Consider the following 56,076-nt stretch of genomic DNA (forward strand, 5'->3'; position numbering starts at 1 on the left):
ATCTCGCACACGGGCCGGTAGCCCGCGCCGCCCGAGCCGCCGGTCGGCCCCACCCCGCTGCCGGGGGCGGACGCGGCACGCGTCAGGATCCGCTGCACGAGCCCGAGGTCCCAGCAGCGGTCCACGTGCACGCCCGCGGCGATCCACGGCGCGTACGCCTCGGCCACTGAGGCCAGCACCCAGCGCACCTGCGCCGCCTCCGCGCCGAGGCGGGCAGGCAGGCCCCGGACGACGTCGGGCGCCTGGGCGCGGCGGAAGCGCACCGCGGGCTCGGGGGCGCCCTCGCCGTCCGGGACGACGACGGCGGACCACTCGTCCGGCGGCGCGGCCGCGCCGCCGGAGGCGGGGGAGGGGCCGAGGACGATGAGCATGCGCCCCATTGTCCTCGGCCGGGACGCGCAGGGGCGTCAGCCGCGCGGACTCAGTCGGCGGGCGTGAGGCCGGTGGGCTCCGTGGGGCCTGCGCCGCCCGTCGCCGCCGTGATGCGGTCGCCGGCGACACGGTCGACGATGAGCGCGATCGCGCCGTCGCCCGTCACGTTCGTGGCCGTGCCGAACGAGTCGATGGCGAGGTAGGTCGCCACCATGAGCGCGACCTGCGGCTCCGTGAAGCCGAGCATCGAGGCCAGCAGCCCCGACGCCGCCACGATCGCCCCGCCCGGCACGCCCGGCGCGGCCACCATCGTGATGCCCAGCATGAAGATGAAGCCGATCATCACGGGGACGTCCACGGCCTGGCCCGAGAGGACGAGCACGGCCAGGGAGAAGGAGACGATCTTGACCGTGGACCCGGCCAGGTGGATGGTCGCGGCGAGGGGCACCACGAAGGAGGCCACCGGACGGCGGACGCCGAGCGTGCCCACCTGGCGCAGGGTCACGGGGATGGTCGCGGCCGAGGACGAGGTGCCCAGCGCGGTGGCGTAGGCCGGGAGCATGGCCCGCAGAGCCGTGAACGGGTTCCGGCGCGCGACCGCGCCGGCCACGGCGAACTGCACGAGCAGCAGGACGAGCGTGAGGACGAAGACGAGGGCGATGACGCCCAGGAACGTGAGGACGACCTCGGCGACGCCTCCGGCGGCGGCCATCGTCAGGAACGTCGCGAAGACGTAGAACGGCAGCAGGGGCACGATCACGCCGCTGATCACCTTCTCGACGATGCTCCGCAGCTCCTCGAAGCCGTGCTGCAGGGTGCCCCGCGGGATCAGCGTCATGCCGATGCCCATCACGAACGCGAGCACGAGCGCGGTCATGACGCCGAACGGCGGCGCCATCTCCACCGTGAAGAAGGCCTCGGCCTGCCCCGCGGTGGGGTCGGTCACCGAGGAGATGGAGCCGGGCGTGAGGAGGTGCGGGAACACCGCGAGCCCGGCCGCCAGCCCGAGGAATCCGCCGAACACGGTGGAGGCGTAGGCGATCGCCGCGGTGAGCCCGAGCCACCGCCCGGCGCCGCGGCCCAGCTCGGCGATCGCCGGCGCCACGAGCGCGAGGATCAGGACCGGGACGATGAAGCCCAGGAAGCCGCTGAAGAGCCCGGCGAAGGTGGCCGCGGTGCGGGCGAGCCAGTCGGGGGCGATCAGGCCGAGGACGATGCCCAGGACGATGCCGGTCAGGACGCGCGCGAGCAGGCCGAAGCGGGGGCGCCGAGCGGGGGCGGCGTCGGCCGTGGCGGGGGTGTCGAGGCGCGCGGCGTCCTCGGAGGGCGAGGGGGACATGGGCGAGACGCTAGCGCGAACCAGGCCGGGCGATGGGCGAACTCTCGTTCATTGCGGCCGGCGGCCACGCCCGTCACGACGGGCGGCCTCGGCTCGCGGTCCTGCGTCCCCGCCGCCTCCTCCCGGCACGCGCCGACGGCGACGCCTCCCCGCCCGGGGCGCGTCGCCGTCGTCGTGGGGGAACCGGGCCGGAGCCCGGCACCCGGGTCAGCGCGCGGTGAGCGTGCGCGAGTAGACCGTGGTGCCCTGCGCGTTGATCAGGCGGACGCGGAACGCGCGGCCGTCCTCGGGGATCTCCACGTGCCCGAAGTACTGGTGCTCGCCCGTGCGCGGGGAGCCCATGACGGGGCCGTGCGCCTCGAAGTCCAGGCGCGGGCCGAACGTGCCGTCCAGGGCGTTGGGCCCGAAGGAGCCGGCGTTGATGGGCCCGGCCACGAACTCCCAGAAGGGCTCGAAGTCGGTGAACGCCGCGCGCTCGGGGGAGTAGTGATGGGCCGCGCAGTAGTGCACGTCTCCGGTCAGGAACACGACGTTCTTCACGCCGTGGTCCTTGATCGCCTTGAGGAGGCGGGCCAGCTCGAGCTCGCGGCCCAGCGGGGCGCCGTGCTCCGCGTTGGAGATCGACTCTTGGCCCTTGCCGTCCGGGACGACGAGGCCCAGCGGGAGGTCGTTGGCGATCACCTTCCACGTGGCGGTGGAGGCGCGCAGCTCGCGGATGAGCCACTGCAGCTGCTCCTCGCCGAGGATCGGCGTCTCGGTCTGCTCGAGACCGGGGGTGTTCTCGCCCTTGAACGTGCGCATGTCGAGGGCGAAGACGTCGAGTGAGGGGCCGCGGGAGATCTTGCGGTGGATGCGGGCCGGCTCGAAGCCGTCACCGCCGCGCAGGGCGCGCCCGTCGGCGATCGGCATGTACTCCTGCCACGCGCGGCGGGCGCGGGCGGCGAGCGTGTCCACGTCCCGCACCTGCGTGTAGCGGGGGTCCTCGAGGACCTCGCCGGGCCACCAGTTGTTGGTGGTCTCGTGGTCGTCCCACTGGGCGATCACGGGGACGTCCGCGTACATCTCGCGGAGGTTGACGTCCATCATGTTGTAGCGGTGACGGCCGCGGAACTCGTTCAGCGTCTCGGCCACCTTGGACGTCTCCTCGGTGGTGATGTTGCGCCACGTGGGCTCGCCCTTGACCTCCACGGTCTCGGGGATCGGGTTGTCGGCGTAGATCGTGTCCCCCGAATGGAGGAAGAAGTCCGGCTTGGTGGCGTGCATGGCCGCGTAGCCGCGCATGCCTCCGATCTCGGGGTTGATGCCGTACCCCTGGCCCGCGGTGTCCGCGGTCCACACGAAGGACTGCGCGGCGGTGGTCTTCTTCCCGAAGCGCGTGCCGGGGGCCGTGGTGAAGTGGGCGACGGCGGACTCGCCGAGGCGGCCCAGCTCGTCCTCGAACGCGTAGGTGACCTCGAAGCGGGTGCCGGAGGGCAGCCTGCCCGCGACGATCTTGGCGGTGTGGTCGGTCTGACCGGAGACCCAGCCCGAGCGCAGGGTCACGCCGTGCTGGAAGCGCCCGCGCAGCACCTGCCCGGACTCGTCCACGGCGCGGAGCACGGCGCGCAGGCGGGAGGTGCCCGAGCTGCGGGCCCACAGGACGGCGGAGTTCGAGGACACGTCGCCCGTGGCCACGCCGGAGGGCAGCGTGAGGCGGGAGGAGACGAGCCCGGAGTGCCGCGAGGCGGCCCTGCCGGAGCGGCCGGGGGCGGCCCCGGCGGATGCGGGGAGCAGGAGGGCGGCCGAGGCGGCGGCGCCGGTGGCCAGGACGGTGCGGCGGGCGGTGGACTGGGGACGCGGTGTCTCGCTCATGGATCCCATGGTCCGCCCCGCAGATGCGGGGACGGTGACCTGCTGGTGAACGGCCGGCGACGGGCCGCCGTCGGGAACTCGGCAGGATGCGGTTGCGCGGGGGCGCATCCGGACGGGACACTGTGCGTCCCCGGGGGCGGCGTCCGGCCCCACCTCAGACAGGAAGCGGCCCACCATGGCAGAGCAGCACGCCCCCGCGGGGCAGGTCACCTCGCGACTCAACGCCAGGGTGGTGGGCATCAGCCTCGCCGCCGCCCTCGGCGGGTTCATGTTCGGATTCGACACGTCGGTGATCAACGGTGCGGTGGACGCCCTCGCGGCGGACTTCGCGCTCGGCCCCGCCCTCACCGGCTTCGCGGTCTCCTCCGCGCTGATCGGCTGCGCGGTGGGCGCCTGGTTCGCCGGACCGCTGGCCAACCGCCGCGGCCGCATCCCCGTCATGGTGATCGCGGCCGTGCTCTTCCTCGTCTCGGCGATCGGCTCAGGCTTCGCCTTCGGGGTCGTGGACCTGATCCTGTGGCGTCTGGTCGGCGGACTCGGCGTCGGCGCCGCCTCGGTGATCGCACCGGCGTACATCGCGGAGGTCAGCCCGGCCCGGGTCCGCGGCCGGCTGGGATCGCTGCAGCAGCTGGCGATCGTTCTCGGCATCTTCGTGGCGCTCCTCTCGGACGCGCTGTTCGCCAACGTCGCCGGCGGCGCCGCCGAGACGCTGTGGTTCGGCATGCCGGCGTGGCGCTGGATGTTCCTCGCGGCGGCCGTGCCCGCGGTTCTCTACGGCGTCTGCTCCCTGCGCCTGCCCGAGTCACCGCGCTACCTCGTGGCCCGGGGCCGGCTCGACGACGCCGCCCACGTGCTGCGCGACTTCACCGGCGTCGCCGACCCGGCCCCCATGATCGAGGACATCCGCCGCTCGCTGAACTCCGAGCAGCGGGAGAGCCTGCGCGACCTGCGCGGGGACGCCCTTGGCCTCAAGCCCATCGTGTGGGTCGGCATCCTGCTCTCCGTGTTCCAGCAGGCCGTGGGGATCAACGTGATCTTCTACTACTCCACCACGCTGTGGCGCTCGGTCGGCTTCGGCGAGTCCGACGCCCTGACGATCACGGTGATCACCTCCGTCACGAACATCGTGGTGACGCTGGTGGCCCTCGCCCTCGTGGACCGGGTGGGGCGCCGTCCGATGCTGCTGGTCGGTTCCGCGGGCATGGCCGTGAGCCTCGGCGCGATGGCCTACGCCTTCTCCACGGCCACGGCCGTCACCGCGGCCGACGGCTCCTCCTCGGTGGTGCTCGCCGCTCCCATGTCCACCGTCGCGCTGATCGCCGCGAACGCGTTCGTGGTGTTCTTCGGCGTCTCGTGGGGCCCCATCACGTGGGTCCTGCTCGGCGAGATGTTCCCCAACCGCATCCGCGCCGGGGCGCTCGCGGTGGCCGCGTCCGCCCAGTGGGTGGCCAACTTCGCGATCTCCACGACGTTCCCGGCGCTGGCGGACCTCGGCCTGATGTTCGCCTACGGCCTGTACGCGGTGATGGCAGCCCTCTCGTTCCTCTTCGTCGCCACGATGATCCCGGAGACCAAGGGGCGCGAGCTCGAGGACATGTCCGACGCGGCGCACACCCGGGCGCCCCGCGTGACCGGCTGAGGCCGGCGGGGGCCGGTGCCGGGTGCCGCCGCGGACGCGCCCCGAGTCCTCGAGTGCGCCGGAGGCGAGGAGGCCGCGCCCCTCGGCCCGCGCGGCACTACCCTGGAGCCCGTGCCGACCACCGACTCCTCCTCCTCCTCCCCGTCCACCGACGTCGAGCCCCTCGCCTCGACGACGGTGGGATCGGGCCCGCACCGCGTCGCCTTCCTCCACGGCCTCATGGGCCGCGGCCGAAACTTCACGGGCGTGGCGAACGCGCTCGCCGACGACTTCACGCTCGAGCTCGTGGACCTCCCGGACCACGGCCAGTCGCCGTGGACCGACGCGGTGGACTACCCCGGGATGGCCGACCGCGTGGCGGAGCACCTGCGCGCCGGGCTCGCCGCGGACGGGCCCGTGCACCTGCTCGGCCACTCGATGGGCGGCAAGGTGGCCATGGTCCTCGCGCTGCGCCACCCCGATCTCGTGGAGCGGCTCGTGGTGGTGGACATCTCCCCGCGCATGTCCCCCTCGGCCACGGACGAGTTCGTGCACCTGCTCGGCACCATGCTGGAGATGGACCTCGGTGCCTACTCCACGCGCGCCGAGGCGGACGCGGCGATGGCCGAGCACGTCCACGACGAACGTGTGCGCGGCTTCCTCCTCCAGAACCTGCGCCGCGAGGGCGGGCACTTCTCATGGCAGCCCAACGTGCGGATGCTCTTCGAGCACCTCGAGGAGGTCGGGCGGTTCCCGGACCCGGTCGTCCCCGAGGACCCGGACCGCGTGTTCGACCACCCCGTGCTGTGGCTCGGCGGCGAGAAGTCGGACTACATCCTCGACGAGGACGTCCCGGAGATGAAGGCGCTCTTCCCGCGCGTCGTGCGCGTCATGGTCCGCGACGCCTCGCACTGGGTGCACGCCGACCAGCCGGAGGCGTTCGTCTCCGCCGTGCGCACCTTCCTCACGGCGGACTGACCCGCCACCCCAGACGCCGAGGGCGCCGTCGGAGAGGATCCGACGGCGCCCTTCCTTCGTCCGACGCGGGGTCAGTGCTGCAGGGTCTCCTTCTTGCCCCGCAGGCGGCCCACCACGGCCATGACGGCCACGGCGACCGAGCCCCAGATCAGGCCCCACAGGGCGGAGCTCAGGGTCTCCACGAGCCAGCCGAGCACGGAGCCGGCGGCCCGGGTGACGGGCTCCACGAGGTGGTGCTGGGCGTCGTACAGCCACGGCAGGCCGAGCGCCGAGAGCTCCATCAGCACGATGTGGCCGCCCACCCACAGCATCGCGACGGTGCCGATCACGGTGATCACGGTCATCACGATGGGCATGGCCTTCACCAGGCCGTGGCCGAACGAGCGGGCACCGGAGGTGCGGGCGTTCTGGTTCATGTGCAGGCCGACGTCGTCCATCTTCACGATGGCCGCCACCGCACCGTAGACGGCGAGCGTGATGAAGACCGCCACCACGGCGAGGATCCCGGCCTTGAGCCAGAAGCCCTGGTCCGCCACCTCGTTCATGGAGATCACCATGATCTCGAGGGAGAGGATGAAGTCGGTGGTCACTGCGCCGCGCACCACCTTGTCCTCGGCCTCCGGGCCCTGCTCGACGGCGGGGGTGTCCGTCTCCTCATGGTGGCCGCTCAGCTTGCCCCAGACCTTGTGGGCGCCCTCGTAGGAGAGGTAGGTGCCGCCGGCGAGGAGCAGCCAGGGCAGGGCCCACGGGGCGATCCAGTCCAAGATCAGCAGGCCGGGGAGGATGAAGACCAGCTTGTTGCGCAGCGAGCCCTTCACGATCCTCCAGATCATGGGCAGCTCGCGGTTCGCCGCCGCACCGGCCATGTACTGCGGCGTCACGGCCGCGTCGTCGATGACCACGCCGGCGGCCTTGACCGAGGCGCGTCCGGCGCCGGCGGCGACGTCGTCCACGCTGGCGGCGGCGAGGCGTGCCAGGGCTGCGACGTCATCGAGCAGAGCGACGAGACCGCTCATAGTTCCTCCTGGGGTGCGGGGGGACGCACGGGGCGCCGACGCGCGGAAGCGCGCGAGTCGAGCATAACGACCCGCGCGCCTCCGGTCGGCGCCGGCCCGTTCGGACCGGGGGAGGGGTCAGGCGCTCTCGGTGGTCTCCACCGGCCGCTGGCCGAGGCGGGCGTCGATGCGCAGCAGGCCCGAGCCGTCGTCGCCCACGAGCCTCAGCTGGCCCACGATCTCGGAGACGGTGGACTCCTCCTCGACCTGCTCGTCCAGGAACCAGTTGAGCAGCGGGCGGGAGTTGAGGTCACCGGCGGCCTCGGTGGCGCGGTAGAGGTCGCGGATGGACTCGGACACCTTCTGCTCGTGGGCGAGGGCCGCCTCGAAGATCTGCAGGGCGGTCATGCCCTTCGCCTCGGGCGGGGCGGCGATCGCGCCGATGCGGGCGAAGCCGTCGCGGTCCGTGACGTGGTCGATGAACTTGTTGGCGTGGACGATCTCCTCGTCCGCCTGATGGCGCAGCCACGCGGCCATGCCGGAGAGCTCGAGGTCGTCGGCGGCGGAAGTCGCTAGGGTGAGCCGCGATGCCCACCGATCCCGACCTCTCCCCGTCCGCTCCCCGCGGCCCCGGCGGCCGCCGCGCCCTCGTGGCCCGCCGGGTCTTCCGCACGCCGCTGCAGCGCCGCGTCGTGTACGCCGTGGTCTTCGAGGCGCTGGCCATCCTCTTCACCACGGGGATCCTGGCGGCGCTGGGCAAGCCCGGAGGGTCCTCGCTCGCGGTCGCCGTGGTGTCCTCGACCGTGGCGCTGATCTGGAACGTGGTCTACAACTCCCTCTTCGAGCGGTGGGAGCGCACCGCGGGCATCGCCGGCCGCCCCTGGTGGGTGCGCGCCCTGCACGCGGTGGGGTTCGAGGGGGGTCTCATCCTCTTCCTCGTCCCCGCTGTGGCGCTCATCCTCGGTGTGAGCCTGTGGGAGGCGTTCCTCATCGAGGCGGGCCTGCTGGTGTTCTTCCTCGTCTACGCGGCCGTGTACGCCTTCGTGTTCGACTCGGTGTTCGGGCTGCCGGACTCGGCCGGCGGCGCCGGGTGAGCCCTCAGAGCCCCAGGAACTCCCGGATCGCGGGCATCTCGCGGCGCGCCTGCTCCAGCCCGAGCGCGTGGGCCGCCGCCAGCTTCGCCACGGAGCGCTCGCCGTTGGAGACCGGCATGGTCTCCGGGACGAACAGGTAGGCGTCGCCGGAGCGCTCCATCTCGAAGAGGCGCTCGCGCGTGGCGTTGTAGCGCCGCCACCGCGTGAGGAGGGCCTCGGCCACGGCCGGGTAGCGGCGGAAGGTCCGCTGGTAGAAGGCGGGGAAGCGCTCGGGTCGCTTCACGTACCCGCGCTCGCGGGTCATCACGACGAGCAGCTTCGTGAACCCCGCCCGATCCGCGGCCGTGACGGGCACGCCGCCGTCCACGCCGAGGGCGCCGTCCACGAAGACCGTGCCCTCCGCGTGCACGGGGGGCATGAGCACCGGCATCGTGGAGGAGGCGCGCACGCGCACCATCAGGTCGCCGAGCGAGATCATGTCGGAGCGGTCCCACCAGCGGGTCTCGCCGGTGCGGGCGTCGAAGCCGGCCAGCACGAGGCGGGCCGGGTTGGCCTCGAACGTGGCGAAGTCGAAGGGCAGGTCCGCCTCCGGCAGCCCGGCGTGCTCATAGATGTACTCGGCGTTGAACAGGCCCTTGCCGCGCACCCACGTGCGCCAGTTCCCGAACCTCGGGTCGTCCGCGAAGTCCACGAACGCGGCGCGGGCCCGCTCGGCGTCCCGCGCCAGGTAGTTCACCGAGTTGGAGGAGCCGGCCGAGATCCCGGCCACGAAGTCCACGTGGATCCGCTCGCGCAGCAGCTCGGCCACCACGGCGGAGGTGTAGGAGGCGCGCATGCCGCCCCCCTCGAACAGCAGCGCGACGTCGGTGACGTTCGAGGTCAGGGGTTCATGCACGGCGGCTCTCTCCTGTTCGCCCACCGCCGACTCCGGGCGCGGACGCGCCGCGGCGGCTCGCGCTCATCCTAGGCTGTCCACCATGGCGACCACCCACTTCCGCGGCACCCCCGTCCACACCGTCGGCGAGCTCCCCTCGCCCGGTGAGCAGGCTCCGGCGTTCACGCTCGTCGGCCAGGACCTCGCTCCCGTGTCCCTCGCGGACCTGACGGGACGCACGGTGGTGCTCAACGTCTTCCCCTCCCTGGACACGGGGGTGTGCGCCGCCTCGGTGCGGACCTTCAACGAGCGCGCGGCGGACCTGGAGGACACCACGGTCCTCGCCGTCTCCGCTGACCTGCCGTTCGCCGCCGCCCGCTTCTGCTCCGCCGAGGGCATCGAGAACGTGCGCCCGGCCTCCGTGTTCCGCTCCGACTTCGGGGCCGTCTACGGCGTCGAGCTGGCGGACGGCCCCATGGCCGGGCTGCTGGCGCGCGCCGTCGTCGTGGTGGACCCGGAGGGCCGCGTGGTGCACACCGAGCTGGTCCCCGAGATCACCGCGGAGCCGGACTACGAGACGGCGCTGGCCGCCGTGCGCGCCTGAGCACGGCCATGCCTCCGTCGGGCGGGCCGCCCGCCGGATGGCCTCCCCGCGGCGCCCGACGACGCCGCTCCCCGCTGGCGACGCTCGTCTCCGTCCTGGGCGTGCTCGGCGCGATCGTCCTCGCGGTGGGCGTCACCCTCCTCGTGACCGGTGAGATCCGGGACCTGGCCGCGGCCGACCGCCCATCCGCGTCCTCCGCGGGGCGGTCCGACGCCGGCGCGGGCGGCGCCGCCCCGCCCACCGCGGACGCGAGCGAGCTGACCGCAGCGCTCGAGGGCGTCCACGACGGGATCGCCATCGACTGGTCCGCCCCCGGGGGGAGCGGCGAGGGCCTCGACGCGGGCGTGGAGGTCACCGACGCGCCCGGGGTGCTGCTGGTGGACACGGTGCTGGGCTCGATGATGGGCACGGGCACCGGGATCGTGCTCTCCGCGGACGGGCTCGCGGTGACCAACTACCACGTGGTGGAGGACTCCTCCCGTGTCTTCGTGACCGTGGCGGACACCGGGGAGCGCCACGCGGCCACCGTGCTCGGCCGGGACGCCCAGCACGACATCGCGGTGCTGGACGTCGACGGCGTGGACGACCTGGAGGTCGCGAGCGTGTCCACGGGCCCGCTCCGCCGCGGCGCCGAGGTGGCGGCCGTGGGCAACGGCAGCGGGCAGGGGTTCCTCACCGCGGTGCGGGGCGAGGTGCTCGGCACCGGCCGCTCGATCATGGCCGCCACCGAGGGCACGGACGACTACGCGCGCCTCACCGGTCTGGTGCAGACGGACGCGGACGTGGTGCCGGGCTACTCCGGCGGCCCCCTCGTGGACGCGGACGGCCAGGTGGTGGCCGTGACCGTGGCTGCGAGCGACGGCACCACCGCGCAGGACGTGGACGGGTACGCGATCCCGTTGCCCGTGGCGCTCTCCGTCGTGGAGCAGGTGCTCTCCGGCGAGGAGACGGACACGGTGAGCATCGGCGCGGACGGCGCGCTGGGCATCGTCGTGGCCTCGGCGCCCGAGGGCGTCAGCGTCCTGGAGGTCGCCCCGGACTCCGCGGGGGACGGGATCGGCCTGGTGCCGGGCGACCTCATCCTGGCGATCGACGGCCAGGACGTGGGCGGGGACGCCAGCGCGATGTCCCGCCTGGTGAACGACCACAACGTGGGGGCCCGCATCACCGTGACGTGGCAGACCGCGGGCGGCGAGGAACGCGAGGCCGAGGCCGTGCTGCAGGAGGCGCTCGTCCACTGAGCCGTGCGACGCAGGGTCGGGTCAGCCGAGCAGTGCGAGGGACAGGGCCATCACCGCGGCGCCGCTCAGCGCGCCTGCCCCGGCGGTGGGAAGGCCTCCGGCCGCGCGCGCCGCGGGCAGCAGGGCGGCCAGGCTGAGGGCCGTCATCACCCCGGCGACGGCGGCGAACACCACCGCCATCAGGGCCGGGGTGATGAACGGGGCGAGCAGCAGGTAGAGCACCACGGCGCCGACGGGCTCCGCGAGCCCGGTGAGGGCCGCCCATCCGAATGCGCGCGCCCGCGATCCGGTGGCCTGGCGCACCGGGACGGCCACGGCCACGCCCTCCGGCACGTTGTGCACGGCCATCGCGACGGCGAGCGCCACGCCCACGGCCGGGTCCTGCAGCGTGCCGGCGAACGTGACGAACCCCTCGGGGGCGTTGTGCAGGCCGATCGCCCCGGCTGTCATCAGGCCCAGACGGTGCAGCCGCCGGGCGTCGAGGGCCGGGGAGGACGCGTCCGCCCGCGGGGACGCCGCCGGGAGGTCGGCGGGGCCGGGGAGGAGGCGGCTGAGGAGAAGGACCACGCCGGCGCCGGCCAGGACCGCGGCGGCGGCCGCGGGGAAGGCCAGCGGGCCGAGGCTCGGGGCCAGGTCCGCGACGGACACGGGCACCATCTCGAGGGCGGACACGCCGACCATGACGCCCGCGGCCAGCCCCAGCGCGAAGCCGAGCCCACGCCCCGTGGGCGGGCGCCCGACGACGGCGAGCAGGCCTCCCAGCACCGTCGCGGCGCCGGCGAAGCACGTCAGGGCCACAGCGGTCCAGAAGGGATCCACCCGACGATCACCTCCTGCGGACGGGGCCAGCGGCGTGCGACCATCCTACGGAGACCGGGACCGGCGGCCCCGCCGGGAGCCCGGCGCCGCAGTCCGACGACCCGCACCGGAGGTCCCCGTGTCCCACATCGCCCCCACCCTCGGCACCGGCTTCGACCTGCCGGACGTCGACCCCGGCCGCGCAGTGGTGGTCGGCTCCGGCCCCAACGGCCTCACCGCGGCGGCCCTGCTGGCCCGCGCCGGCTGGGAGGTGGACGTCTACGAGCGCAATGCGGCGCCCGGCGGCGCCTCGGCCTCCGCGCCCGTGCTGGGGGAGGGGACCGTGGTGGACCTCGGCGCCGCCGGACATCCGTTCGGCGTGGTGAGCCCGGCCTTCCACGAGCTCGACCTCACGGCGCACGGGCTGCGGTGGGTGCACCCCGCGGTGCCCATGGGCCACCCGCTGCAGGACGGGCCGGCAGCCATCCTCCACCGCGACCTCGACGCCACCGCCGACGGGCTGGGCGAGGACGCGCGGGCCTGGCGGCTCCTCCACCGCGCGGTGGTGGGGCACCCCGCTGAGATCGTGGAGAACGTGCTGGGCCCCATGGTGCGCCCCTGGCCGCACCCCGTGACGATGGCCCGGTTCGGGGTGCGCGCCCCATGGCCCGCGGCCCTGCTGGCCCGGACGGTGTTCCGCACGGAGCAGGCCCGCGCGCTCTACACCGGCTCCTCCGTCCACGCCATGATGCCGCCCGGACGGCCGCTCACGAGCGCGTTCGGCGCCCTGTTCGGGGCCCTCGGCATGAGCACCGGATGGCCGGTGGCGGAGGGGGGCTCCGGCTCCATCGTGGCGGCGCTCGTGAAGGTGCTCGAGGCACACGGCGGCCGCCTGCACCTGGGCCACGAGGTGACGGACCTGCGCTCCCTGCCCGAGGCCGACGCCGTCCTGCTCGACCTGACGCCCCGTCAGGTGCTGGGAATGCGGGGCGCGGACCTCCCTGCCTCCTACGCGCGCCGCCTTCGCCGGTGGCGCTACGGCGCCGCCGTGTCCAAGGTGGACTTCCTCCTCGACGGGCCCATCCCCTGGCGCGACGCGCGGCTCGGCGGCGCGGGCACCGTCCACCTCGGGGGGACGGCGGAGCAGATCCAGCACGCCGAGGCCGAGGCGGCGGCCGGCCGCATGCCCGAGCGGCCGTTCGTGATGCTGTGCCAGCAGCAGTCCGCCGATCCCTCCCGCGCCACGGGGGCCGCCGAGGGGCGCACGGTGGTGTGGTCCTACGCCCACGTGCCGCACGGCCATCCGGGCGACGTGCGCCCCGTGATCGAGGCGCAGATCGAGCGCCATGCTCCCGGCTTCCGGGACCGGATCGTCCGGGCGCACGCCACGCGTCCGGCGGACCTGGAGGCGTGGAATCCCAACCTCGTGGGCGGGGACATCGCGGGCGGATCCATGGGCGGGGCCCAGTTCCTCGCCCGCCCCACCGCGAGCCTGCGTCCGCACCGCGCGGGACGCCCGGGGCTCTACCTGGCCTCCTCCTCGACCCCGCCCGGGGCCGGCGTGCACGGCATGTCCGGCGCATGGGCGGTGCGGACGCTCCTCAAAGAGCGTGGGGCTGCGGCGGCGTGAGCAGAGCCATTCCGGCGGGTGCCGAATGACACCCGTGTGACGGTGCTTTCGCATTCCGGCCCGATCCAGCTACAGTGTGGTGCATCTCACGGAGAGGCCCTGACTAGGGCCGGTCCGGAGGCCGTCTCGAACCCTGGAAGCCCCTTGCGGCGCACGAAGGGGGAGGCGCCCATTGCACCTTCTGATGATTGGAAGCCCCTTCCATGAAGTACACCAAGCTCTCCGCCGCCGCGGCCCTCGCCGCCGGCTCCGCCCTGATGCTCTCCGCGTGCGCCCCGGCCGGGCCGGCCGCCTCGGGCGACGGCTCCAAGGCCGCCGGCTCCGGCGACGCCTCCGCGTCCGGCTCCGGCGAGGTCCTGACGGGCGACAAGGGTCAGAAGCTCACCGCCAAGGCCGACGGCCCCTCCATGGCCGACCTCGGCGACGTCAAGACCGAGGACGGCTCGATCGCCTACTCCGTGGGCGCGGACGACTTCCTCTCCTACAACGGCGTGCAGTCCAACACGTACACCACGTACAACTCCGCCGTGGTCGACCGCATGTTCTCCAGCTTCTACTACTTCGGCACGGACGGCTCCATCATCCGCAACGAGGACTTCGGCAAGTACGAGAAGGTCTCGGACGACCCGCTCAAGGTCAAGTACACGATCAACGAGGACGCGAAGTGGTCCGACGGCACTCCTGTCACCGCCGCCGACTTCATCGTGCAGTGGGCCGCGGACAATCCCACCATCACCGATCCGAACGGCGAGAAGGACGAGGAGGGCAACCTGCCCCCGCTGTTCGACTCCATCACGGGTGACCCCGGCACCTACATCCCGGAGGCCCCGGAGGGCGAGGCGGACAGCAAGGAGTTCACCGTCACCTACGCCGAGCCCTACGCGGACTGGGAGATCCTCATCAGCACCGCCCTGCCGGCCCACGTGATCGCCGAGCAGTCGGGCATGGAGCTCACCGAGCTCGTCGACGCCGCCAAGGCCAAGGACGCCGAGGCCCTCGCGCCGGCCGCCAAGTTCTGGAACGAGAAGTGGGACTTCAACCCCGGCGAGCTCCCGGACCCGGCGCTGACCCCCTCCATGGGCCCCTACAAGTTCAAGGAGAACGGCTGGCAGGCCGGCCAGAGCATCACGCTCGAGGCCAACCCGGAGTACTGGGGCACCCCCGCCGCCACGAAGGAGCTCGTGCTCCGCTTCGCCGACCCGAAGACCCACGTGCAGTCTCTGCAGAACGGCGACCTCGACGTCATCGAGCCGCAGGCCACCGTGGACACCCTGGAACAGCTCAAGGGCCTCGGCGACCAGGTCAACATCCAGACCGGCGACCAGCTGACCTGGGAGCACATCGACTACAACCGCGGCAAGGGCTCCGTGTTCGCGGACAGCCCGGAGCTGCGCGAGGCGTTCGCCCTCTGCGTGCCGCGCCAGGACATCGTGGACAAGCTGATCAAGCCCATCTACCCCGAGGCCAAGGTCATGAACGCCCGCGAGGTGTTCCCCTTCCAGGACACGTACGACGAGGTCATCGCCGAGTCCTACAACACCGAGCTGGACCAGCCGAACATCGAGAAGGCGAAGGAGCTCGTCGAGAAGTCGGGCGTGGACAAGCCGACCGTCCGCCTCGGATACCAGGCCGGCAACCCGCGCCGCACCGAGACCGTCGCGCTCATCAAGTCCTCGTGCGACCAGGCCGGCTTCGACATCCAGGACACGAACAGCACCGTGTTCTTCAAGGAGGTCCTCCCCGCGGGCGACTTCGACGCCGCGCTCTTCGCGTGGTCCGGCTCCGGCCAGAAGGCCTCCGGTGCCAACATCTACAAGACCACCGGCGCCCAGAACCAGATGAACTACTCGAACCCCGAGGTCGACGCCGCGTGGGACAAGCTCGCCTCCTCCCTGGACGAGGCCGAGCAGTTCGAGCAGGTCAAGAAGATCGAGAAGCTGCTGTGGGAGGACTTCCAGGCCATCCCGCTGTACGCGCACCCCGGTATCGTGGGCCACAACGCGAACGTCGCCAACGTCCGCGACACCGCCGCCCAGTCGGGCGCGCTGTGGAACGTGGAGCAGTGGAAGCGCGTCCAGTGACGCGTGGCTGACGCCCTGCACGCGTGATGCCCTCCAGTGAGGGGCACGCGCCGCAGACCCCGGTGAGAGCCCGGCCGTGACCCGGCCGGGCTCTCTCCGTGAACCGCGGCTCCGCCGCACCTCCTCATCCTCCGCACGCGCACGGAAGGCCACCCCCTGTTGTGCTGAAATTCATCCTCAAGCGCCTCGGCAGCTCGATCCTCGTGCTGTTCGGCGCCTCGATCCTCCTCTTCTTCCTCACGGTCCACTCCGGTGACCCCCTCTCGGACCTGCGGGAGTCGCAGAGCAACAACCGCGAGAACCTGATCGCCACCCGCACCGCCTTCATGAACCTCGACCAGCCGTGGTACGTCCGCTACTGGGACTGGCTGAAGGGCGTGGGCGGCTGCGTCACGGGCAGCTGCGACCTCGGCACGAACCGCTCCGGCCAGCCGGTCGGCGAGCTGCTCAGCCTGGCCGCCGCCTCCACCCTGCGACTCGTCGTGCTGGCCACCGTGCTCGCCATCATCATCGGCGTCGCGGTGGGCATCATCACCGCCATCCGCCAGTACTCGGGCCTCGACTACGCGGTGACGTTCCTGATCTTCCTCTTCTTCTCCCTGCCCGTCTTCTGGGCCGCGGTGATCCTGAAGGAATACCTGGGCATCCGGTTCAACGACTGGATCGCGGACCCGACGCTCAGCTGGCCGGCCCTGCTCCTGGCCGCGCTGATCGCCGGCCTGATGCTGCAGGCGGTCATGGCCGGCGACGCCAAGCGCCGGCTCTTCACCTTCGCCACCACCGCGGCCTTCGTGGTCCTGGTCGGCTGGCTGCTGTTCGCGATGGACTTCTGGCGCAACCCGCGGATGGGCCCGATCGTCCAGCTGCTCATCGGCCTGGCCGTCGCCGTCGGCGCCACCATCGTGGTCGCCGGCCTGCGCAACCGCTCGGTGCTCAAGGCGGCGCTCGTCACCGTGGCCCTGGGCATGGTCGGCTACTACGCCACCTACGGCCTGCTGATGACCAACCCCTCCGGGCTGCTGCTCGCGGGCCTCGGGGTGCTCACGATCCTGGTGGCCGTCCTCGTGGGACGCCTCCTCGGCGGCTTCTCCAAGGGCTCCGCCGTCGCCGTCTCCATCGTGACGGCGCTCCTGATGGGCGTGGCCATCGTGGCCGAGCACCTGATGAACTACTGGCCGACGCTCCTGCGCATGAAGCCCCGCCCGATCTCCGTGATCGGCTCGGGCACCCCCAACATGGAGGGCCACTTCTGGGTGCTCTTCCTGGACCGCGGCGCGCAGCTCGTCCTGCCGACCATCCTGCTGACCATCATCTCAGTGGCCACGTACTCGCGGTACACGCGCTCCTCCATGCTCGAGGTCTCGCGCCAGGACTACATCCGCACGGCCCGGGCCAAGGGCCTGGGCGAGCGCCAGGTGATCCTGAAGCACGCGTTCCGCAACTCCCTCATCCCCATCACCACCATCATGGCCTTCGACTTCGCGGGCCTGATCGGCGGCGCGGTGATCACGGAGCAGGTGTTCGGCTGGAAGGGCATGGGTGAGCTCTTCGCCACCGGCCTGCGCGAGGTGGACCCCATGCCCGTCATGGCCTTCTTCCTCGTCACCGGCACCGCCGCCGTGCTGATGAACCTCGTGGCGGACGTGCTCTACGCCGTCCTCGACCCCCGAATCCGAGTGTGAGAGCCCCATGACGACTGACAACACCTCCACGCCGGTCTCGAAGACCGAGGCGCAGCAGATCTTCGACCTGGCCGAGGCCGAGGACGCCAAGCTGCGGCAGACCTCCGGCAAGTCCTTCTCGCAGGGCGCGCTGGTCCGGAAGCGCTTCTTCCGTCACAAGGCCGCGATGATCTCCCTCGTGGTGCTCGCGTTCGTGGCGATCATGGCCTTCACCTCCATCGGCTACGGCGGCCTGCCCGGCTGGTGGGACAAGTCCTACACCGACGCCGCCCCGATCGTGAACGAGGGGCGCCCCACCATGTCGCTCGTCCCTCAGTTCCTGGGCGGCGAGGGCATCCGATGGGGCGAACACCCCTTCGGTCAGGAGTCGACGGGCAAGGACTACTTCGCCCTCGTGATGCGCGGCACCCAGCAGTCGATGATCATCGCGATCATCGTGGGCCTGCTGTCCACGGTGATCGGCGCGCTCATCGGCGCCGTCTCCGCCTACTTCGGCGGCTGGGTCGACTCGGTGCTGATGCGCCTGACCGACCTGATCATCGTCATCCCGCTGCTCGTCCTCGCGGCCGTGCTCGGCCAGATGGCGGCCGGGCTGAAGATGGGCATCTTCCCCCTCGCGGTGGTGCTCGGGCTCGTGTCCTGGACATCGCTGGCCCGCCTTGTGCGCGGTGAGGTGCTCTCCCTCCGGGAGAAGGAGTACGTGGCTGCGGCCACCGCGATGGGCGCCTCCTCGGGCCGCATCATCCTCAAGCACCTGCTTCCCAACACAATCGGCGTGATCGTCGTGAACGCCACCTTCGCGATCGCCGGCGCTGTGCTGCTGGAGACCTCGCTGTCCTTCCTCGGCTTCGGCGTACAGCCCCCCGACACCTCCCTGGGCCTGCTCATCAGCCAGTACCAGAACTCCTTCACCACGCGTCCGTGGCTGTTCTGGTGGCCGGGCATGATCATCCTCGCCGTCGCCCTCTCCGTGAACTTCCTCGGCGACGGCCTCCGCGACGCCTTCGACCCGCGCCAGGCCGGCGCCGGGCGCCCCAAGCGCGGCCTCTTCGGCCGACGCGCCGCCGTGACCGAGGCCGGCGCCGTCACCGCCGGCGGCCTGCAGACCGCCCCGACGGCCCGCGCCGCCGAGGACGTCGATGCCGCCGAGGACGTCGCGCCGACCGAGGCCGACGCCCGTCGCGGCCGTGACGGAGGCGGCGCACTGTGAGCTCGAGCGCGAACGACAAGAAAGGCCGTTTCATGTTCGGCAAGAAGAAGAAGGACGTGGCCCCGGCCACCGAGACCGCCCTGACGCAGCCGGCCCCGACCGACGGCCCCGTCACCGCGGCGGACTTCCCCGAGGTGGGACCGCACGGCGTCGACGCCGCCGGGACGCACGGCTCCTCCGCCGTCGACCTCGACGCCGTGGGTGCCGCGGTGCCCGGCTCCTCGGGCACCGCGTCCGCGGATGCGGCAGACGTCCGCCCGGCCGCCCCCGTGGTCGGCGAGCGCACCGTCGTCGAGCCCGCGAGCGAGGGCGTCGTCGCGGGGCCGACCACGAGCGCGATCGGTGTGGTCACCCGCCACGACGACCGCGCCGGCGAGCCCGTGCTCGCGTTCAAGGACGTGGACGTGCAGTTCAGCACCGAGTTCGGCCCGGTCCACGCCGTGAAGGGCGTGACGTTCGACGTCAAGCCCGGCGAGGTCGTGGCGCTCGTGGGCGAGTCCGGCTCGGGCAAGTCCGTGACCAGCTCCACCGCGATGGGCCTGCTGCCCTCGAACGCGGACATCACCGGCTCGGTGCGCCTGGCCGGCCAGGAGATCCTCACGATGTCCCCGGGACGGCTGCGCTCGGTGCGCGGCAAGGACGTGGCCATGGTCTTCCAGGAGCCCATGACCGCCCTGAACCCCGTGCTCACGGTGGGCGACCAGCTCACGGAGGCCCTCGAGCTGCACGGCATCGCCTTCGGCACGGAGGCGGACAAGCGCGCGATCGAGCTGCTCACCATGGTGGGCATCCCGGACCCGGAGAACCGTCTCAAGCAGTACCCGCATCAGTTCTCCGGCGGCCAGCGCCAGCGCATCGTGATCGCGATGGCCATCAGCTGCTCGCCGAAGATGATCATCGCCGACGAGCCCACCACGGCCCTCGACGTGACCGTCCAGGCGGAGATCCTGGAGCTGCTGCGCTCGCTGAAGAGCAAGATGAACACCGGCATCCTGCTGATCACGCACAACATGGGCGTGGTCGCGGACATGGCGGACCGCGTGTGCGTGATGCTCCACGGCGAGCTCGTGGAGCAGGGCTCCGTGCACCAGGTGCTCCAGCACCCGCAGCACCCCTACACGCAGAAGCTGCTCTCGGCCGTGCCCCGGCTGGGCGCCGCCTACCAGGTGGCCGAGCCGGAGCCCGTCACCTCCACGCAGACGCGGGCCCGGTACGCGATCGAGGCGGAGAACCTCAACCTCGAGTACGACCACCGGGGCAAGAGGAACCGCGTGGTGCACGACGTCAGCTTCACGGTGGCGCCCGGGGAGATCCTGGGCCTCGTGGGAGAGTCCGGCTCGGGCAAGTCCACGATCGCGAAGTCCGTGCTCGGGCTCCTCCCGATCGCCTCGGGTGCCCTGCGCATCCAGGGCGAGGACCTCGCGACGATCCCGAAGGCGCAGCAGAAGGCCCTGCGTCGCCGGATCGGCGTCGTATTCCAGGACCCGGCGGCCTCGCTGGACCCGCGCTTCCCGATCGGCGACATCATCACCGAGCCCATGGTGGTCCACGGCGTGGGGGACCGGCGCTCGCGCCTGGCCCGCGCCGAGGAGCTCCTGGACGCGGTGAAGCTGCCGCGCAGCGTGGTGAACCGCTTCCCGCACGAGCTCTCCGGCGGCCAGCGCCAGCGCATCTCCATCGCGCGTGCGCTGACCCTGGATCCCGAGGTGCTGATCGCGGACGAGCCCACGTCGGCGCTGGACGTCTCCGTCCAGGCCGCCGTGCTCGACATGTTCGCCGAGCTGCAGCACCGCTACGAGTTCGCGTGCCTCTTCGTGTCCCACGACCTGGCGGTGGTGGACATGCTGGCGCACAAGGTGCTCGTGCTCAAGGACGGCAAGCAGGTGGAGCAGGGTCCCGTGGAGGAGGTGCTGCACCACCCGCGCGAGGAGTACACCCGCCGGCTCCTGGCCGCGGCCCCCGTGCCGGACCCGGACCAGCAGGCCGAGCGGCGTCAGCAGCGCCGCGAGTTCCTCGCCTCCCTCGGCGAGGGCGTGTACTGACGGACCGGACGGTCGCCCCGTCCGTCCCCCGGCCCGACGACGGCGGCCCCGGCGCGTATGATCGCACCGGGGCCGCCGTCGTCATGCGCCCCGCCTCTTTGACTGCCGAACCGGACAGGACCCCCATGACCTCGACCGAAACCCGCCGCTCCGATCTGCGCAACGTGGCCATCGTGGCCCACGTGGACCACGGCAAGACCACCCTCGTGGACGCCATGCTCCGCCAGACCGGATCCTTCGCCGCGCACGGCGACGTGGCCGAGCGCGTCATGGACTCCGGCGACCTCGAGCGTGAGAAGGGCATCACCATCCTCGCCAAGAACACCACGGTGTTCTACTCCGGCCCCTCGGCCCCCGAGGGCGAGACCGTCACCATCAACGTGATCGACACCCCCGGCCACGCCGACTTCGGCGGCGAGGTGGAGCGCGGCCTGTCCATGGTGGACGGCGTCGTCCTGCTCGTGGACGCGTCCGAGGGCCCGCTGCCCCAGACCCGCTTCGTGCTGCGCAAGGCCCTCGCGGCCAAGCTGCCCGTGGTGCTCGTGGTCAACAAGACCGACCGCCCGGACGCCCGCATCGACGGCGTCGTCTCCGACTCCATGGACCTGCTGCTCGGCCTGGCCTCGGACCTCGCCGAGGAGGACCCGGACCTGGACCTGGACGCCGTGCTGGACGTGCCCGTCGTGTTCGCCTCCGGCAAGGCCGGCCGCGCCTCCGTGAACCAGCCCGAGGACGGCGCCCTGCCGGACGCCGAGGACCTCGAGCCGCTGTTCAAGGTGATCATGTCCAACATCCCCGCCCCCATCTTCACGGAGGGCGAGGTCCTGCAGGCCCACGTGACCAACCTGGACGCCTCCCCGTTCCTGGGCCGCCTCGCGCTGCTGCGCATCTTCAACGGCACCCTCAAGAAGGGGCAGACCGTGGCCTGGGCCCGCCAGGACGGCCAGCTGAAGAACGTCAAGATCACCGAGCTCCTCGCCACCCGCGGCCTCGAGCGGGTCCCCGCGGAGTCCGCCGGCCCGGGCGAGATCGTCGCCGTGGCCGGCATCGAGGACATCATGATCGGCGAGACGCTCACCGACGCCGAGAACCCCAAGCCCCTGCCGCTCATCACGGTGGACGATCCGGCCATCTCCATGACCGTGGGCATCAACACGTCCCCGTTGGCCGGCCGCGTCAAGGGCGCCAAGGTCACCGCGCGCCAGGTGAAGGACCGCCTGGACAAGGAGCTCATCGGCAACGTGTCCCTCAAGGTGCTCCCCACCGAGCGCCCCGACGCGTGGGAGGTCCAGGGCCGCGGCGAGCTCGCCCTGGCCATCCTCGTGGAGCAGATGCGCCGCGAGGGCTTCGAGCTCACCGTCGGCAAGCCCCAGGTGGTCACCAAGACCGTGGACGGCAAGGTCCACGAGCCCATGGAGCGCATGACCATCGACATCCCGGACGAGTTCATGGGCGGCGTCACGCAGCTCATGGCCGCCCGCAAGGGCCGCATGCAGGAGATGTCCAACCACGGCACCGGCTGGATCCGCATGGAGTTCCTCGTGCCCGCCCGCGGCCTGATCGGCTTCCGCACGCGCTTCCTCACGGAGACCCGCGGCGCCGGCATCGCCTCCTCCGAGGCCGCCGGCTACGAGCCGTGGGCCGGGGAGATCGAGTACCGCACCAACGGCTCGCTCATGGCCGACCGCGCGGGCACCGCCACGCCGTTCGCCATGATCAACCTGCAGGAGCGCGGCACGTTCTTCATCAACCCGGGCTCCGAGGTGTACGAGGGCATGATCGTCGGCGAGAACTCGCGCGCGGACGACATGGACGTCAACATCACCAAGGAGAAGAAGCTCACGAACATGCGATCGGCCTCGGCCGACAACTTCGAGGGCCTCACCCCGCCGCACATCCTCACCCTTGAGGAGTCCCTCGAGTTCGCCCGCGAGGACGAGTGCGTGGAGATCACCCCGGAGTCGATCCGCATCCGCAAGGTGATCCTGGACGCCAACGAGCGCAACAAGGCCGCCCGCCAGCGCGCCCGTGCCTGACGCGTCCGCCGAGCGTCCCACCCCGCCGGCGGCGTCCGTCGTCGGCGGGGTGCTGCTCGGCCTGGGAGTCGGCGCCCTCGGCACCGCCACCCACCTGAACGTGGCCCCGCTCGCGGGCGCCTGGACCCTGCCGTGGGGCGCCGCCCTGGCGCTGGTGCTGGCGGGGTCCGCCCAGTGGTGGTGGATGCGCCGCACCGCCGACGCCGGCGGGCGGGCCCTCCCGGCCGGCGCCGCCGTCGCAGTGGGCGCGTTCACCGCCGCGCTCGCGCTCTGCCGCCTGCCGGCGACGGACCGCCTGGGCCTGCCGTGGACGCCGGACGTGTTCGCGGCGATGCCGGGCGCCGCACTGGCCTCGGTGGCCTGGATCGCGGGCCTGCCCGTGCTCGGCGTGGTGCTGCCGGCCCTCGCCGCCCGAGGCGGGCGCAGGGGCCCGCGTCGGACCGAGAGAGTACCCTGGGCGGAAGCCCCGAACCCCCATCACCGACGAGAGGTGGACGGTCAGTCATGACCTATGTGATCGCATTGCCGTGCGTGGACGTCAAGGACAAGGCGTGCATCGACGAGTGCCCCGTGGACTGCATCTACGAGGGCGAGCGCTCCCTCTACATCCACCCGGACGAGTGCGTCGACTGCGGCGCGTGCGAGCCGGTGTGCCCCGTGGAGGCCATCTACTACGAGGACGACACCCCCGAGGAGTGGGCCGAGTACTACAAGGCCAACGTCGAGTTCTTCGATGACCTCGGCTCCCCGGGCGGCGCGGCCAAGCTGGGCAAGATCGCCAAGGACCACCCGATCATCGCCGCCCTGCCGCCGCAGAACGCGGACGCCTGAGCGCCCATGCTCACCCTCCCGGACTACCCGTGGGACACGCTCGCCCCCTACCGTGAGCGCGCGGCCGCGCATCCTGACGGCACGGTGGACCTGTCCATCGGCACGCCCGTGGACCCCACGCCGGAGCTGATCCGGCGCGCCCTCACCGAGGCCGCCGACGCCCACGGGTACCCCACCACGCACGGGACCGCCGCGCTGCGCGGGGCCGTGGTGGACTGGTTCGCCCGTCGCCGCGGCGTCCCCGGGCTGGACCCGGCCGCCGTCATCCCCTCCGTGGGCTCCAAGGAGTTCATCGCGTGGCTGCCGACGCTGCTGGGCCTCGGTGCGGACGACGTCGTGGTGCACCCGCGCACCGCCTACCCCACGTACGCGATCGGTGCGCAGATCGCCGGAGCGCAGGCCGTGGCGGCGGACGACCTGGAGGAGCTGGACCCGGACGTGCGCGCCCGTGTGCGCCTCGTGTGGACCAACTCGCCGGCCAACCCGACGGGCGCCGTCCTCGCCGCGGACGCGCTGAAGCGGATCGTGGACCAGGGCCGCGCCCTCGGCGCCGTGGTGTGCGGCGACGAGTGCTACGCCGAGCTCGGGTGGGATGCATGGGAGGACACGCGGGTGCCGTGCATCCTGGCCCCCGAGGTCTCCGGCGGGGACCTCACGGGCCTGCTCAGCGTGTACTCGCTCTCCAAGCAGTCCAACTTGGCCGGGTACCGCGCGGCGTTCGCCGCGGGCGATCCCGCGCTCGTGGTCGCCCTGGTGAACACGCGCAAGCACGCGGGCATGATCGTGCCCGCGCCCGTGCAGCACGCGATGGCCGCGGCCCTGGCCGACGACGCGCACGTGGCCGAGCAGAAGGACCGCTACCGGCGCCGCCGCGCGCTCCTCAAGCCCGCGCTGGAGGCGGCCGGCTGCGCCGTGGACCACTCCGAGGCGGGCCTCTACCTGTGGACGCGCCGCGCAGACACCGACCCGTCCGCCGCCACGGAACAGGACTCGTGGGACCTGCTGGGGGAGCTGGCCGACCTCGGCATCGTCGCCGGGCCCGGCGTCTTCTACGGCCCGGCCGGCCACGGCTACGTGCGCGTCGCGCTCACGGCCTCGGACGACGCCGTCGCCCGCGCCGCCCGCCGGCTCACCGAGCGCGCAGCCGCGCGGGACTGACACCGTCGCCGCCGCGCCGCCCCCGTGCCCCGCCGGGCACGGGAGTTGGTAGCGTGGGCCGCAGACGTCCCCACGTGCGGTGTGCCCCATCCTCGCGTGCTGCGCGGGGCCATCCATGAACCACGACGAGGGAGTTTCCCGTGACTGAGAACGAGTCCGTCCGGCTGAATGTCGGCGAGAAGAGCCTGGAGCTCGGCATCGAGCGCGCCACGGCCGGCAACGACGGCATCAAGATCGCCCCGCTCCTCAAGGAGACCGGCGACGTGACCTACGACCCCGGCTTCATGAACACCGCGAACGCCAAGTCCGCCGTGACCTACATCGACGGCGACCAGGGCATCCTGCGCTACCGCGGCTACGCGATCGAGGACCTCGCGGCGAACTCCTCCTTCATGGAGGTCGCCTACCTCCTGATCTACGGCGAGCTGCCGGAGACCAAGGAGGCGCTCGCCGACTGGGAGACCAACATCCTCCGCCACAACATGGTGCACGAGGACCTGAAGATGTTCTTCAACGGCTTCCCGCGCGACGCGCACCCGATGCCGGTGCTGTCCTCCTCCGTGTCCGCCCTCTCCACGTTCTACGGCGACTCCCTGGACCCGCATGACCCGGACCAGGTGCACATCTCCACCATCCGCCTGCTGGGCAAGCTGCCGGTGCTGGCCTCCTACGCGTTCAAGAAGTCGCTTGGCCAGCCCTTCATGTACCCGCACAACAACCTGAACTACGTGGAGAACTTCCTCCGCCTGTGCTTCGGCGTGCCCGCCGAGGAGTACGAGATCGACCCGGACATGGTCAAGGCGCTCGACCTGCTCCTCATGCTGCACGCGGACCACGAGCAGAACGCCTCCACCTCCACGGTGCGCCTCGTCGGCTCCACCGAGGCGAACCTCTTCGCCTCCGTCTCGGCGGGCGTCAACGCGCTGTACGGCCCGCTGCACGGCGGCGCCAACGAGGCCGTGCTGAACATGCTCCGCAAGATCCAGGCCGAGGGCACGAAGCCCGAGGACTTCATGGAGAAGGTGAAGAACAAGGAGGACGGCGTCCGCCTGATGGGCTTCGGCCACCGCGTGTACAAGAACTACGACCCGCGCGCGAAGATCATCAAGAAGACCGCCGAGGACATCCTCGCCAAGCTCGGCGGCAACGACGAGCTCCTCGAGATCGCGCAGCGCCTCGAGGAGAAGGCCCTGGCCGACGACTACTTCGTGGAGCGCAAGCTCTACCCGAACGTCGACTTCTACACGGGCGTGATCTACAAGGCCATGGGCTTCCCGGAGAAGATGTTCACCGTCCTCTTCGCCCTGGGCCGCCTGCCCGGGTGGATCGCCCAGTGGCGCGAGCTCATGGAGGATCCGGCCACCAAGATCGGCCGTCCCCGCCAGATCTACGTGGGCGAGCCGCTGCGCCAGTACCCGCAGCGCTGAACCGCACGCCCCGCTCGGGGGTCCGCCGGCCCGTCGTCCTCCTCGCGGAGGCGGCGGGCCGGCGTCGTCGTCGGCGCGAACCCGCGCCGCTCAGAAGGTGACGCGCACGCCCTCCACCGGAGTCTGATCGATCCCGGCCTCGGCGCGGCTGACGAACCCGCCGCCGCCCGACCGCTCCCACACGAGGTCCCCGGTCTCCACGGTGCGCACCCCGTGGGCGTCCGCGTTGACCACGGACCAGGCGGCGAGGGAGCGGGCCTCGGCATCGTCCAGGCCGCCCGTGCCGCCCGCGACCGCCACGGTCCTGCCGCTCGGCGAGTCCTCGGGTGGGCGGCTCCATGCGACGGAGGGGTGCTGGCGCGCCGCGGCGGCGAGGAAGCCCTCCGGGTCCGCCTCGCCCGGCGTGTCGAGGCGGCAGCGCAGCTTCTCGGTCCACTCGCCCGTGAGCGCGGCGGCCCAGGCGCGGGCCTCGACCTCGTGGTCCGCGTAGGCGTCCGGGTAGGCCGAGCGCTGCACCGCCTGGGCGGCCTCGGTGACGGCCATGTCCTGATAGTCCGGGGCGATGTCCTCCAGCGCGGCGAAGAACGCGTTCGCCGCGTACACCGGGTCCATGACCTCCTCCTGCGTGCCCCAGCCCTGCGAGGGGCGCTGCTGGAACACGCCGCGCGAGTCGGGGCCGGCCCGGTCCCCGTGGTCGAGGGCCCGCAGGCCCGACTCCTGGATGCCGGTGGCGATCCCGATCGTGGCCGCGCGCGGCGGCATCCCGCGCTCCTGCGCGGTCGCGGCGATCACGCCCGCGACGGCGGCGCGGTCCGGGGAGAGGCGGTGGTGCGCGCCGTCGTCGGTGATGACGAGGCACACCTCCGGGCCGAGCAGCGGGCCGTGGCCGGCCTCCGAGGCCCACCACGCGCCCGCCCCGAGGCCGCCGAGCACGAGCACGCCCGTGGCCGTGACAAGGGCGCGCCGCGCCAGGGACGGCCGGCGGCGCGGAGCGGCGGGGGCGCTCATGGTCAGCCGTTCGCGTGCAGCGCGGCGTTCAGCTCCACCGTGCGCCCGGCGCGCGGCAGGGCCTCGACGGCGCCCGTGCCCGAGTGGCGGCGGAAGAGCAGGTTCGGGACGCCGGAGAGGTCCACGGCCTTCACGACGGCGGGCTCCTCGCCCTCGCGGAGCACCGTGACGCGCGTGCCGGCCGTGACGTAGAGACCGGCCTCCACCACGCAGTCGTCGCCGATCGAGATGCCGACGCCCGAGTTCGCGCCGAGCAGCACGTGCTCGCCGATCACGATCCTCTGGGTGCCGCCGCCGGAGAGGGTGCCCATGATGGAGACGCCACCGCCGAGGTCGGATCCGTCGCCCACCACGACGCCGGCCGAGATGCGGCCCTCGACCATGGAGTGGCCCAGCGTGCCGGCGTTGAAGTTCACGAAGCCCTCGTGCATGACGGTGGTGCCCTCGGCGAGGTGCGCGCCGAGGCGGACGCGGTCGGCGTCGCCGATGCGCACGCCGCTGGGCACGACGTAGTCCGTCATGCGGGGGAACTTGTCCACGCCGTGCACGGTGACGGAGCCGCGGGCGCGCAGCTTCGCGCGGGTCAGCTCGAAGCCGTCCACGGCGCACGGGCCGTGGTTGGTCCACACGACGTTGGCCAGCAGGCCGAACACGCCGTCGAGGTTGAGCTCGTTCGGGCGGACGAGGCGGTGGGAGAGCGCATGCAGGCGCAGCCACGCGTCCTCGGGGGAGGCGGGGGCGGCGTCCAGGTCGACCTCGAGGGCGACGACGGACTGCGTGGTGCCGCGGTCGGCGTCGTCCGTGGCGAGGCCGTCCAGCATGCCGCCGACGGAGGCGTCCGCCGACGCGAGCGGCCCGGCGACGGGCGCGGGGAACCACACGTCCAGCACCGTGCCGTCAGCGGCACGGGTGGCCAGGCCATGGCCGGCCACGAGGCGGGCGGAGCCGGAGGGGGCGGTCGAGGCGGGGGACGGGTGTGCGGCGGTCTCGGTCATGGGCCCAGCCTACCGATCGGGCCCCGCCGGACCCGGGGCGGGGGCCGACCGCGTCCGTAGACTGGACGCCATGACAGCCCTCGACGCCGCCCCCGCACTCCCGGACCTCACCGCCGCCGACCTGGACGTCGCGGAGCTGACCGCCACCCTGCTGGACATCCGCTCGGTCTCGGGGGAGGAGCGGCCGCTCGCCGACGCGGTGGAGACCGCCCTGCGCGGGCTCGGAGGCCTCGACGTGCGCCGCCTCGGCGACACCGTCGTCGCCCGCACCGAGCTGGGCCGGGACACCCGCGTGATCCTCGCCGGACACCTGGACACGGTGCCGTTGCCGACCGTCCCGGGTTCGCGCGGCACCGTGCCGAGCGCGTGGGACGGGGACACGCTCTACGGCCGCGGTGCGGTGGACATGAAGTCCGGGGTGGCGGTGCAGCTCGCCCTCGCCGGCCGCTTCGGCGGCGCCACGGACGCGCCGGGCGCACAGGCCCCCGTGCACGACGTGACCTGGGTGTTCTACGACAACGAGGAGCTCGCCTCGCATCTCTCCGGCCTCGGCCGCGTGGTCCGCGAGGCCCCCGAGCTGCTCGAGGGAGACTTCGCGGTCCTGCTGGAGCCCACCGACGGCGTCGTGGAGGGAGGCTGCAACGGCACGTGCCGCTACCGCGTCTCCTACGCCGGGGTGGCCGCCCACTCCGGCCGAGCCTGGCGCGGGGAGAACGCGATCCACAAGGCCGGCCCCCTGCTGGGCGCCCTCGCCGCGTACGACCCCGCCACGGTGACCGTGGAGGGCCTGGACTACCGGGAGGGCCTCAACGCCATCCGGATCGCCGGCGGCGTGGCCGGCAACGTCATCCCGGACGCGGCGCACGTGGACGTCAACTACCGCTTCGCCCCGGACAAGACCCTCGAGGAGGCGCACGCCCACGTGCGTCAGGTGTTCGAGCGTGCCGGGGTGGACTGGACGGCGCAGGTGGAGGTCATGGACGCCTCCGCCGCCGCCCGGCCCGGCCTGGACCGGCCCGCGGCGGCCGCGTTCGTGGCCGCCGTGGGCGGGGAGCCCAAGCCCAAGTACGGCTGGACCGATGTGGCCCGCTTCTCCGCCCTCGGCGTGCCCGCCGTGAACTTCGGCCCCGGCGACGCCCTGCTGGCCCACACCGACGACGAGCACGTGGACCGCGCCGCCGTGCACGCCTGCCTGGACGCGCTCTCGGGGTGGCTGGCGGGCTGACCGCGGCGGCCCCCTCCCCGACGACGACGGCCGGCCTCCCTGCCCGCGCGGGGCGGAGATGAGGCCGGCCGTCGCAGGTCGGATCAGTGCTTCGCGTGCACCGGGATGGCGACGGCCGAGGACCCCGCGGCGGGGTTGGTCCGGCCCGCGGTGCGCGAGGACAGCAGGCCGGAGAGACGGGACGCCACCCAGGTGAGCAGGACGTTGATCGCGATGAAGATGAGCGCGGCCACCACCAGTGACTGCAGGATGTTCCCCTGGCCCGAGCCGAGCTGCCGGGCGTACTGGAGCAGCTCGAAGAAGCCGATCAGGTAGCCGAGCGCGGAGTCCTTGAGGATCACCACGAACTGGCTGAGGAGCGAGGGCAGCATGGCGACGAGGGCCTGGGGGACCTCCACGAGGCGCAGGGACTGGTTGGGCGTCATGCCGATCGCCGCCGCCGCCTCGCGCTGGCCCTTGGGCAGGGACTTGACGCCGGAGCGCACCAGCTCGGCGATCACGGAGCCGTTGTACAGGGTGAGCCCGAGGATGACGGCGTAGTAGGGGCCGTCCTGGGCGGAGAGCACGCCGCTGCGCGCTGCGAGGGCGAAGGCCTGGTAGAAGAACACCATCATCAGGAGCACCGGCACGGCGCGGAAGAACTCGACCACCACGGCGGCCGCCGCCCGGACCGGCGCGAAGGGCGCCAGTCGGAGGAAGCCGAACACGAGGCCGAAGGCCACCGAGGTGACCACCGCGATCGCGGCCACCTGCAGGGTGAACTGCAGTCCGGGCACGTAGTAGTTGGACCACGCGTTCGCGTCGAGTGCCGCGCTCCAGCGGCGGGGTTCCAGCTGCCCGCGCTCGGCCATGCGGACGAGGACCAGCGCGGCCACCGCCACCACGGCCGCCAGCGCCACGAGGTTGAGGACCAGGATGCGCCGCCGGGCCACGGGGCCCGGGGCGTCGAAGAGGATGGAGGCCTGGGCGCTCATCGGCTCACCGCCCACTTGTCAGAGGCCCACGTGGTGAGCAGGCCGATCGGGATGACGATCAGGCAGAAGCCGATCGCGAAGGTCAGGAAGATGGCCACCATCATGTCCGGGCGGAACTCGATCATCGTCTTCATGAGCCCGGAGGCCTCGGCGACCGAGGCGGCCGCGGCGACGGTGGTGTTCTTCGTCAGGGCGATCACGGTGTTGCCGATCGGGGTGATGGCCCCGCGCAGGGCCTGGGGGAGGATGACGTGACGCGCCGCTGGAAGGAAGCCCAGGCCGATCGCCCGGGCCGCCTCCGCCTGCCCGAGTGGGACCGTGTTCACGCCGGAGCGGATGGCCTCGCACATGAAGGCCGCGTGGTACAGGGAGAGCGCGATCACCGCATAGATGAAGAAGTTCAGGGTGAAGTCGCTCGCGAAGGTGACCTTCAGCTGGCCCCACACCGCCAGGACTCCCAGCAGCATGATGATGGTCAACGGGGTGTTGCGCACGATGTGGACATAGCCGGCGCCGAGCGCTCGCAGGGAGGGGACGGGGGAGATGCGGCACAGGGCGAGGACGACGCCCAAGACGAACGAGGCCAGCGTGGCCAGGACGGCCAGCCGGATGTTCATCCAGAACGCGAGCGGCACGGCCGAGCCGTACTGCTCCATGAGAGTGGACAGTGGTTCCATGGGTCTTCCGATGCCGTCTCTTCCGGGGGTGGAGGGGGCCGTGGCCTGACCGCCCCGGCCGCACACGCCCGGGTGGGCGGTGCCGCCGAGGCGGTCGGGTCAGGGGGTGATCAGGCGCAGGGCTCGAGCTCGGCGTCCTTGCCCGAGTTCAGCTCCTTGTCGTACTCGTAGCCGGTGCCCTCGGTGTTCTTCGTGAGCGACTTCTCCCACTCGCCGGAGTCCTTCATCTCCTTGACGGCGGTGTTGATCTCCTCGCAGCGGTCGGAGTCCTTCGCGATGCCGACGCCGTAGCGCTCGGTGGTGAACGGATTGCCCACCACCTTGAACTTGCCCTTGTTCGCGTCCGTGGCGGCGAGGCCGGCGAGGATGATGTCGTCCGTCGTGACGGCGTCCACCTGGCCGGACTCGAGGTAGGTCACGCACTCGGCGTAGCCGCCCTGCTCCACGAGGTTCACCCCGGAGGCGAACGTGTCCTTGATCTTCTGGGCGGAGGTGGAGCCGGTGACGGAGCAGAGGTTCTTGCCGTCGAGGTCGTCCGGGCCGGTGATGCCGGTCTCGTCGGCGCGGACCAGCAGGTCCTGGCCGGCCACGAAGTACGGCCCCGCGAAGTCGACGCGCTCCTTGCGGGCGTCGGTGATCGAGTAGGTGGCGAGGATCATGTCCACCTCGCCGTTCTCCAGAGCGTTCTCGCGGTTGGCGGAGGGGGTCTGCACCCACTCGATCTTGTCCTCGTCCACGCCCAGCTTCTGGGCCACGTAGCGGGCCACATCCGTGTCGAAGCCCGTGGGGGCGTTCGAACCCTCACGGAAGCCGAGGCCCGGCTGGTCGAACTTGATGCCGATGCGCAGCGAGTCGGAGGACCCCGCGGAGGCGCTGCCCGAGGCGGAGCCGGACGCGGAGGCGCCGGAGTCGCTCGACGCAGACGGGGAGCAGGCGGTCAGGGAGAGGGCGGCGGCCGCGGCGACGGCGGTGATGGAGGCGAGCTTCTTGGTGATCATGGTGTCTCCTGGGATCAGGTGCGGGTGGGAGAGGACGGGGAGGGCCAGGCGGCGTGCCGGGACCGCGGGGCGTCAGTGGGTGAGGATCTTGCCGAGGAAGTCCTTCGCCCGCTCGTGCTGCGGAGCCGTGAAGAAGGACTCGGGGTCGGTGTCCTCGAGGACGGCGCCGTCGGCCATGAAGATGACGCGGTCGCCGGCCTTTCGGGCGAAGCCCATCTCATGGGTCACGACCACCATGGTCATGCCCTCCTGGGCGAGCTGGACCATGACGTCCAGGACCTCCTGCACCATCTCCGGGTCCAGGGCCGAGGTGGGCTCGTCGAACAGCAGGGCCTGCGGCTCCATCGCCAGGGCGCGGGCGATGGCCACGCGCTGCTGCTGGCCGCCAGAGAGCTGGGCGGGCATCTTCTTGGCCTGAGGGGCCACGCCCACGCGCTCCAGGAGCTCCATCGCATGCCGTTCCGCCTCGGCCTTCTTCTTGCCCTTGACCCGGATCGGCCCGAGGGTCACGTTCTCGATGATCGACTTGTGGGCGAAGAGGTTGAAGGACTGGAACACCATGCCGACCTCGGCCCGCAGACGGGCCAGCCCCTTGCCCTCGGTGGGCAGCGGCTGGCCGCCGATGAGGATGCGGCCGCCGTCGTCGTCGATGGTCTCGAGGCGGTTGATGGTGCGGCAGAGGGTGGACTTTCCGGAGCCCGAGGGGCCCAGGACGATCGCCACCTGACCGCGCGGAATGGCGAGGTCGATGTCCTTGAGGGCCTGGAACTCACCGAAGTGCTTGTTGACGTGTTCGAGGCGGATGAGCGCCTCGGACGGTGCGCCGAAGGCCACCGTGCCGACGGCATGGGCGCCGTGGGCGGTGTCCGGAGTGTGGTGGGTCATGCAGGGAATATAGCCCATGTCACAGGACGCCGTGCGGTGCATCACGCTCCTGGCGGGCTGACGGCCTCGGTCCCCGCCCGTCAGCTCACTGGGCGCCCTGCGCGGGGGAGCGGTCGCAGCGGTCGGGATCCGGGAGGGCGGCGAGCCGCAGCTGTGGAGACAGCGGCACCCCGCTGGCGCGCTCGAGAGCCTCGGCGGACCGGGCCCAGCCGCCGTCGGCGCGGTGCGAGGCGAGGGCCGCTGTGACGTCGTCGCACAGCGTGGAGTCCTCCGGCAGGCCGACGCCGTACTGGGCGGTCCCGAGGTCGGCGTCCAGCAGGCGCGCCTCCGGCGCCTCGTCCGCCCGGCTCAGCGCGCCCAGCAGAGGCTCGTCGCCGGCGATCGCATCCACCCGCCCCGTGCGCAGCGCCGGGAGGCACTCGGCGGCGCCGCCCTGCACGAGCAGCTCCACCTCGCCGGGGACCTCGGCGCGGAGGGCGGCCGCGGTGGGGGAGCCGGACTCCACGCAGACCGTGCCGCCCTCCAGGTCTGCAGGCTCCGCGACGGACGAGTCCGCCGGCACGAGCATGCCCAGGCGGGCGGACAGGTACGGACCGGCCACGTCCATGGGCTCGTCCGCGGCCGGCGTCAGGGGCACCCCGCCGACCGCCAGGTCGACGATGCCGGCGGAGAGGGCGTCGGCGGGGGAGCGGGTCCCGAGCCAGACCCACTGGACCTGACGCTCCTCGTAGCCGAGGAACATGGCCGTGGCGCGGGCGGCGTCGGCGTCGAACCCGTCCGGGGTGTCGTCCCTCTCGCCCGTGCTCAGGCCGGGCCGGTCGCCGGGCAGCGCGATCCGCAGCACGCCGTCCGCGCGCGGCCGGGGCGTGGGCGCGGCGGAGGCGCCGTCGGTGGCGTCCGTGGTGCTCGTCGTCCGGGCCGGCGTGGCGGAGCGCGGTGAGGAGGAGCTCTCGACGGGCGTCCCCGGCCCGGCAGGAGGCGTGGGGGCCACCGGCGCGGTGGTCTCGGGCCCCGCCGCCTCGGGCGGCTGCGGGGCCTCGGGCGCGGCCGGCGCGGAGCATCCGGACACCAGCGCCACCGTGGCGGCCAGGGCGGCCGTCGCCGCTGCCCGCCGGGCACGGGCGAGGCGGTGGCGGTCGGGGGACGCAGCGGGCGGCACGGGGTCTCCTGGGGGTCGACGGCGCGCCGCGCTGGGCGGCGGATGTCACCGCAGGATATCTCCCGGGTGCGCGGGGAGCGCAGGCCTGCGCCACGGGGGCGACCAGAGGACCCGACTGGCTAGGGTGGGGGCCATGGCCGACCAGACACACCCGTCCCAGCCCGCGGACCCCGATCGAGGGCCCGTGCGCCGCGGCGGGCAGATCCTGAGCGGCGCCGCGGCTGCCGCCCCCACCTTCGACCAGCTCCTGCTGGACACCCGCCAGTCGGGCATGACGGCGCCGCCGGTCTCGGACGTGGCTTCCACGACGTCGGACGCGTGGCGCGTGCTGCGCATTCAGGCGGAGTTCGTGGAGGGCTTCGGGACGCTGGCGCAGCTCGGCCCCGCCGTCTCCGTGTTCGGCTCCGCCCGCACGGGGGAGGGCACCGACGAGTACGCGCTTGCCCGCGAGGTGGGGCGTCGCCTCGCCGAGGCCGGCTTCGCCGTCATCACGGGCGGCGGTCCGGGGGCCATGGAGGCCGCCAACCGCGGCGCGCACGACGTGGGCGGCGTGTCCGTGGGCCTCGGCATCGAGCTCCCCTTCGAGACCGGGCTGAACCCCTACGTGGGGATCGGCGTGGACTTCCGCTACTTCTTCGCCCGGAAGGTCATGTTCCTGAAGTACGCGCAGGGCTTCATCGTGCTGCCCGGCGGCTTCGGCACCCTGGACGAGCTGTTCGAGGCGCTCACCCTCGTGCAGACCGGCACCGTGACCCGCTTCCCCGTGGTGCTGGTGGACCGTGCGTTCTGGGGTCCCCTGGTGGACTGGATCCGCGGGGCCCTCGAGGCGCGCGGGATGATCTCGCCCGGCGACGTCGACCTGCTCTCCGTGGTGGACACCGCGGAGGAGGCCGTGGCGCTCATGGCCGCGGTCCAGCAGGGGGGCCGGGCATGAGCCAGCCGATCTGGATCGCCCTCGTCCTCGCCCTCGTGGTGGCCGTGGCCGCCCTCGTGGCGGCGGCGACGGGCCGCGCGACTTTGCGCGCGGAGGCGCCCGCCGGCGTCGAGCCCCGCCACCCCGTGCTCCTGCCCGCGGACCCCCGGGCCCAGGACGTGGACCACGTGCGCCTCGCCGTGGCAGTGCCGGGCTACCAGCGGGACCAAGTGGACGCGGTGGTGGCCGCACTGCAGGAGAGCCTCGCCCGGCGCGAGCGGCGGATCGCCGAGCTCGAGGAGGAGCGTGCCGCCGCCGCTCCCGCCGGCTCGTGTGGCGACAGCCAGCGCGATCCGCGATAATGGGCGTGTGACCGGTCACGCCACGCCTCGCGTGCGGGGGCCGAAGGCACCGGGCCCGTCTGCGACATCCGCTGGCGGCGCCGACACGGGAACACCATCAGAAGGGAAGTCGCAATGGCCGCCATGAAGCCTCGCACCGGGGACGGTCCCATGGAAGTGACCAAGGAGGGACGCAGCCTGATCATGCGCGTGCCGATCGACGGCGGCGGGCGCCTCGTCCTGGAGATCAACGCCGAGGAGGCGCAGGAGCTCAAGGAGTGCCTGCAGGGCGTCACCCAGGGCTGACCGCCCCGAACGCCGCACGCCCCGCGCACCGCTGACCGGTGCGCGGGGCGTCGTGCTTCTCCGGGCTCCTCGGCAGGCGTCAGCGGCGCACGGCCAGCAGCATGCCCGTGCCCGTGGGGACCACGGCGGAGATCCACCGCTCGTCCTCGGCGATGCCGCGGTCCACGGCGCGGGCGGACACCGTGGAGGGCTCGCGCACCGCCGGACGCGGCACGCGGTCCTGGTCCAGGGCGTCGAGGACCACCAGCAGCCCGCCGGGGGCCAGCATGCGGGCGGCCTGGTCCACGTCGAACGCGCGGGAGGCCGGATCGCCGTCCACCACGACCATCTCGTAGGCGCCCGTGGTCAGGCGCGGCAGCACGAGGCGGGAGCGCCCCGTGATCATGCGGGTGCGGCCGTTCGGCAGGTGCGCCTCGGAGAAGGCCTCCCGCGCCGCATGCTGCACGTCCGCCTCCGGGTCCACGGTGGTCAGGACGGTGCGCTCGGGCAGCCCGCGCATCAGAGCGAGACCGGAGACCCCCGCGCCGGTGCCGATCTCCACGACGGCGCCCGGCGCGCGCGTGGCCGCCAGCACGGTGAGCAGCGCCGCCGCGCCCTCGCTGACCGGCGCCACCCCGAGCTCGGCCGAGCGCTCCCGTGCCCGCAGCAGCACCGCGTCCTCCTCCAGCCGGGTCTCCGCGTACGTCCACGAGGCGTGCTTGGCGGTCGGCTGGGGGTGCAGGGCGGTCATGGGCGCTCTCTCCGGGGGTGGGCGGGGTGGTCCGGCGACGGCGGCGCCGCGGGCTTCCGCGGACGGCCGGCACCGGGCCGGATGCCGCCCCAGTGTACGGAAGAACCGGGGGGACGATTCAGACTTCTCTCAGACGTGCCGTCCATGATGGGCGGACAGGACCGGCGTCGGCGTGGTCCCCGGCCCTCCGGTCCGGGAGTCGGCGCACCAGGAGGAGGTGGGGCGGGATGAGCCCTCATCACTCGCTGCGCCACCTGGACGCCTACCTCGAGGGCGTGCTCTCGCGCCCGGCGGGCCGCCGGCTGGCGGCCCATCTCTCCCGCTGCCCGGACTGCGCCCGGACCGCCCGTGAGCGGGCCCGCGTCCTGGACGCCGCGCGCTCCGTGGACGCCCGCCCCGCGGCCGTGACCCATCCCGTGCTCCCCGTGCGCGGCGTGTCCGGCCGCCTCGTCGTGCTGGCGCTGGTCATGGTCGTCCTGCTGGGCGGGCTCCTCGCGGCCGTGTGGGTGGCCGGCGCGCCGCGTGGCGTGGCCCGGGCGCAGGCCGGTCCGACGGACGCGCTGGGGGTCGTCCAGCGCCAGTCCGCCGCCGCGTCCTCCCCGGGGGCCACCGTGGAGGAGCTCCGCGGCCTGGGCTGGACCGTGCCGTCCCTGACCGGCGCAGGCCTGCAGCCCCTCGAGGTGCGCGGCGAGCAGGCGGCGGACCTGCTGGAGGTCGCGGTGGTCTGGGGGCGCGCCGAGCCGGCGGTCACGGTGCACGAGTGCCGCTCGCGCTCCGCGACCGCTGTGCCCCGCGGCTGTGCGTCGGGGCGCGAGGACGCCGCGATGCCGGGGAGGCGGCTCCCCGGCGGTGTCGCCTACCGGCTGACGGACGACCCGTCCGGAGAGGGGTGGATCGCGGACCTCGCGACGGCGCAGGCGGCCTACCGCGTGGAGTCCACGCTGCCACGCGAGCAGGCGGAGCCCCTCCTCACCCTCCTCGTGGTCTCGGACCGGTCCGGCCTCACCGAGCTGCGGCGCGACGACGCCGTGACGGACCGCCTCGAGCGCGGCCTCGAGCGGATCGTCGAAGCCGTTCCGAGCATGGGCCGGGTGGCCGGCATCCTCGCGGTCGGGCGTCGGTGAGCCTCTAGTAGAGTCTCCACCGTGGCAGGAATCAACGGATCCGAGTTCATCGTCCTCCTGGTGCTCGCCGTGATCATCCTCGGTCCGGAGAAGCTCCCGGAGTACACCCGCGCCTTCACCCAGTGGCTCCGCCGGATGCGGGACATGGCCGAGGGCGCCAAGACGCAGTTCAAGGAGGAGACGGGGACGGACTTCGACGAGGTCAACTGGCGCAAGTACGACCCCCGTCAGTACGATCCCCGCCGCATCATCCGCGAGGCCCTCACCGAGCCGGTGGGCGGCAGCGGCTCCTCCACCGCCGCGCACCGGGCCCAGGCGCTCACGGGCGTGGCCCCCGAGGACCTCCACGGCGGGCTGACCCGCCAGGACATCGCGGACATGGACCCCCGCTCCCTCTTCCGCCGCCCGGGCGGCACGGGCAGCAGCGCCGCCGAGGCCGCCGACGTCGAGTCCACCGCCGTCGCGTCCGCCACGGGCACCGCCGCCCCCGACGCCGAGCTCGCCCCCGTGGCCGCCGCCGTCGTCCCGGGTGCCGGGACCGCCGTCGTGGGAGGCGCGGCCGTCGCCCTCATGGCCTCCGGCCGCGCCGAGGCCATGGTGGCCGAGGAGCGCCCGGCTCCGGTCCCGGCCGCCGCGGGCCCGGACCCGCTCGAGCTGCTCGGCCTGGCGCCCGCACCCTTCGACGTCGACGCCACCTGATCGCCGCGCTGATCCCGGCGCTCAGCGCGGGCTGAACGGCAGCCGGCGCCCGGCCAGGCTGCGGGGGCGCACCGCGAGCCGCTCGGCGATCTCCAGCAGGGCGTGCGCCGCGGGGCTCAGCGGTGCAGAGACCACCACGGGGGCGCCGGTGTCCCCGCCCACGCGCAGGGCCGAATCCAGCGGCACCGAGCCCAGCAGGGGCACGTCCGCACCGAGCGCGCCGGTGAGCCGCTCCGCCACCTCGGCGCCGCCGCCCGTGCCGAACACGTCCAGCACCGTGCCGTCCGGCAGGGCCATGGGGCCCATGTTCTCCACCACGCCTGCCACGCGCTGGCCGGTCTGCTGCGCGAGCTGACCCGCGCGCGCGGCCACCTGGGCGGCGGCGTGCTGGGGGGTCGTCACCACCACGAGCTCGGAGTCCGGCAGCAGCTGGGCCGCGGAGATCGCGATGTCGCCCGTGCCCGGCGGCAGGTCCACGAGCAGCACGTCGAGGTCGCCCCAGTGCACGTCCGTCACGAACTGCTCCAGGGCCCGGTGCAGCATGGGGCCGCGCCACGCGACCGGTCGGTCGGCGTCCAGGAACATCCCGATCGAGATGACCTTCACGCCGCGGGCCACGGGCGGCAGGATCAGCTGCTCGAGACGGGTCGGGGAGGCGTCCACGCCCAGGAGCCCGGGGATGGAGAAGCCGTGCACGTCGGCGTCGATCAGCCCGACCGCCAGGCCCCGCTCGGCGAGGGCGACGGCGAGGTTGGCGGTGACCGTGGACTTGCCCACGCCGCCCTTGCCCGAGGCGACGGCCAGGACGCGGGTGAGCGAGCCCGCGGCGAACGGGTTGGCGGGGCGCGCGCCGCGCAGCGAGTCCTGCAGGGCGCGGCGCTGCTCGGGGGTCATGACGCCCACGCGCACCGCCACGGACCGGCAGCCGGGCACCGCGGCGGCGGCCGCCGTGACGTCGGCCTCGATGGTCCCGCGCAGGGGGCAGCCCGTGATGGTCAGCAGCACCGCCACCTCGACCTCGCCCGGGGCGGTCTCGCGGACGGACTCCACCATGCCGAGCTCCGTGACGGGGCGGCGGATCTCCGGGTCGACGACGTCGGCCAGGGCCGCGAGCACGGCCCGCTCGAGCTCGGTGCGGACGGCGGGCAGCGGGAGGCCGGCGTCGGCCTGCGGGGACTCGGTCATCGCCGTCCGTCCGCCGCGCTCGATCCGGTGGCGCTCGGTCCGGTCGCGTCCGGGCCGGGGGCGGCGTCGCCCTCCCGGACGCGAGCGGCGGCCTCCTCGGCGGCCTCCTGGGCCGCGATGATCGCGAGCGTGGTGGTCTGGGCGTCGTCGGCGTCCCCGCCGGGCCGCGCGCCGCCGTCGCGGTCCCGGGACTTCTTCTTCTTCGCCTTCTTCACGGAGCCGGCGGCGTCCCCGCCGTCCGAGGCGGGGGAGAGCAGGTCCGCGCGCATCTCGGCGCGGAGCTCTTCGCGGAGTGACTCGCGCAGCTCGCCGATCAGGTCCTCGTGCACGCCGCGCAGCTCGCCCCGGACGAAGTCGCGGGTGGCCACGTCCTGCAGCGCGATGCGCAGGCCCGAGATCTCCCGCGTGAGGTACTCCGTGTCCGCGAGGTTCCGCTCGGCCCGGTCGCGGTCCTCGCGCATGGACACCTTGTCCCGGTCGTCCTGGCGGTTCTGGGCCAGGAGGAGGAGAGGGGCCGCGTACGAGGCCTGGAGCGAGAGCATGAGGGTCAGCGCGGTGAAGCCCAGGGCCGCGGAGTCGAAGCGCAGGCCCTCGGGCCCGTAGCTGTTCCAGCCGACCCACAGGAGGCAGAACAGGGTCATCCACACGAGGAACTGCGGCGTGCCCATGAACCGGGCGATGCCCTCGGTGGCCTCCCCGAAGGCGTCCGGGTTGGGGCTGAAGCGGGGCACTCGGCGTCGGCGCGCGCTCAGCGGCGTGTCCAGGCCCGTGCCCCGGGTCTCGCGAGGCTCCCTCGTGGTCTGCGACATGCTCACTCCTTCGGTGCGGTCCGTGCGGTCGATGCGGTTCGGGGGGTGGTGCGGGAGGGGTCAGCCGGCGGCGGCCGGATGGTCGTCCGGGTCCATCGCGCGCCAGTCGTCCGGGAGGATGTGGTCGAGGACGTCGTCCACGCTCACGGCGCCCACCACGCGGTGCTGGGCGTTGACCACGGGGATGGACGTCAGGTTGTACGTGGCCAGCTCGCGGGTGACGTGGGCCAGCGGGGCCAGGTCGGAGACCGGTTCGAGGTCCTTGTCCATGATGTTGCCGATCGCCTCGGGCGGCGGGTACCGCAGGAGGCGCTGGAAGTGCACGACGCCCAGGAACCGTCCCGTGGGCGTCTCCAGCGGCGGGCGGGCCACGATCACGAGGGAGGCGAGCGCGGGGGAGATCTCGTGCTGCCGGATGGTGGCCATGGCCTCGGCCACGGTCGCCTCGGGCGGGAGGATCACGGGCACGGGCGTCATGACGGAGCCGGCCGTGTCCTCCTCGTACTCGAGCAGGCGGCGCACGTCCTCGGCGTCCTCGGGCTCCATGAGCTCCAGGAGCAGCTCCTGCTGGGAGTCGGGCAGCTCGTGGAGGAGGTCCGCGGCGTCGTCGGGGTCCATCTCCTCGAGGACGTCCGCGGCGCGCTCGATGTCCAGGTGGGAGAGGATCTGGACCTGGTCGTCGTCGGGCAGCTCCTGGAGGACGTCCGCGAGGCGCTCGTCCTGGAGCTCGTTGGCGACCTCCACGCGGCGCTTCTCCGGCATCTCGTGCATCATGTCCGCGAGGTCCGCGGCCTTGAGGTCCTCGTGGGCGGCCACGAAGCTCGTGGCCCCCTGCGGCTCGGCCTGCCCGGCCCAGCGGGCCTCGTCCCACGTGAGGAGCAGGTGCTCTCCCCGCGGGCGGCCGAAGGCGCCGCGGCCCGTGGGGCGCAGGACGTACATGTCCGAGACGAGCCAGTCGCCGTTGCGCTGCTGCTCCAGCCCGATGTCCTCGAGGACGGCCTCGCCCGAGCCGTCCGTGAGGCGCACGCGCCGGTCGAAGAGGTCGCCCGCGACGGTCTGCTCCCCGCCGCGGCGGGAGAAGCGGCGCAGGTTGATGAGGCCCGTGGTGATGATCTGGCCCGAGTCCATGGAGGTCACACGGGTCATGGGCACGAAGACGCGCTTCTTGCCGGGGACCTCGATCACCAGGCCGGTGGCCACGGGGGTGGCGACCCCGCCCCGGTCCAGGACCACGACGTCGCGCAGCCGGCCCAGACGGTCGCCCAGCGGGTCGAACACGTCCAGGCCCAGCAGGCGGGCCACGAAGATCTTGGGGGAGTTCACCGGGCCAGCCTAGTGGGTCCTCTCCGCGCCCGCCCGGTGGGGCGGGTGTCCGCAGTGGGCGGACTCCCGGGCCTCCGCGCCCGCGGCCAGGCACAATGGGGACATGTCCTTCATGATGTCCAGCCCCGCCCCCGGATCCGGCGACACGGGCCTGCCCCGCGGAGAGCTCGTGGCCACCTACTCCACGTACACCGAGGCGCGCGAGCAGGTGGACCGGCTGGCCGCCACGGACTTCCCGGTCAGCGCCGTCTCCATCGTCGGCAAGGACCTGCGCGTGGTGGAGCGGGTGCGCGGCCGCCTCAACTACGCACAGGTGGCGCTCGGGGCGGGCGTGCGGGGCCTGATGTTCGGCGCCCTGATCGGCGCGTTCCTCCTCCTGCTGGACCCGTCGGGAGGGCCGCTCCAGATCCTCACCTCGGCGCTGCTGGGCCTGGCCGTGTGGCTGCTGTTCGGGGTGATCGGGTTCGCGCTGCGCAAGGGCCGGCACGGCTTCGCCTCCTCGCAGGCCGTGGTGCCCGCCGGCTACGACCTCGTGATCGCCTTCGAGCACGCCGCGCGCGCCCGCCAGGAGCTCGGCCTCACCGCCCGCCCGGCCCCGGCGGCCCCCGCGCAGGCGGCTCCGGCCCCCATCACGGCGGCCCCGGACCAGGCCGCTCCCGCGGACCACGACGCCGGCACGCCCGCTCCGTCGGCCCCGGCCGGCACGCCCGCGGCCCCGGCCGGCCTCGACCGCTCCTACGGCGTGAGCCTGCCCCCCGAGGAGGTCGCGCGCCTCATCGAGGCACGCGGCGGCCGCCCCGGGCCGCAGCCTCCGGCCGAGGGCGGCTCCCACCGCGCCTGACGCGCCGCCCCGCACACCGCGGCCCGGTCCCCAGAGGGGCCGGGCCGTCGTCGTCGGGGGACCGCCGTCCCGTTCAGAGGCTCCAGGACTCCAGCCGCCGCAGCATGTCCCCCTTCTTGCGGGTGTGACCGCCCATGCGGGCGAGGATGTCGCCCAGCGAGGTGATCGCGTCCTCGATGTAGGGGCCCTTGTTCAGCATCGCGACCTCCGCGCGCTGGGCCATCGCGGCGTCGGTGATCTCGGCGCGCGAGGGCAGGCCCTTCTTGGCCAGCGACTCGAGGATCTGCGTGGCCCAGATCGCGGGCACGTGGGCGGCCTCGCAGAGCCACAGGATCTCCTCCTGGAGCTCGGCCATGCGCTCGAATCCGGCCTCCACCGCGAGGTCGCCGCGGGCGATCATCACGCCCACGTCGTTCCACCGCATGGCCTCCAGGAGCATGAGCGGCAGCTGCTCGAACGCGGCCACCGTCTCGATCTTGAGGGTGACGTCCACGTCCTTCGCGTCCTGCTCCTCGAGCGCCTCGATGAGGCGGGCGACGTCGGCGGCCGAGCGCACGAACGACATGTTGACCATGTCGGCGTGGGAGGCCACGAACGGGATGTGGGAGAGGTCCTCCGCCGTGAGCGCGGGGATCTCGAGGGCGGTGTCGGGGAAGTTGATCCCCTTCTCGGCCTTCAGCTTGGCGCCCGCCGGCCCGGCGTTCGTGACCGTCAGGGTGATCTCCTCGCCGTCGTTGGCGGTCACCTCGCCGCCGATCCGGCCGTCGTCGATCCACACCCGCTCGCCCACGGAGACGTCCCGGAAGGCCTGCTCGAGGGAGCAGCCGATGCGGTAGGGCGGGGCGGCGACGGCGGGGCGCGCCTGCATCGAGCGGGTGAGCACCACGTCCTCGCCCACCTGCACGCGCATGCTCTGCTCGAGCGGGGGCAGCTCGCCGACCGTGAGGGGTCCGTGCGGGGTGTCCACCCGCATGCCGGTCTCCCAGTACACGGTGCGGACCGTGCTCACGAGCAGTCCGGCGCCGCTCACGCGCTCCACCATCAGCGTGCGGCGGGATCCGCGCGCGTCCTTCAGGTCCACCTCGTCGCCCGGCTCGAGGGCGGCCAGCACCTGCACGTCCGGGTCCTGCAGGGGCACGACGACGCCGTCCCCCGCCGGGTGCTGCCCGACCCCGTCCGGAGCGGCGCCGAGCCACACCCGGGACGGCTCCAGGACCTGGCCGCCGTCGTCGCGCGAGGGCTTCACCTTGAGCACCCGCGGCCCCGGCTCGAGCGGGCCCGTGCGCAGCTTGGGCCCGGCCAGGTCCATCGCGACGCGCGGTGCGGGGCGCTCCTCCGAGCCGAGGCCGCGCAGCGTGTCGATCATGGCGGCCCACGCGTCCTCCCCGTCGTGGGCGCAGTTCACGCGGGCCAGGTCCATGCCCGCCGCCGCCATGCCGCGCACCAGCTCCGGGTCCGTGGCGGCCTCGCTCGGCATGGTGACCATCACGCGGGTCTGCCGGTCCTGGCGCATCGGGCCCAGCAGGGCGTTCGCGTTGCGCTCGAGGATCTCCCGCCCCACGGCGGGGGTGAGCGCGGACGGCGCGCCGTCGTCGGGCTCGGCCGTGGGCTCGGCCGCCGGCGCGTCGTCCAGCGCGCGGACCGCGCGGAGCACCGCGTCCAGGTGGCCGAGCACCCCCGCCTCCATGCGCCCGAGGGAGGAGAGCCCCACCTCGCTGAGCGCGTCCTGGAGGGGGCGCAGGTCCGTGCCGCGCAGGGCCACGTAGTGCACGAGGTTGCGGGCGGAGGGCCGGTGGCGCTCGCGCACGCGCTCGATGAGGGCGGCGTGCTCGGCCTCGGCGTCGAGGAGGCGTTCCCGCAGGTCGGTGAGCTCGGAGACGAGGTGGGCGGTCATGCCCGCGAGCCTAGCCAGAGCCCCCCGCGCCGATCACCCCTGGAGGCGCGCCATCCAGGCCTCCACGTCCTCGGGGGCGCGGGGCAGGGCGGCGGAGAGGTTCTCCGCGCCGTCCTGCGTGACGAGGACGTCGTCCTCGATCCGCACGCCGATCCCGCGGTACTCCTCCGGGATCGCGAGGTCCTCGGCCTTGAAGTACAGCCCCGGCTCGATCGTGAACACGATGCCCGGCTCGAGCACGCCGTCGAGGTAGAGCTCCCGCTTGGCCTGCGCGCAGTCGTGCACGTCCAGGCCGAGGTGGTGGGAGGTGCCGTGCGGCATCCAGCGGCGGTGGTGCTGGCCCTCCTCGGACAGCGCCTCCTCGGCGGAGACCGGCAGCAGGCCCCACGCGGAGAGGCGATCCACGAGGACGCGCATGGCCTCCGCGTGGATCTCGCGGAAGCGGATGCCCGGCTTCACGATGGCGAACGCGGCGTCGGCGGCGTCCAGCACGGCCTGGTACACGCGGCGCTGCACCTCCGTGTAGGCCCCGTTCACCGGGAGGGTGCGGGTGATGTCCGCGGTGTAGAGGGAGTCGTCCTCCACGCCCGCGTCCAGGAGCAGGAGGTCGCCGTCGCGGACCTCCCCGGTGTTGCGGATCCAGTGGAGCACGGTGGCGTTGTTCCCGGCGGCGGCGATCGTGTCGTAGCCGAGGTCGTTGCCCTCCTCGCGGGCGCGGGCGAAGAAGGCGCCCTCCACGACGCGCTCTCCGCGGCGGTGGCCCACCGCGCGCGGCAGGGCGCGGACGACGTCCTCGAAGCCGGCGATCGTGGCGGCCACCGAGGCGCGCATGCGGTCGACCTCCCACTCGTCCTTCACGAGGCGCAGCTCGGAGCAGAACTCGACGAGCTCGACGTCGGCGGCCTGGGCGGCCGCGAGGTCCTGGCCGGCCGCGGTGCGGGCGGCGGCCACCTGGGCGTCCACGTCGAGGTCGGACTCGGCCAGCAGGCGGACCTGCCCCTGCCCGGCGTCCTTGGTCAGGGCCGACTCGAGCTCCTCGAGGCCGGCGGTGCGCAGCCCGGTGCGGGCGGCCATCTCCGCCAGGGTGGGCCGGGGTCCGATCCAGAACTCGCCCGCGCGGGGGTCGGCGTAGAACTGCTCCGAGTCGCGCCCCGCGAGGGGGCGGAAGTACAGGGTGGCCTCGTGGTCGGCCCCGTCGTCGCCCACCCCGGGGTCCGTGGGCTCGAGGATGAGCACGGCATCCGGCTCGTGGTCCACGCCCAGGCCCGTGAGGTGCGCGAACGCGGAGTGTGCCCGGAAGCGGTAGTCGGTGTCGTTGGAGCGGACCTTGAGCCGGCCCGCGGGCACCACGAGGCGCTCGCCGGGGAAGCGGGCGGAGAGTGCGGCGCGGCGGCGCGCGGCGTGGGGGGCCACGGCGTCGGCGGCGGGCAGGTCCTGTGAGGCGGGCGCCCAGCCCGAGGCCATGAAGGCGCGGAAGGCGTCCGAGCTGGGGCGCTGGGAGCGGTTCTCCACTCGCTCGGCCAGGGGCTGGGGGGCCGGGCTGGTCTCGGCGGCGGGACCGCCCTCGGGAGCAGGGTCGGCGGGGTGCTGTGCGGAGTCGGTCATGCCCACCATCATGGCACCGCCTACGCTGGGGACTCATGGCGCGCTATGACCTGCACACCCACTCCACGGAGTCCGACGGCACCCAGCCGCCCGCCGACGTGGTGCGGGCCGCGGCCCGCGCAGGCCTGGACGGACTGGCCCTCACCGATCATGACACGGCCTCCGGCTGGGCCGAGGCCGCGCAGGCGGCGCTCGAGGAGGGACTCACGTTCGTCCCCGGCATGGAGATGTCCTGCATGGCCGCCGACGGCACGAGCGTGCACCTGCTCGCCTACCTCCACGACCCCGAGGACCCGACCCTGCTGCGCGAGCTCACGGCCGCGCGCTCGGCGCGCCTCACGCGGGCGCAGGAGATGGCTGCACGGCTGGGGGAGGACTACCCCCTCACATGGGAGCTCGTGCAGGAGCACGCGGCGGAGGGCGCCACGATCGGCCGCCCCCACCTGGCCGACGCGCTCGTCACCCTCGGCGTGGTTCCGGACCGCTCCGCGGCGTTCGCCACGATCCTGACCGGCCGCTCCAAGTACTACGTGCCGCACCACGCCCCGGACCCGGCGGTCGCCGTCGAGCTCATCCGAGGTGCGGGCGGCGTGCCCGTGTTCGCCCACCCGCGGGCGACGATGCGCGGCCGGGTGGTGGGCGTGGAGGTCATCGAGTCCATGATCGAGGCGGGCCTGGCCGGCCTCGAGGCCGACCACCGGGACAACCCCGAGCCGGAGCGCGCGTGGCTGCGGGAGCTCGCGGACCGCCACGGCCTCATCGTCACGGGCTCCTCGGACTACCACGGGGCCGGCAAGCCCAACCTGATCGGCGAGTTCACGACCGGCGAGGACGTCCTCGCCGAGATCGAGCGGCAGGGGACCGGCGCCGCCGTCGTGCGGGGGTGAGCCCGACCGTCCCTTCTCACTCCCGGGGCCCCGGCCGCACCCGTGATCGACCCTGGAGCCGCAGCGACCCCTCCGCGCGCCGGATCGGCCGTCGGAGGGGTCGCGGGGGCGCCACGAGCGCTGCGGCGCCGGGCGGGGAGGCTCAGCGCGTGGTGCCGCGCTTGCGGGCCTCCATGCGGGCGCGGCTGCGCTCGCGGCGGCGGGCGTGACGGTCGCTCGTGCCCTCCGCGCGCCGCTCGGCGCGCTCCGCGCGCGGGGCACGCTCCGTTCCCGCGGAACGGGGAGCCGCGGCCTCCGCCGCGGGGCGCTCCGCACGGCCCTCGGACCGCGACTCGGCGCGGTGGCCGGTGCCCTCCGTGCGCGGGGCGCGCTCGGACCGCTCAGCACGAGCGGGGCTCTCGGCGCGCTCGGCGCGGGGCGCGCGATCCGCGGAGCGCGAGGCCTTCTGCTCCGCCTGCTCGGGGCGGGGGCGCTCGTCCGCGCGGCCCTCGGCGGGGCGCCCGTTCACCGCGGCTCCCGCGGAGGGACGCCCGCCCCGACCGCGTCCTCGACCACGGCCGCCGTCGCGGGAGCCCTCCCGCTCGGCGTCACGGCCACCACGCTCGCCGTCCCGGCCGCCGCGGTTGCGGTCCTCGTCCCGGGCGCCACGGCCTCGACCGCCCTCGCGGGCGCCGTCGCGTCCGCCGCGCTCGCGGTCCCCGCCGCGGCCCGCGCGGGGCTTGGACTCAGGACCGCCGAGGTCCTCGAGGCGCTCGCCGCTCAGGCCCTCGAGGGTGCGCTTGTCCTTGGGCAGGCGGCCCTTGGTGCCCTTGGGGATGTCGAGGTCCTCGAACAGCCACGGGGAGGAGGAGTAGGTCTCCGGCGGCTCGGGCTGGCCCAGGCCCAGGGCCTTGTCGATCAGCTTCCAGCGCGGCAGGTCGTCCCAGTCCACGAGGGTCACGGCGATGCCCTTGTGCCCTGCACGGCCGGTGCGGCCCACGCGGTGCACGTAGGTCTTCTCGTCCTCGGGGGCCTGGAAGTTGAACACGTGGGTCACGTCGTCCACGTCGATGCCGCGCGCGGCGACGTCGGTGGCCACGAGGATGTCCACCTTGCCGTTGCGGAATGCGCGCAGCGCCTGCTCGCGGGCGCCCTGGCCCAGGTCGCCGTGCAGCGGGCCGGCGGCGAAGCCGCGGGAGACCAGCTCGTCCGCCACGCGGGCGGCGGTGCGCTTGGTGCGCGTGAAGATGATGGTGCGGCCGCGGCCGTTCGCCTGCAGCGCGCGGGCCACGAGCTCGTCCTTGTCCATGTGGTGCGCGCGGTAGACGAGCTGGCGGATGTCCTTCTTCGTCAGGCCCTCGTCCTCGCCGTCGGAGGCGCGGATGTGGGTCGGCTGCGTCATGTAGCGGCGCGCCATGGCGACGACGGGGCCGGGCATGGTGGCCGAGAACAGCATGGTCTGGCGCTTGCCCGGGACCGCGGAGAGCAGGGTCTCGACGTCCGGGAGGAAGCCGAGGTCCAGCATCTCGTCCGCCTCGTCCAGCACCACCGTGTTCACGTGGTCCAGGCGCAGGTGCTTCTGGCGCAGCAGGTCGATCAGGCGGCCGGGGGTGCCGACGACGACCTCGACGCCGCGCTGCAGCTCCTCGATCTGCGGCTCGTAGGCGCGGCCGCCGTAGATGGTGGCGATGCGCACGGGCCGCTTCGACGCGGCGAACACGAGGTCTCCGGCCACCTGGACGGCGAGCTCGCGGGTGGGGGCCACGATCAGAGCCTGCGGGGCGCCGGCGGTGCCCGCGGCCTCCAGCCTGTCCCAACCGGGCTCGCCCGGGCCGATGGCGCGCTGCAGCGCCGGCAGGCCGAAGCCCAGGGTCTTGCCCGTGCCGGTCTTGGCCTGGCCGATGATGTCGTGGCCGCCGAGGGCCACGGGCAGGGTCATCGACTGGATGGGGAAGGGGTGCACGATCCCCTTGCCCTCGAGGGCCTCCACCATGGCGGGGTGCACGCCGAAGTCGGCGAAGGTCTGCTCGGGGGCCGCCGGGACGGTGTCCTCGGTGAGCGTCTCGCGGGCGATCTCGGCGACCGCGGGGTCGACGTCGTCCGCGGCGGTCTGGGCGGTGTCAGGGGTGGTGTTCTCGGTCATGGTGACTCGCGATCGTCTCGTGCGTCGCAGCGACGGGCGGGTGGGCCCGGCCACGCCGTGCGCGCGGTGGTGGAGCCGATCGCGGAAGGGCGGGGGCGATGCCCCCTGGACTCGGTCTCGACCGCGCCGTGCGAAGGCGGGCCATGCCGGATCCGGCAGGTCGGTCACCCGCCGAGGAGCCTCGGACACGAGGGACCGTGGAGCGCTGCGGCGAGTGGGGTTCGTGGGTGATCAGATGCGACCGGTCATCCCAGGGGTCAGCGTGAGCTGTGGGGCCAGTCTACCCCGGTGGCCGTGACCTTCCCGGAGGCCACGTCCACCGCGTCGATCCGGATCCGCACGCGGGTGCCGGGCTCCGCCGCGGCCGGCACGCGCACGGCCACGGGGGGCTGGGCGAGCTGCACGTCCGCGGACTCCCCGCCGGAGCGCACGACGACGCCCTCCAGCTCGGCGCCGACGTGCTCCGAGAGCTCGGCCGCCTCCACGAGGTCGCCGGCCGCGCGGTCCGCGGCCGAGGCGCGCCGGCCGGCGTCCTGCATCAGGGCGGGGAGCTCGGGCAGCGCCCGGCGGGCCCACGCAGGCACCGGCGCGCCGCTCACGAGGGCGTGGCACACGGCCAGCACGAAGCGGTCCACGAGGCGCCGCAGGGGTGCGGTGGCGTGCGCGTAGGGCGCGGCCAGGGCGGCCTGCTCGGGATCCGCGGGGAGGGCGCGCAGGGCGGGATCCTCGGCCTCGGCGTCGAAGGCGGTGTACCCGGCTCCGCGGAACAGGGACGTGGCGGCGTGGAGGACGGCGAGGTGGCGCGGCTCGCGGGGGTCGACGGTGCGCAGGTAGGCCCCGTAGTCGGCGCCCTCCTCCCACGGATGCCCCAGCGCGCGGGTGCGGGCGCGGAACGCGGCGACCGCCTCGGTGTCCGGGGCGGGCATGGTGCGCAGGACGCCGACGCCGCCGTCGAGCATGATGCGTGCCGCCTCCATGCCCGTCATCAGGGAGAGCTGGGCATTGTGGTCCTCGGCCGGCAGCGGGATGCGCTGGCTGATCTCGTACCGGCCGTCCACCACATGGATCTCCTGGTCCGGCATGTTCAGGGACGCGCCGCCGCGGGCGACCTCCTGCGCGGTGCGCCGTCGTCCGACCTCCGGCAGCAGGGCGATCGAGGCGCGGAGCTCCTCCGGCCAGGCCGCCGCCTCGGGCGCGTCCGCGGAGTCCAGGAAGGCCTGCACCTGCTCGTACGTGAGCTGGGCCCGCGATCGCACGCGGGAGCGCACCAGCGCGGTGCGCTCCACGGCCCCGTCCACGGCGAGCGTGAACGTCCACACGAACGCGGGACGGTCGACGTCGGGCAGCAGCGACGCGGCGTCCTCGCTCAGCACCTCTGGGTGCAGGGGGACGCGGCCGTCCGGCAGGTACACGGTCTGGCCGCGACGCCGGGCCTCGCGGTCCACCTCGCCCTCGGGCGCGACGAAGGCGGGCACGTCGGCGATCGCGTAGCGCACCGTGAGCCGACCGCCCTCGGCGGCCGCGATGTGCAGCGCCTGGTCGAGGTCCGTGGACCCGGATGGGTCCACGGTGACGAAGGGGACGGCCGTGAGGTCGACCCGCTCCGCGTCCGAGCCGAGGGAGGCGAGCACCGCGGCGGCGGACTCCTCGGCCTCGGCGAGCACGGGCGCGGCAAAGCCGCCCGGCAGGTCGAGCTCGACCCGGAGGGCGGCCAGACGCTCGGTCAGCGCGGCGTCCTCAGACCCGCGCACCTGGACGGCGTGGTGGGGCATGGCGGCGCGGCCCGCAGATCAGGAGGCCGCGAAGCCCAGGGGGCCGGACTTCTTGGCGCCGATCTCCACGAACCCGATGTTCGAGCCCGGGACCACGACCTGGCGGCCCTTGACGTCCGTCAGGCTCAGGAGGGAGCCGGCGGCGAGGGCGGCGTCCACGAGGGCGCGCACCTCCTCGGCGGTCTGCTCGCTCTCCAGGACGACCTCACGGCCGACGTGCTGCACTCCGATGCGGATCTCCATGGGTGGACCTCACTCTTCCCTCGTGCGTGGACTCCTCGCTGCGCGGACACGCGTCCGCGCGGCGGATGTGCGGTCAGCCTACGGGACGGCCCTGTCGCCTCATGCGGCGGGGGCGGGGTTCACGCGCGTGGCGTAACCGGGCGGCATCCGCGGAGGCGGCGGCGCCCTCCCCGTCAGGCGGAGCGTCCGGTGGGCAGGTGGGAGAGCCCGGTACACAGCAGGGCGTCCACGATCGCGGCCGTCCGCGCGGCGTCCGGGCGGCGACCCGCCTCGAGCCGGTCCGCCCAGTGGCGAGCGGCGCCGAGCACGTACGCCACGAGGCCGCGGGAGAGGATCTCCGCCTCGGCGTCGCCCACGCGCGTGTCCTCGGCGAGGATGCGGCTCACCTGGGAGGCCACGGCGTCCTCGACCGCCTCGACGCGTGCGCGCACCTCGGGGTCGTGCTCGGCGCCGGAGTCGAAGAGCAGCCGGTGGGAGCGCCCGGGGGATCCCATGTAGGCGAAGACCGCCTCCACCGTGGCGTGCACGCGGTGACGGTTGTCGCCGGGGGAGGACATGGCCGCCGTGAGGCGGCCCGTGAGGTCGGCCACCTCGGTGTCCAGCAGCTCGAGGAAGAGCTCGTGCTTGCCGAGGAAGTGCTGGTAGAGCACGGGCTTGGAGACGGCGGCCGCCTCCGCGATCTGGTCCATGGCCGTGCCGGCGTAGCCGTGCTCCACGAACACGCCGCGTGCGCACCCGAGGAGCTGGCGGCGCCGCTGGGCGCGCGGCATCCGCACGGTCCGCTCGCGCGGGCCCGCCCCCTCACCGGGGTGCACGCTCATGCGGTGCGGGCCGCGCCCGGCCCGTCCTCCGCGGCGCGGTGGGCCGGGCAGGCCTCCTCGGCGGGGGCCGGGGCGGGCGCGGCCGAGGGCGGGGCGATGTCGAACAGCACCTCGAGGGCGCGCTCGTACTCCTCGAGCCTTCCCTGGGCGGCGAGCTCCTTGGCCCGCACGCTCGGGCCGTGGAGGAACTGGTTCACCATGCGGCGCAGGGCGAACTCCACCTCCTCGGACGCGGCGGTGCACCCGTGGCGCGCCCGGACCCGCTCCATCTCGTGGTCGAGGGCTGTGAGGGTGTGGCGCCGCAGGGCCTTGATCGCGGCGTCCGCGCTGCGGCTGCGCTGGGCGGCCGAGTACTCGGCGACGGCGCCGTCCACGAGGGAGCGCGCCTCGTCCACCGCGGCGCGCGCCTGCTCGGGCGCGGCCAGGCGGACGGACTCGAGGGTGATCAGGTCCACGCCCTCCACCTCGGCGACCGCCGGGTCGAAGTCTCGGGACAGGGCCAGGTCCACCACCGTGAGGGGGTGCGCGGAGCCCTCGCGCAGCTGGGCGAGGCGCTCGGGGCTGATCTGCCGGTCCCCGCCGGAGGAGCCGATGATCACGTCGGCCTCGGCGACGGCCCCGGCCACGTTCTCCCCGCCGAGCGGGAGCGCCCAGCCGCCGCGGTCCGCCACGAACTGCTCGGCGCGCCCGGACGCGGAGTGCACGCCGACGGCGACGGCGCCGCGGTCGGCCAGCTGGGCCAGGGTCGTCCCGGCGTAGGCGCCGGTGCCGATCAGCAGGACGGAGGCATCCGCCCAGAAGGCGTCGCGCGCGTCGGCGTCGTGCAGGCCGCGCAGCTCCTCGGTGAGGTCCAGGGCCACGGAGACCACGGAGCGGCCGGTGGCGCCGAGCGCCGTCTGGGAGCCCACGTCCTTGGCGGTGCGCGTGGCGGCCTCGAAGAGGCGGACGAGCGAGCCGGAGGCCGTGCCCTTCTCTCGGGCGTCCAGGAGCGCGCGGCGCACCTGGCCGGCGATCTCCCGCTCGCCCACCACGGCGGAGTCCAGTCCCGCGCCGACCTCGAAGAGGTGGCGGGCCGTGGCATCGGCGCCGAGCACGCGGAACGCGCCGCGCACGGAGTCGTCCGGCAGGCTGCTGCTCTCGGCGATGGCGGCCACGAGGTGCTCCCGCGCCTCCTCCACCCGCCCCTCGGCGGCCTCCGCATAGACCTCCACGCGGTTGCAGGTGGCCAGCACCACCGCCCCCGCCGTGGCGGGGGAGGGCAGGGCGGAGCAGACGCCGGTGGTCCCCGCGCTCAAGCGGGCCACCGTGTCCAGGTCGAGGTCGTGGTGCGAGGCCACCAGGGAGAAGACAGTCACAGCGCCAGCCATCCTACGCGCCGGCGGCCGGATCGGCAGGGAACGCGGCCCGCGTCACAGCCGTCGCGATATGCCTGCGGGCGGAGCCGGTGCGAGGATGGGGTCATGTCCACTGATCCTCTGACTCCCGAGGGCGGCACGCCGGACGCCGGCGTCCCCGCCCCCGCGCTCCCCGCGGGGCACCCGCTCCGCACGGGCGACACCGCTCGCTCCACCGCGGCCAGCCCGCTCATCCGGGCGCTGCGCGGCCAGCAGCCCTCCCGCCGCCCCGTGTGGTTCATGCGCCAGGCCGGCCGCTCGCTGCCGGAGTACAAGAAGGTCCGTGAGGGCGTCGGCATGCTCGAGTCCTGCCTCATGCCCGAGCTCGTCCGGGAGATCACCCTCCAGCCCGTGCGGCGCCACGACGTGGACGCGGCCATCTTCTTCTCCGACATCGTGGTGCCGCTGAAGCTCGCCGGCGTGGACGTCGAGATCCAGCCCGGTGTGGGCCCCGTGCTGGGCGCCCCCGTGCGCACCGCCCGGGACGCCGCGGCGCTGCCGGACCTCGAGGACTCCGCCCTGGACGTGATCCGCGAGGCCGTCGCCGCCACCGTCGCCGAGCTCGGGGACCGGCCGCTCATCGGCTTCGCGGGCGCCCCCTTCACGCTGGCCGCCTACATGGTGGAGGGCCGTCCCTCTCGAGACCACTTCGGGCCGCGCCGCATGATGCACGGCGATCCGCAGGCGTGGGCGGCGCTGGCCGGCTGGGCCGCGCGGGTCTCCGGCCAGTTCCTCCGTGCGCAGCTCGAGGCCGGCGCCTCGGCGGCCCAGCTGTTCGACTCGTGGGCCGGCTCGCTCTCCGCGGACGACTACCTCGAGCACGTCCAGGCGCACTCGGCCGCGGCCCTCGCCCACGTGGGCGACATGGCCGGCCCGGGCGTGCCCGGGGGCGCGCCGCTGCTGCACTTCGGCACCGGCACGGGCGACTTCCTCCACCACATGCGCGACGCCGGCGCCTCCGCCGTCGGCGTCGACCACCGCCTCACGCTCGCCGAGGCCGATCGCCGCCTCCGCGCGAATCCGGGCGCCGACGGGCGCGGTGCGGTCCCGTTGCAGGGCAACGTCGACCCGGCCCTCCTCGCCGCCCCGTGGCCCGTGCTCGAGGCGCACGTGCGCGGCGTCGTCGCCTCCGGCGCGGCGGCCCCCGGCCACGTGGTGAACCTGGCCCACGGGGTGCCGCCCGAGACCGACCCGGACGTGCTCACCCGCGTGGTCGAGCTCGTGCACTCGATCCCCGCGACCCCGGGGGGGCGCGCGTGAGCGGGACGGCCCTCGTGGTGGGCGGCGGCATCGCCGGCCTGCTCTCCGCCCGCCGGCTGCACCAGGCGGGCTGGGACGTCACCCTCGCCGAGGCCACCTCGGTGCTCGGCGGCGCGCTGTCCTCCCGCTTCCTCGACGTCCCCTCGGTCTCGCAGTCCGGGACGGGGTGCACCCAGGCCCTGGAGCTCGACGGCGGCGCGGAGTCGTTCGCGGTGCGCGGAACCGCCGTGCGGGCCCTCCTGGAGGAGCTCGGGCTCGGCGGCCGCATCGTCGCGCCCGCCCCGCTGGGCTCGTGGCTCCACGGCCCGGAGGCCACGGTGCCGGCCCCCCGCCTGGGCCTCCTGGGCATCCCCGGCGACCTCGACGCCGACGACCTCGCCCGGGCCCTGAGCTCCGCGGGGCTCGAGCGCGCCCGGGCCGACGCGCACGCGCCGATGGACCGGTGGACCGAGGCCCTCGCCGCGGGCCGCCCCGTCACCGTCGCCGAACTGGTCGCCGACCGGATGGGGGAGGAGGTGCTCACGCGCCTCGTGGGCCCCGTGGTCGGCGGCGTGCACTCCGCCGACCCCGCCGTGGTGGACGTGGAGCGCGTGGCGCCAGGCCTGCTCGCGGCCGCGGTCGCCCAGGGCGGCCTCGCCGCCGGCGTCGCGGCCCTGCGCGGGGGCGCCACGCCCGGCGCCGCCGTCGCCGGCCTCGAGGGCGGCATGAACCGCCTGACGACACGCCTCGTGGAGTCCCTCCGCGAGGACGGGGTCACCGTGCTCCGCGGCGTGCGCGTGGCCGCCCTCTCCCGCGTGGGTGAGGGGTGGTGGGCCCAGATCTCCGACCGCGACGACGAGGTGGTGCGCGGGCTCGACGTGGACCGCGTGGTCCTCGCCGTGGACGGGTCCACCGCATGGGACCTGCTCTCCCCGCTCTCCCACGGCGTGCTCGGCGAGGCTGACGGGCCGGCACTGTCCGACGGCGTCGCGCTCGCCACCTTCGTGGTCGACGCCCCCGGGCTCGACGCCGCCCCGCGCGGCACGGGCGTGCTCGTGGCCGAGGGCACCGATGTGGCGGCGAAGGCCCTCACCCACGCGACCGTCAAGTGGGACTGGCTGCGCGACGTCGTGGCCCGTCCCGGCGCCGACGGCGAGCCGCGCCACCCGCACCGGCACGTGCTGCGTCTCTCCTACGGGCGCCACGGCGGCGGGGACGAGCAGCTCGGCCCCCGCTCCGGGGATGAGGAGCTCCTCACCCAGGGCCTCGCCGATGCCGCCGCCCTCACCGGGGTGCCGCTGGCCGAGCAGGACGTGGTGGCCCGCGCCGTCACGCGCTGGCGCCACTCCATCCCGCCCCAGGCCGGGCCCGATCGGGAGGCTACCGACGCGCTGCTCGCATGGGCCGCGCCCGTGCCGGGCCTGGACGCGGTGGGAAGCTGGGTGCACGGGACCGGCCTGGCCGCCATCGTGGCCGGGGTGGAGGCCGTGTTCGCGGCCGACGGTGTCCGAGCCGATCTGGACGCAACGACGAAGAACGACGAGACGAACGAGGACGGAACACCATGACCCAGGACGCGACCACCACTCCTGCCGCCGCCGGCAAGGACTGGTTCACCACCTATACGATGTTCGCCCGCCCGCAGGGTGAGCCGGGCTGGCTGGACCTGTCCGGCAAGGAGGCGCGCAAGGCGGTCAAGGAGTTCGACGCCGTCGTCGAGGGCCTCGCCGGCCGCGGCGTGACCGTGCGCGGCACCTACGACATCTCCGGCATGCGCGAGGCCGGCGACGTCATGGTGTGGATGTACTCGCAGACCCCCGAGGACCTGCAGTCCGGCATCCGCGCCCTGCGCCGCACCCGCCTCCTGGAGCGCACCACCACGGTGATGTCCGCGATGGGTGCGGACCGGATGGCGGAGTTCAACAAGGAGCACGTGCCGGCCTTCGCGATGGGCCGCAAGCCGCTGGACTGGCTGTGCTTCTACCCGTTCGTCCGCTCGTACGACTGGTACCTGCTCGACCCCAAGGAGCGCGCCCGCATGCTGCG

General features: G+C 73.8%; 49 protein-coding genes and 2 pseudogenes (1 of these 51 only partly in view). 26 read left to right on the plus strand and 25 right to left on the minus strand.

The window, feature by feature from the left end; translation table 11 throughout:
* The 3 genes and pseudogenes from NJC10_RS10370 to NJC10_RS10380 all read right to left on the minus strand — a co-directional run.
* Positions 1 to 371: pseudogene (locus NJC10_RS10370) on the minus strand (hypothetical protein); the annotation flags it as partial.
* Positions 372 to 421: 50 nt separating this feature from the next.
* The gene (locus tag NJC10_RS10375) at positions 422 to 1,711 is read right to left on the minus strand and encodes a dicarboxylate/amino acid:cation symporter (RefSeq protein WP_298711951.1); all 1,290 of its coding nucleotides are present in this window, start codon (positions 1,709 to 1,711) and stop codon (positions 422 to 424) included.
* 207 nt (positions 1,712 to 1,918) lie between these two features.
* The gene (locus NJC10_RS10380; RefSeq protein ID WP_319076431.1) at positions 1,919 to 3,562 is read right to left on the minus strand and encodes an alkaline phosphatase D family protein; all 1,644 of its coding nucleotides are present in this window, start codon (positions 3,560 to 3,562) and stop codon (positions 1,919 to 1,921) included.
* Positions 3,563 to 3,737: 175 nt separating this feature from the next.
* Between NJC10_RS10380 and NJC10_RS10385 the strand changes: the two genes are divergently transcribed.
* Together NJC10_RS10385 and NJC10_RS10390 are read left to right on the plus strand one after the other, a co-directional pair.
* Positions 3,738 to 5,201, plus strand: coding sequence for a sugar porter family MFS transporter (locus NJC10_RS10385; protein ID WP_298711956.1), 1,464 nt, complete (start codon positions 3,738 to 3,740; stop codon positions 5,199 to 5,201).
* 111 nt (positions 5,202 to 5,312) lie between these two features.
* Positions 5,313 to 6,158 carry an alpha/beta fold hydrolase gene (locus NJC10_RS10390; protein ID WP_319076432.1) on the plus strand — a complete coding sequence of 282 codons (846 nt, stop codon included), beginning with the start codon at positions 5,313 to 5,315 and terminating at the stop codon, positions 6,156 to 6,158.
* Positions 6,159 to 6,229: 71 nt separating this feature from the next.
* On the opposite strand, the gene NJC10_RS10395 is transcribed toward NJC10_RS10390, so the two are convergent.
* Both NJC10_RS10395 and NJC10_RS10400 read right to left on the minus strand, forming a co-directional pair.
* Positions 6,230 to 7,174 carry a DUF808 domain-containing protein gene (locus NJC10_RS10395; RefSeq protein WP_319076434.1) on the minus strand — a complete coding sequence of 315 codons (945 nt, stop codon included), beginning with the start codon at positions 7,172 to 7,174 and terminating at the stop codon, positions 6,230 to 6,232.
* A 117-nt stretch (positions 7,175 to 7,291) separates the two neighbouring features.
* Positions 7,292 to 7,717, minus strand: a pseudogene (locus tag NJC10_RS10400) (ferritin); the annotation flags it as partial.
* 23 nt (positions 7,718 to 7,740) lie between these two features.
* On the opposite strand from NJC10_RS10400, the gene NJC10_RS10405 reads away from it, so the two are divergent.
* Positions 7,741 to 8,247: a PACE efflux transporter gene (locus NJC10_RS10405; RefSeq protein WP_319076436.1), complete on the plus strand. Its 507-nt coding sequence runs from the start codon at positions 7,741 to 7,743 to the stop codon at positions 8,245 to 8,247.
* A gap of 4 nt (positions 8,248 to 8,251) precedes the next feature.
* Here NJC10_RS10405 and NJC10_RS10410 read toward each other — a convergent pair whose 3' ends face one another.
* Positions 8,252 to 9,142 (minus strand): patatin family protein, encoded by an 891-nt coding sequence (locus NJC10_RS10410; RefSeq protein WP_319076437.1) that lies wholly within the window; start codon positions 9,140 to 9,142, stop codon positions 8,252 to 8,254.
* A gap of 82 nt (positions 9,143 to 9,224) precedes the next feature.
* Between NJC10_RS10410 and tpx the strand changes: the two genes are divergently transcribed.
* Both tpx and NJC10_RS10420 read left to right on the plus strand, forming a co-directional pair.
* Positions 9,225 to 9,725 (plus strand): thiol peroxidase, encoded by a 501-nt coding sequence (gene tpx / locus NJC10_RS10415; protein WP_319076438.1) that lies wholly within the window; start codon positions 9,225 to 9,227, stop codon positions 9,723 to 9,725.
* 8 nt (positions 9,726 to 9,733) lie between these two features.
* Entirely contained in the window at positions 9,734 to 10,966 is a 1,233-nt protein-coding gene (locus tag NJC10_RS10420) for a S1C family serine protease (RefSeq protein WP_319076440.1), read from the plus strand.
* 21 nt (positions 10,967 to 10,987) lie between these two features.
* Here NJC10_RS10420 and NJC10_RS10425 read toward each other — a convergent pair whose 3' ends face one another.
* Positions 10,988 to 11,785: a ZIP family metal transporter gene (locus NJC10_RS10425; RefSeq protein ID WP_319076441.1), complete on the minus strand. Its 798-nt coding sequence runs from the start codon at positions 11,783 to 11,785 to the stop codon at positions 10,988 to 10,990.
* A gap of 118 nt (positions 11,786 to 11,903) precedes the next feature.
* Between NJC10_RS10425 and NJC10_RS10430 the strand changes: the two genes are divergently transcribed.
* From NJC10_RS10430 to NJC10_RS10475, 10 genes are all read left to right on the plus strand, one after another.
* Entirely contained in the window at positions 11,904 to 13,394 is a 1,491-nt protein-coding gene (locus NJC10_RS10430) for a phytoene desaturase family protein (protein WP_413466431.1), read from the plus strand.
* A gap of 203 nt (positions 13,395 to 13,597) precedes the next feature.
* The gene (locus NJC10_RS10435) at positions 13,598 to 15,475 is read left to right on the plus strand and encodes an ABC transporter family substrate-binding protein (protein WP_319076442.1); all 1,878 of its coding nucleotides are present in this window, start codon (positions 13,598 to 13,600) and stop codon (positions 15,473 to 15,475) included.
* A gap of 161 nt (positions 15,476 to 15,636) precedes the next feature.
* Positions 15,637 to 17,157 (plus strand): ABC transporter permease, encoded by a 1,521-nt coding sequence (locus tag NJC10_RS10440; protein WP_298987544.1) that lies wholly within the window; start codon positions 15,637 to 15,639, stop codon positions 17,155 to 17,157.
* 7 nt (positions 17,158 to 17,164) lie between these two features.
* Positions 17,165 to 18,367 (plus strand): ABC transporter permease, encoded by a 1,203-nt coding sequence (locus NJC10_RS10445; RefSeq protein ID WP_319076444.1) that lies wholly within the window; start codon positions 17,165 to 17,167, stop codon positions 18,365 to 18,367.
* A 32-nt stretch (positions 18,368 to 18,399) separates the two neighbouring features.
* Positions 18,400 to 20,409, plus strand: a complete 2,010-nt coding sequence (locus NJC10_RS10450; protein ID WP_413466434.1) for an ABC transporter ATP-binding protein — start codon at positions 18,400 to 18,402, stop codon at positions 20,407 to 20,409.
* Between the two features lie 125 nt (positions 20,410 to 20,534).
* Complete coding sequence (gene typA, locus NJC10_RS10455; RefSeq protein WP_319076447.1) at positions 20,535 to 22,445, plus strand: translational GTPase TypA; 1,911 nt, start codon at positions 20,535 to 20,537, stop codon at positions 22,443 to 22,445.
* Positions 22,438 to 22,953, plus strand: coding sequence for a hypothetical protein (locus NJC10_RS10460; RefSeq protein WP_319076449.1), 516 nt, complete (start codon positions 22,438 to 22,440; stop codon positions 22,951 to 22,953). Before typA ends, NJC10_RS10460 begins: the two co-directional genes overlap by 8 nt.
* Positions 22,950 to 23,276, plus strand: a complete 327-nt coding sequence (gene fdxA / locus NJC10_RS10465) for a ferredoxin (RefSeq protein ID WP_248117572.1) — start codon at positions 22,950 to 22,952, stop codon at positions 23,274 to 23,276. The genes NJC10_RS10460 and fdxA overlap by 4 nt, the downstream gene beginning before the upstream one ends.
* 6 nt (positions 23,277 to 23,282) lie before the next feature.
* On the plus strand, positions 23,283 to 24,434 hold the full coding sequence (gene dapC / locus NJC10_RS10470) for a succinyldiaminopimelate transaminase (RefSeq protein ID WP_319076450.1): 1,152 nt from the start codon (positions 23,283 to 23,285) through the stop codon (positions 24,432 to 24,434).
* A gap of 140 nt (positions 24,435 to 24,574) precedes the next feature.
* Positions 24,575 to 25,861 (plus strand): citrate synthase, encoded by a 1,287-nt coding sequence (locus NJC10_RS10475; protein WP_413466432.1) that lies wholly within the window; start codon positions 24,575 to 24,577, stop codon positions 25,859 to 25,861.
* 90 nt (positions 25,862 to 25,951) lie between these two features.
* On the opposite strand, the gene NJC10_RS10480 is transcribed toward NJC10_RS10475, so the two are convergent.
* The gene (locus NJC10_RS10480; RefSeq protein WP_319076452.1) at positions 25,952 to 26,869 is read right to left on the minus strand and encodes a hypothetical protein; all 918 of its coding nucleotides are present in this window, start codon (positions 26,867 to 26,869) and stop codon (positions 25,952 to 25,954) included.
* A gap of 2 nt (positions 26,870 to 26,871) precedes the next feature.
* Positions 26,872 to 27,864, minus strand: a complete 993-nt coding sequence (gene dapD, locus NJC10_RS10485; RefSeq protein ID WP_319076453.1) for a 2,3,4,5-tetrahydropyridine-2,6-dicarboxylate N-succinyltransferase — start codon at positions 27,862 to 27,864, stop codon at positions 26,872 to 26,874.
* A 70-nt stretch (positions 27,865 to 27,934) separates the two neighbouring features.
* Here dapD and dapE point away from each other — a divergent pair, with 70 nt between their 5' ends.
* Positions 27,935 to 29,089 (plus strand): succinyl-diaminopimelate desuccinylase, encoded by a 1,155-nt coding sequence (gene dapE / locus NJC10_RS10490; RefSeq protein WP_319076455.1) that lies wholly within the window; start codon positions 27,935 to 27,937, stop codon positions 29,087 to 29,089.
* A gap of 83 nt (positions 29,090 to 29,172) precedes the next feature.
* Here dapE and NJC10_RS10495 read toward each other — a convergent pair whose 3' ends face one another.
* From NJC10_RS10495 to NJC10_RS10515, 5 genes are all read right to left on the minus strand, one after another.
* Entirely contained in the window at positions 29,173 to 30,063 is an 891-nt protein-coding gene (locus NJC10_RS10495; RefSeq protein WP_248117582.1) for an amino acid ABC transporter permease, read from the minus strand.
* The gene (locus NJC10_RS10500; protein ID WP_298712011.1) at positions 30,060 to 30,740 is read right to left on the minus strand and encodes an amino acid ABC transporter permease; all 681 of its coding nucleotides are present in this window, start codon (positions 30,738 to 30,740) and stop codon (positions 30,060 to 30,062) included. The genes NJC10_RS10495 and NJC10_RS10500 overlap by 4 nt, the downstream gene beginning before the upstream one ends.
* A gap of 110 nt (positions 30,741 to 30,850) precedes the next feature.
* Positions 30,851 to 31,738, minus strand: a complete 888-nt coding sequence (locus tag NJC10_RS10505; RefSeq protein WP_319076459.1) for a glutamate ABC transporter substrate-binding protein — start codon at positions 31,736 to 31,738, stop codon at positions 30,851 to 30,853.
* A 72-nt stretch (positions 31,739 to 31,810) separates the two neighbouring features.
* Complete coding sequence (locus tag NJC10_RS10510; protein WP_319076461.1) at positions 31,811 to 32,623, minus strand: amino acid ABC transporter ATP-binding protein; 813 nt, start codon at positions 32,621 to 32,623, stop codon at positions 31,811 to 31,813.
* Between the two features lie 85 nt (positions 32,624 to 32,708).
* Entirely contained in the window at positions 32,709 to 33,782 is a 1,074-nt protein-coding gene (locus NJC10_RS10515) for a transporter substrate-binding domain-containing protein (protein WP_319076463.1), read from the minus strand.
* 133 nt (positions 33,783 to 33,915) lie between these two features.
* Between NJC10_RS10515 and NJC10_RS10520 the strand changes: the two genes are divergently transcribed.
* From NJC10_RS10520 to NJC10_RS10530, 3 genes are all read left to right on the plus strand, one after another.
* On the plus strand, positions 33,916 to 34,716 hold the full coding sequence (locus NJC10_RS10520; protein WP_248117592.1) for a TIGR00730 family Rossman fold protein: 801 nt from the start codon (positions 33,916 to 33,918) through the stop codon (positions 34,714 to 34,716).
* Positions 34,713 to 35,057: a cell division protein DivIVA gene (locus tag NJC10_RS10525; RefSeq protein ID WP_248117594.1), complete on the plus strand. Its 345-nt coding sequence runs from the start codon at positions 34,713 to 34,715 to the stop codon at positions 35,055 to 35,057. The genes NJC10_RS10520 and NJC10_RS10525 overlap by 4 nt, the downstream gene beginning before the upstream one ends.
* 114 nt (positions 35,058 to 35,171) lie before the next feature.
* A complete protein-coding gene (locus NJC10_RS10530; protein WP_248117596.1) occupies positions 35,172 to 35,342 on the plus strand; it encodes a DUF3117 domain-containing protein in 171 nt (56 codons plus the stop codon).
* A 79-nt stretch (positions 35,343 to 35,421) separates the two neighbouring features.
* Here NJC10_RS10530 and NJC10_RS10535 read toward each other — a convergent pair whose 3' ends face one another.
* Entirely contained in the window at positions 35,422 to 36,072 is a 651-nt protein-coding gene (locus NJC10_RS10535; protein WP_248117598.1) for an O-methyltransferase, read from the minus strand.
* A gap of 227 nt (positions 36,073 to 36,299) precedes the next feature.
* On the opposite strand from NJC10_RS10535, the gene NJC10_RS10540 reads away from it, so the two are divergent.
* Together NJC10_RS10540 and NJC10_RS10545 are read left to right on the plus strand one after the other, a co-directional pair.
* Complete coding sequence (locus NJC10_RS10540; protein ID WP_319076466.1) at positions 36,300 to 37,196, plus strand: anti-sigma factor family protein; 897 nt, start codon at positions 36,300 to 36,302, stop codon at positions 37,194 to 37,196.
* A 21-nt stretch (positions 37,197 to 37,217) separates the two neighbouring features.
* Positions 37,218 to 37,895, plus strand: a complete 678-nt coding sequence (locus NJC10_RS10545; RefSeq protein WP_298987497.1) for a twin-arginine translocase TatA/TatE family subunit — start codon at positions 37,218 to 37,220, stop codon at positions 37,893 to 37,895.
* A 21-nt stretch (positions 37,896 to 37,916) separates the two neighbouring features.
* Here NJC10_RS10545 and NJC10_RS10550 read toward each other — a convergent pair whose 3' ends face one another.
* Genes NJC10_RS10550 through NJC10_RS10560 form a run of 3 tightly spaced genes read right to left on the minus strand, consistent with a single transcriptional unit; the run spans position 37,917 to position 41,212 of the window.
* Positions 37,917 to 39,080, minus strand: a complete 1,164-nt coding sequence (locus NJC10_RS10550; RefSeq protein ID WP_319076469.1) for an Mrp/NBP35 family ATP-binding protein — start codon at positions 39,078 to 39,080, stop codon at positions 37,917 to 37,919.
* Entirely contained in the window at positions 39,077 to 39,889 is an 813-nt protein-coding gene (locus NJC10_RS10555) for a DUF1003 domain-containing protein (RefSeq protein WP_319076471.1), read from the minus strand. The genes NJC10_RS10550 and NJC10_RS10555 overlap by 4 nt, the downstream gene beginning before the upstream one ends.
* Positions 39,890 to 39,949: 60 nt before the next feature.
* Positions 39,950 to 41,212: a magnesium transporter MgtE N-terminal domain-containing protein gene (locus NJC10_RS10560; protein WP_248117614.1), complete on the minus strand. Its 1,263-nt coding sequence runs from the start codon at positions 41,210 to 41,212 to the stop codon at positions 39,950 to 39,952.
* A gap of 103 nt (positions 41,213 to 41,315) precedes the next feature.
* On the opposite strand from NJC10_RS10560, the gene NJC10_RS10565 reads away from it, so the two are divergent.
* Entirely contained in the window at positions 41,316 to 42,053 is a 738-nt protein-coding gene (locus tag NJC10_RS10565; RefSeq protein ID WP_319076473.1) for a general stress protein, read from the plus strand.
* A 73-nt stretch (positions 42,054 to 42,126) separates the two neighbouring features.
* On the opposite strand, the gene NJC10_RS10570 is transcribed toward NJC10_RS10565, so the two are convergent.
* The gene (locus NJC10_RS10570) at positions 42,127 to 43,947 is read right to left on the minus strand and encodes a pyruvate kinase (protein ID WP_319076474.1); all 1,821 of its coding nucleotides are present in this window, start codon (positions 43,945 to 43,947) and stop codon (positions 42,127 to 42,129) included.
* A gap of 33 nt (positions 43,948 to 43,980) precedes the next feature.
* On the minus strand, positions 43,981 to 45,552 hold the full coding sequence (locus NJC10_RS10575; protein ID WP_319076476.1) for an aminopeptidase P family protein: 1,572 nt from the start codon (positions 45,550 to 45,552) through the stop codon (positions 43,981 to 43,983).
* Between the two features lie 35 nt (positions 45,553 to 45,587).
* Between NJC10_RS10575 and NJC10_RS10580 the strand changes: the two genes are divergently transcribed.
* The gene (locus tag NJC10_RS10580; RefSeq protein WP_319076477.1) at positions 45,588 to 46,439 is read left to right on the plus strand and encodes a PHP domain-containing protein; all 852 of its coding nucleotides are present in this window, start codon (positions 45,588 to 45,590) and stop codon (positions 46,437 to 46,439) included.
* A 142-nt stretch (positions 46,440 to 46,581) separates the two neighbouring features.
* On the opposite strand, the gene NJC10_RS10585 is transcribed toward NJC10_RS10580, so the two are convergent.
* The 5 genes from NJC10_RS10585 to NJC10_RS10605 all read right to left on the minus strand — a co-directional run bounded on the left by NJC10_RS10585 (position 46,582) and on the right by NJC10_RS10605 (position 52,752).
* Entirely contained in the window at positions 46,582 to 48,561 is a 1,980-nt protein-coding gene (locus tag NJC10_RS10585) for a DEAD/DEAH box helicase (protein WP_319076479.1), read from the minus strand.
* Positions 48,562 to 48,818: 257 nt separating this feature from the next.
* The gene (locus NJC10_RS10590; RefSeq protein WP_319076481.1) at positions 48,819 to 50,333 is read right to left on the minus strand and encodes an RNB domain-containing ribonuclease; all 1,515 of its coding nucleotides are present in this window, start codon (positions 50,331 to 50,333) and stop codon (positions 48,819 to 48,821) included.
* 18 nt (positions 50,334 to 50,351) lie between these two features.
* Entirely contained in the window at positions 50,352 to 50,576 is a 225-nt protein-coding gene (locus tag NJC10_RS10595) for a DUF3107 domain-containing protein (protein WP_248117628.1), read from the minus strand.
* 173 nt (positions 50,577 to 50,749) lie between these two features.
* Complete coding sequence (locus NJC10_RS10600) at positions 50,750 to 51,397, minus strand: TetR/AcrR family transcriptional regulator (protein ID WP_319076482.1); 648 nt, start codon at positions 51,395 to 51,397, stop codon at positions 50,750 to 50,752.
* The gene (locus tag NJC10_RS10605; protein WP_298987464.1) at positions 51,394 to 52,752 is read right to left on the minus strand and encodes a glutamyl-tRNA reductase; all 1,359 of its coding nucleotides are present in this window, start codon (positions 52,750 to 52,752) and stop codon (positions 51,394 to 51,396) included. The genes NJC10_RS10600 and NJC10_RS10605 overlap by 4 nt, the downstream gene beginning before the upstream one ends.
* 105 nt (positions 52,753 to 52,857) lie before the next feature.
* Here NJC10_RS10605 and hemE point away from each other — a divergent pair, with 105 nt between their 5' ends.
* The 3 genes in view from hemE to hemQ are tightly spaced (each overlapping or abutting the next) and all read left to right on the plus strand, a layout consistent with a single transcriptional unit that may run on beyond the window.
* Positions 52,858 to 54,051, plus strand: coding sequence for a uroporphyrinogen decarboxylase (hemE, locus tag NJC10_RS10610; protein ID WP_298987462.1), 1,194 nt, complete (start codon positions 52,858 to 52,860; stop codon positions 54,049 to 54,051).
* Positions 54,048 to 55,598: a protoporphyrinogen/coproporphyrinogen oxidase gene (locus NJC10_RS10615; RefSeq protein WP_319076484.1), complete on the plus strand. Its 1,551-nt coding sequence runs from the start codon at positions 54,048 to 54,050 to the stop codon at positions 55,596 to 55,598. Before hemE ends, NJC10_RS10615 begins: the two co-directional genes overlap by 4 nt.
* On the plus strand, positions 55,595 to 56,076 hold the 5' portion of the coding sequence (hemQ, locus tag NJC10_RS10620; protein WP_298712069.1) for a hydrogen peroxide-dependent heme synthase. 235 nt of this gene lie beyond the right edge of the window; only the first 482 of its 717 coding nucleotides appear in the window; the start codon lies at positions 55,595 to 55,597; its stop codon lies off the right edge, out of view. Before NJC10_RS10615 ends, hemQ begins: the two co-directional genes overlap by 4 nt.

This window comes from Micrococcus sp. M4NT (assembly GCF_033790745.1).
Classification (GTDB): Bacteria; Actinomycetota; Actinomycetes; order Actinomycetales; family Micrococcaceae; genus Micrococcus.

Bases quoted from the DNA above. Each gene is read 5' to 3' on its own strand.
- NJC10_RS10375 (WP_298711951.1), bottom strand. From the start codon at position 1,711: ATGTCCCCCTCGCCCTCCGAGGACGCCGCGCGCCTCGACACCCCCGCC.
- NJC10_RS10445 (WP_319076444.1), top strand. From the start codon at position 17,165: ATGACGACTGACAACACCTCCACGCCGGTCTCGAAGACCGAGGCGCAG.
- NJC10_RS10530 (WP_248117596.1), top strand. From the start codon at position 35,172: ATGGCCGCCATGAAGCCTCGCACCGGGGACGGTCCCATGGAAGTGACC.
- NJC10_RS10385 (WP_298711956.1), top strand. From the start codon at position 3,738: ATGGCAGAGCAGCACGCCCCCGCGGGGCAGGTCACCTCGCGACTCAAC.
- NJC10_RS10575 (WP_319076476.1), bottom strand. From the start codon at position 45,552: ATGACCGACTCCGCACAGCACCCCGCCGACCCTGCTCCCGAGGGCGGT.
- NJC10_RS10590 (WP_319076481.1), bottom strand. From the start codon at position 50,333: ATGCCCCACCACGCCGTCCAGGTGCGCGGGTCTGAGGACGCCGCGCTG.
- NJC10_RS10505 (WP_319076459.1), bottom strand. From the start codon at position 31,738: ATGATCACCAAGAAGCTCGCCTCCATCACCGCCGTCGCCGCGGCCGCC.
- NJC10_RS10520 (WP_248117592.1), top strand. From the start codon at position 33,916: ATGGCCGACCAGACACACCCGTCCCAGCCCGCGGACCCCGATCGAGGG.
- NJC10_RS10510 (WP_319076461.1), bottom strand. From the start codon at position 32,623: ATGACCCACCACACTCCGGACACCGCCCACGGCGCCCATGCCGTCGGC.
- NJC10_RS10600 (WP_319076482.1), bottom strand. From the start codon at position 51,397: ATGAGCGTGCACCCCGGTGAGGGGGCGGGCCCGCGCGAGCGGACCGTG.
- dapE (WP_319076455.1), top strand. From the start codon at position 27,935: ATGACAGCCCTCGACGCCGCCCCCGCACTCCCGGACCTCACCGCCGCC.
- NJC10_RS10595 (WP_248117628.1), bottom strand. From the start codon at position 50,576: ATGGAGATCCGCATCGGAGTGCAGCACGTCGGCCGTGAGGTCGTCCTG.
- NJC10_RS10395 (WP_319076434.1), bottom strand. From the start codon at position 7,174: ATGAGCGGTCTCGTCGCTCTGCTCGATGACGTCGCAGCCCTGGCACGC.
- typA (WP_319076447.1), top strand. From the start codon at position 20,535: ATGACCTCGACCGAAACCCGCCGCTCCGATCTGCGCAACGTGGCCATC.
- NJC10_RS10535 (WP_248117598.1), bottom strand. From the start codon at position 36,072: ATGACCGCCCTGCACCCCCAGCCGACCGCCAAGCACGCCTCGTGGACG.
- dapD (WP_319076453.1), bottom strand. From the start codon at position 27,864: ATGACCGAGACCGCCGCACACCCGTCCCCCGCCTCGACCGCCCCCTCC.
- tpx (WP_319076438.1), top strand. From the start codon at position 9,225: ATGGCGACCACCCACTTCCGCGGCACCCCCGTCCACACCGTCGGCGAG.
- NJC10_RS10525 (WP_248117594.1), top strand. From the start codon at position 34,713: ATGAGCCAGCCGATCTGGATCGCCCTCGTCCTCGCCCTCGTGGTGGCC.
- NJC10_RS10450 (WP_413466434.1), top strand. From the start codon at position 18,400: ATGTTCGGCAAGAAGAAGAAGGACGTGGCCCCGGCCACCGAGACCGCC.
- NJC10_RS10435 (WP_319076442.1), top strand. From the start codon at position 13,598: ATGAAGTACACCAAGCTCTCCGCCGCCGCGGCCCTCGCCGCCGGCTCC.
- NJC10_RS10405 (WP_319076436.1), top strand. From the start codon at position 7,741: ATGCCCACCGATCCCGACCTCTCCCCGTCCGCTCCCCGCGGCCCCGGC.
- NJC10_RS10540 (WP_319076466.1), top strand. From the start codon at position 36,300: ATGAGCCCTCATCACTCGCTGCGCCACCTGGACGCCTACCTCGAGGGC.
- NJC10_RS10550 (WP_319076469.1), bottom strand. From the start codon at position 39,080: ATGACCGAGTCCCCGCAGGCCGACGCCGGCCTCCCGCTGCCCGCCGTC.
- fdxA (WP_248117572.1), top strand. From the start codon at position 22,950: ATGACCTATGTGATCGCATTGCCGTGCGTGGACGTCAAGGACAAGGCG.
- NJC10_RS10580 (WP_319076477.1), top strand. From the start codon at position 45,588: ATGGCGCGCTATGACCTGCACACCCACTCCACGGAGTCCGACGGCACC.
- NJC10_RS10500 (WP_298712011.1), bottom strand. From the start codon at position 30,740: ATGGAACCACTGTCCACTCTCATGGAGCAGTACGGCTCGGCCGTGCCG.
- dapC (WP_319076450.1), top strand. From the start codon at position 23,283: ATGCTCACCCTCCCGGACTACCCGTGGGACACGCTCGCCCCCTACCGT.
- NJC10_RS10555 (WP_319076471.1), bottom strand. From the start codon at position 39,889: ATGTCGCAGACCACGAGGGAGCCTCGCGAGACCCGGGGCACGGGCCTG.
- NJC10_RS10585 (WP_319076479.1), bottom strand. From the start codon at position 48,561: ATGACCGAGAACACCACCCCTGACACCGCCCAGACCGCCGCGGACGAC.
- NJC10_RS10565 (WP_319076473.1), top strand. From the start codon at position 41,316: ATGTCCTTCATGATGTCCAGCCCCGCCCCCGGATCCGGCGACACGGGC.
- NJC10_RS10570 (WP_319076474.1), bottom strand. From the start codon at position 43,947: ATGACCGCCCACCTCGTCTCCGAGCTCACCGACCTGCGGGAACGCCTC.
- NJC10_RS10495 (WP_248117582.1), bottom strand. From the start codon at position 30,063: ATGAGCGCCCAGGCCTCCATCCTCTTCGACGCCCCGGGCCCCGTGGCC.
- NJC10_RS10420 (WP_319076440.1), top strand. From the start codon at position 9,734: ATGCCTCCGTCGGGCGGGCCGCCCGCCGGATGGCCTCCCCGCGGCGCC.
- hemE (WP_298987462.1), top strand. From the start codon at position 52,858: ATGTCCACTGATCCTCTGACTCCCGAGGGCGGCACGCCGGACGCCGGC.
- NJC10_RS10480 (WP_319076452.1), bottom strand. From the start codon at position 26,869: ATGAGCGCCCCCGCCGCTCCGCGCCGCCGGCCGTCCCTGGCGCGGCGC.
- NJC10_RS10380 (WP_319076431.1), bottom strand. From the start codon at position 3,562: ATGAGCGAGACACCGCGTCCCCAGTCCACCGCCCGCCGCACCGTCCTG.